This is a genomic window from Corynebacterium sp. 122RC1 (genome assembly GCF_024580955.1).
Lineage (GTDB): Bacteria > Actinomycetota > Actinomycetes > Mycobacteriales > Mycobacteriaceae > Corynebacterium > Corynebacterium kozikiae.
In genome coordinates this window covers 56,306-113,976 of record NZ_JANIKD010000003.1, presented here as the reverse complement: position 1 = coordinate 113,976, position 57,671 = coordinate 56,306, and the positions used below count along the sequence as shown (strand labels likewise).

General features: G+C 59.8%; 47 protein-coding genes, 1 tRNA gene, 1 pseudogene and 1 riboswitch (2 of these 50 running past the window's edge). Of the genes and pseudogenes, 32 read left to right on the top strand and 17 right to left on the bottom strand.

The window, feature by feature from the left end:
- The 7 genes from NQ050_RS02375 to NQ050_RS02345 all read left to right on the top strand — a co-directional run.
- Nucleotides 1-1,372: the 3' portion of a carboxylesterase/lipase family protein gene (locus NQ050_RS02375; protein ID WP_257098757.1), read on the top strand. The gene continues 326 nt to the left of window position 1, outside the view; only the last 1,372 of its 1,698 coding nucleotides appear in the window; the start codon falls outside the window, past its left edge; the stop codon is at nt 1,370-1,372.
- Between the two features lie 59 nt (nt 1,373-1,431).
- On the top strand, nt 1,432-2,205 hold the full coding sequence (locus tag NQ050_RS02370; protein WP_257037661.1) for a (2Fe-2S)-binding protein: 774 nt from the start codon (nt 1,432-1,434) through the stop codon (nt 2,203-2,205).
- 111 nt (nt 2,206-2,316) lie between these two features.
- Nucleotides 2,317-2,955, top strand: a complete 639-nt coding sequence (locus tag NQ050_RS02365; RefSeq protein ID WP_257037660.1) for a hypothetical protein — start codon at nt 2,317-2,319, stop codon at nt 2,953-2,955.
- Nucleotides 2,942-3,904, top strand: a complete 963-nt coding sequence (locus tag NQ050_RS02360) for a nucleoside hydrolase (protein ID WP_257037659.1) — start codon at nt 2,942-2,944, stop codon at nt 3,902-3,904. The genes NQ050_RS02365 and NQ050_RS02360 overlap by 14 nt, the downstream gene beginning before the upstream one ends.
- Nucleotides 3,905-4,022: 118 nt before the next feature.
- On the top strand, nt 4,023-4,835 hold the full coding sequence (locus NQ050_RS02355; protein WP_257037658.1) for an ECF transporter S component: 813 nt from the start codon (nt 4,023-4,025) through the stop codon (nt 4,833-4,835).
- 155 nt (nt 4,836-4,990) lie between these two features.
- Nucleotides 4,991-5,551: an ABC transporter permease gene (locus NQ050_RS02350; RefSeq protein WP_257037657.1), complete on the top strand. Its 561-nt coding sequence runs from the start codon at nt 4,991-4,993 to the stop codon at nt 5,549-5,551.
- On the top strand, nt 5,533-6,771 hold the full coding sequence (locus NQ050_RS02345; protein WP_257037656.1) for an ATP-binding cassette domain-containing protein: 1,239 nt from the start codon (nt 5,533-5,535) through the stop codon (nt 6,769-6,771). Before NQ050_RS02350 ends, NQ050_RS02345 begins: the two co-directional genes overlap by 19 nt.
- 34 nt (nt 6,772-6,805) lie before the next feature.
- On the opposite strand, the gene NQ050_RS02340 is transcribed toward NQ050_RS02345, so the two are convergent.
- The gene (locus NQ050_RS02340) at nt 6,806-7,312 is read right to left on the bottom strand and encodes a hypothetical protein (RefSeq protein WP_257037655.1); all 507 of its coding nucleotides are present in this window, start codon (nt 7,310-7,312) and stop codon (nt 6,806-6,808) included.
- Nucleotides 7,313-7,469: 157 nt separating this feature from the next.
- On the opposite strand from NQ050_RS02340, the gene NQ050_RS02335 reads away from it, so the two are divergent.
- The 4 genes and pseudogenes from NQ050_RS02335 (at nt 7,470) to NQ050_RS02320 (ending at nt 12,879) form a co-directional block, all read left to right on the top strand.
- Nucleotides 7,470-8,717, top strand: coding sequence for an MFS transporter (locus NQ050_RS02335; protein WP_257037654.1), 1,248 nt, complete (start codon nt 7,470-7,472; stop codon nt 8,715-8,717).
- Between the two features lie 204 nt (nt 8,718-8,921).
- Nucleotides 8,922-11,021, top strand: a complete 2,100-nt coding sequence (locus NQ050_RS02330) for a DEAD/DEAH box helicase (RefSeq protein WP_257037653.1) — start codon at nt 8,922-8,924, stop codon at nt 11,019-11,021.
- Between the two features lie 489 nt (nt 11,022-11,510).
- A pseudogene (locus tag NQ050_RS02325) lies at nt 11,511-12,284 on the top strand (ABC transporter ATP-binding protein); the annotation flags it as partial.
- Nucleotides 12,256-12,879: a histidine phosphatase family protein gene (locus NQ050_RS02320; protein WP_257037652.1), complete on the top strand. Its 624-nt coding sequence runs from the start codon at nt 12,256-12,258 to the stop codon at nt 12,877-12,879. The pseudogene NQ050_RS02325 and the gene NQ050_RS02320, both read left to right, overlap by 29 nt.
- On the opposite strand, the gene NQ050_RS02315 is transcribed toward NQ050_RS02320, so the two are convergent.
- The 9 genes from NQ050_RS02315 to putP form a co-directional block, all read right to left on the bottom strand.
- Nucleotides 12,880-13,542 carry a response regulator transcription factor gene (locus NQ050_RS02315; protein ID WP_257037651.1) on the bottom strand — a complete coding sequence of 221 codons (663 nt, stop codon included), beginning with the start codon at nt 13,540-13,542 and terminating at the stop codon, nt 12,880-12,882.
- The gene (locus tag NQ050_RS02310; protein ID WP_257037650.1) at nt 13,539-15,005 is read right to left on the bottom strand and encodes a cell wall metabolism sensor histidine kinase WalK; all 1,467 of its coding nucleotides are present in this window, start codon (nt 15,003-15,005) and stop codon (nt 13,539-13,541) included. The genes NQ050_RS02315 and NQ050_RS02310 overlap by 4 nt, the downstream gene beginning before the upstream one ends.
- Entirely contained in the window at nt 14,995-15,399 is a 405-nt protein-coding gene (locus tag NQ050_RS02305; RefSeq protein ID WP_257037649.1) for a hypothetical protein, read from the bottom strand. The genes NQ050_RS02310 and NQ050_RS02305 overlap by 11 nt, the downstream gene beginning before the upstream one ends.
- Nucleotides 15,400-15,504: 105 nt before the next feature.
- Nucleotides 15,505-16,731: a glycerate kinase gene (locus tag NQ050_RS02300; protein WP_257037648.1), complete on the bottom strand. Its 1,227-nt coding sequence runs from the start codon at nt 16,729-16,731 to the stop codon at nt 15,505-15,507.
- A gap of 35 nt (nt 16,732-16,766) precedes the next feature.
- On the bottom strand, nt 16,767-18,251 hold the full coding sequence (locus NQ050_RS02295) for an SLC13 family permease (RefSeq protein WP_257037647.1): 1,485 nt from the start codon (nt 18,249-18,251) through the stop codon (nt 16,767-16,769).
- Nucleotides 18,248-19,006, bottom strand: a complete 759-nt coding sequence (locus NQ050_RS02290; protein WP_257037645.1) for a hypothetical protein — start codon at nt 19,004-19,006, stop codon at nt 18,248-18,250. The genes NQ050_RS02295 and NQ050_RS02290 overlap by 4 nt, the downstream gene beginning before the upstream one ends.
- 319 nt (nt 19,007-19,325) lie before the next feature.
- Nucleotides 19,326-19,793 (bottom strand): DUF2269 domain-containing protein, encoded by a 468-nt coding sequence (locus NQ050_RS02285; protein WP_257037644.1) that lies wholly within the window; start codon nt 19,791-19,793, stop codon nt 19,326-19,328.
- A 55-nt stretch (nt 19,794-19,848) separates the two neighbouring features.
- Nucleotides 19,849-20,454 (bottom strand): HNH endonuclease family protein, encoded by a 606-nt coding sequence (locus tag NQ050_RS02280; RefSeq protein ID WP_257037643.1) that lies wholly within the window; start codon nt 20,452-20,454, stop codon nt 19,849-19,851.
- Between the two features lie 85 nt (nt 20,455-20,539).
- Nucleotides 20,540-22,117, bottom strand: coding sequence for a sodium/proline symporter PutP (gene putP, locus NQ050_RS02275; RefSeq protein ID WP_257037642.1), 1,578 nt, complete (start codon nt 22,115-22,117; stop codon nt 20,540-20,542).
- 415 nt (nt 22,118-22,532) lie between these two features.
- Here putP and NQ050_RS02270 point away from each other — a divergent pair, with 415 nt between their 5' ends.
- The 5 genes from NQ050_RS02270 (at nt 22,533) to NQ050_RS02250 (ending at nt 31,220) form a co-directional block, all read left to right on the top strand.
- The gene (locus tag NQ050_RS02270; RefSeq protein ID WP_257037641.1) at nt 22,533-25,709 is read left to right on the top strand and encodes a DEAD/DEAH box helicase; all 3,177 of its coding nucleotides are present in this window, start codon (nt 22,533-22,535) and stop codon (nt 25,707-25,709) included.
- 21 nt (nt 25,710-25,730) lie between these two features.
- On the top strand, nt 25,731-26,579 hold the full coding sequence (locus NQ050_RS02265; RefSeq protein ID WP_257037640.1) for an SWIM zinc finger family protein: 849 nt from the start codon (nt 25,731-25,733) through the stop codon (nt 26,577-26,579).
- A 91-nt stretch (nt 26,580-26,670) separates the two neighbouring features.
- The gene (locus NQ050_RS02260) at nt 26,671-27,966 is read left to right on the top strand and encodes a DNA repair exonuclease (RefSeq protein ID WP_257037639.1); all 1,296 of its coding nucleotides are present in this window, start codon (nt 26,671-26,673) and stop codon (nt 27,964-27,966) included.
- Between the two features lie 5 nt (nt 27,967-27,971).
- The gene (locus NQ050_RS02255; RefSeq protein WP_257037638.1) at nt 27,972-30,638 is read left to right on the top strand and encodes an AAA family ATPase; all 2,667 of its coding nucleotides are present in this window, start codon (nt 27,972-27,974) and stop codon (nt 30,636-30,638) included.
- A 15-nt stretch (nt 30,639-30,653) separates the two neighbouring features.
- Nucleotides 30,654-31,220: a dihydrofolate reductase family protein gene (locus NQ050_RS02250; RefSeq protein ID WP_257037637.1), complete on the top strand. Its 567-nt coding sequence runs from the start codon at nt 30,654-30,656 to the stop codon at nt 31,218-31,220.
- Nucleotides 31,221-31,289: 69 nt separating this feature from the next.
- Here the strand turns inward: NQ050_RS02250 and NQ050_RS02245 are convergent, their stop codons facing one another.
- Nucleotides 31,290-31,829: a YceI family protein gene (locus tag NQ050_RS02245; protein WP_257037636.1), complete on the bottom strand. Its 540-nt coding sequence runs from the start codon at nt 31,827-31,829 to the stop codon at nt 31,290-31,292.
- 382 nt (nt 31,830-32,211) lie between these two features.
- On the opposite strand from NQ050_RS02245, the gene NQ050_RS02240 reads away from it, so the two are divergent.
- Together NQ050_RS02240 and NQ050_RS02235 are read left to right on the top strand one after the other, a co-directional pair.
- Entirely contained in the window at nt 32,212-32,757 is a 546-nt protein-coding gene (locus tag NQ050_RS02240) for a MarR family winged helix-turn-helix transcriptional regulator (RefSeq protein WP_257037635.1), read from the top strand.
- A 167-nt stretch (nt 32,758-32,924) separates the two neighbouring features.
- Entirely contained in the window at nt 32,925-33,137 is a 213-nt protein-coding gene (locus tag NQ050_RS02235) for a PspC domain-containing protein (protein ID WP_257037749.1), read from the top strand.
- On the opposite strand, the gene NQ050_RS02230 is transcribed toward NQ050_RS02235, so the two are convergent.
- A complete protein-coding gene (locus NQ050_RS02230; RefSeq protein ID WP_257037634.1) occupies nt 33,134-33,883 on the bottom strand; it encodes a nicotinamide mononucleotide transporter family protein in 750 nt (249 codons plus the stop codon). The two genes, NQ050_RS02235 and NQ050_RS02230, sit on opposite strands and share 4 nt — an antisense overlap.
- A 192-nt stretch (nt 33,884-34,075) precedes the next feature.
- A riboswitch (FMN riboswitch) is annotated at nt 34,076-34,230 on the bottom strand.
- Nucleotides 34,231-34,752: 522 nt separating this feature from the next.
- Here NQ050_RS02230 and NQ050_RS02225 point away from each other — a divergent pair.
- From NQ050_RS02225 to NQ050_RS02205, 5 genes are all read left to right on the top strand, one after another.
- On the top strand, nt 34,753-35,736 hold the full coding sequence (locus NQ050_RS02225; protein ID WP_257037633.1) for a mannose/fructose/sorbose PTS transporter subunit IIA: 984 nt from the start codon (nt 34,753-34,755) through the stop codon (nt 35,734-35,736).
- A complete protein-coding gene (locus NQ050_RS02220) occupies nt 35,736-36,542 on the top strand; it encodes a PTS mannose/fructose/sorbose transporter subunit IIC (protein WP_257037632.1) in 807 nt (268 codons plus the stop codon). The genes NQ050_RS02225 and NQ050_RS02220 overlap by 1 nt, the downstream gene beginning before the upstream one ends.
- A 13-nt stretch (nt 36,543-36,555) precedes the next feature.
- Complete coding sequence (locus tag NQ050_RS02215) at nt 36,556-37,431, top strand: PTS system mannose/fructose/sorbose family transporter subunit IID (protein ID WP_257037631.1); 876 nt, start codon at nt 36,556-36,558, stop codon at nt 37,429-37,431.
- A 190-nt stretch (nt 37,432-37,621) separates the two neighbouring features.
- The gene (locus tag NQ050_RS02210) at nt 37,622-38,404 is read left to right on the top strand and encodes an HAD-IIB family hydrolase (protein ID WP_257037630.1); all 783 of its coding nucleotides are present in this window, start codon (nt 37,622-37,624) and stop codon (nt 38,402-38,404) included.
- Between the two features lie 34 nt (nt 38,405-38,438).
- Complete coding sequence (locus NQ050_RS02205; RefSeq protein ID WP_257037629.1) at nt 38,439-38,861, top strand: hypothetical protein; 423 nt, start codon at nt 38,439-38,441, stop codon at nt 38,859-38,861.
- A 131-nt stretch (nt 38,862-38,992) separates the two neighbouring features.
- Here the strand turns inward: NQ050_RS02205 and NQ050_RS02200 are convergent.
- The 4 genes from NQ050_RS02200 to NQ050_RS02185 all read right to left on the bottom strand — a co-directional run bounded on the left by NQ050_RS02200 (nt 38,993) and on the right by NQ050_RS02185 (nt 42,097).
- Nucleotides 38,993-39,065, bottom strand: a tRNA-Arg gene (locus tag NQ050_RS02200).
- A gap of 82 nt (nt 39,066-39,147) precedes the next feature.
- On the bottom strand, nt 39,148-39,774 hold the full coding sequence (locus NQ050_RS02195) for an LUD domain-containing protein (protein ID WP_257037628.1): 627 nt from the start codon (nt 39,772-39,774) through the stop codon (nt 39,148-39,150).
- Between the two features lie 14 nt (nt 39,775-39,788).
- Nucleotides 39,789-41,315, bottom strand: a complete 1,527-nt coding sequence (locus tag NQ050_RS02190; protein ID WP_257037627.1) for a LutB/LldF family L-lactate oxidation iron-sulfur protein — start codon at nt 41,313-41,315, stop codon at nt 39,789-39,791.
- On the bottom strand, nt 41,312-42,097 hold the full coding sequence (locus NQ050_RS02185; protein ID WP_257037626.1) for a (Fe-S)-binding protein: 786 nt from the start codon (nt 42,095-42,097) through the stop codon (nt 41,312-41,314). The genes NQ050_RS02190 and NQ050_RS02185 overlap by 4 nt, the downstream gene beginning before the upstream one ends.
- 933 nt (nt 42,098-43,030) lie before the next feature.
- On the opposite strand from NQ050_RS02185, the gene NQ050_RS02180 reads away from it, so the two are divergent.
- From NQ050_RS02180 to thrB, 5 genes are all read left to right on the top strand, one after another.
- Nucleotides 43,031-44,683, top strand: coding sequence for an L-lactate permease (locus NQ050_RS02180; RefSeq protein WP_257037625.1), 1,653 nt, complete (start codon nt 43,031-43,033; stop codon nt 44,681-44,683).
- Between the two features lie 158 nt (nt 44,684-44,841).
- The gene (gene argS / locus NQ050_RS02175; RefSeq protein WP_257037624.1) at nt 44,842-46,536 is read left to right on the top strand and encodes an arginine--tRNA ligase; all 1,695 of its coding nucleotides are present in this window, start codon (nt 44,842-44,844) and stop codon (nt 46,534-46,536) included.
- 118 nt (nt 46,537-46,654) lie between these two features.
- Nucleotides 46,655-47,986: a diaminopimelate decarboxylase gene (lysA, locus tag NQ050_RS02170; protein ID WP_257037623.1), complete on the top strand. Its 1,332-nt coding sequence runs from the start codon at nt 46,655-46,657 to the stop codon at nt 47,984-47,986.
- A gap of 235 nt (nt 47,987-48,221) precedes the next feature.
- Nucleotides 48,222-49,568, top strand: coding sequence for a homoserine dehydrogenase (locus tag NQ050_RS02165; protein ID WP_257037622.1), 1,347 nt, complete (start codon nt 48,222-48,224; stop codon nt 49,566-49,568).
- Nucleotides 49,569-49,572: 4 nt separating this feature from the next.
- Nucleotides 49,573-50,499 carry a homoserine kinase gene (gene thrB, locus NQ050_RS02160; RefSeq protein ID WP_257037621.1) on the top strand — a complete coding sequence of 309 codons (927 nt, stop codon included), beginning with the start codon at nt 49,573-49,575 and terminating at the stop codon, nt 50,497-50,499.
- Between the two features lie 77 nt (nt 50,500-50,576).
- Here the strand turns inward: thrB and NQ050_RS02155 are convergent, their stop codons facing one another.
- The gene (locus NQ050_RS02155; RefSeq protein ID WP_257037620.1) at nt 50,577-52,355 is read right to left on the bottom strand and encodes a long-chain fatty-acid--CoA ligase; all 1,779 of its coding nucleotides are present in this window, start codon (nt 52,353-52,355) and stop codon (nt 50,577-50,579) included.
- 734 nt (nt 52,356-53,089) lie between these two features.
- On the opposite strand from NQ050_RS02155, the gene rho reads away from it, so the two are divergent.
- The 4 genes in view from rho to NQ050_RS02135 are tightly spaced (at most 15 nt apart) and all read left to right on the top strand, a layout consistent with a single transcriptional unit that may run on beyond the window.
- Complete coding sequence (gene rho, locus NQ050_RS02150) at nt 53,090-55,054, top strand: transcription termination factor Rho (protein WP_257037619.1); 1,965 nt, start codon at nt 53,090-53,092, stop codon at nt 55,052-55,054.
- Entirely contained in the window at nt 55,054-56,133 is a 1,080-nt protein-coding gene (gene prfA / locus NQ050_RS02145) for a peptide chain release factor 1 (protein WP_257037618.1), read from the top strand. The genes rho and prfA overlap by 1 nt, the downstream gene beginning before the upstream one ends.
- Before the next feature lie 15 nt (nt 56,134-56,148).
- The gene (gene prmC / locus NQ050_RS02140) at nt 56,149-57,027 is read left to right on the top strand and encodes a peptide chain release factor N(5)-glutamine methyltransferase (RefSeq protein WP_257037617.1); all 879 of its coding nucleotides are present in this window, start codon (nt 56,149-56,151) and stop codon (nt 57,025-57,027) included.
- Nucleotides 57,024-57,671 carry the 5' portion of an L-threonylcarbamoyladenylate synthase gene (locus NQ050_RS02135; RefSeq protein WP_257037616.1) on the top strand. Its footprint extends 3 nt past the window's final position, so the window shows 648 of its 651 coding nt (coding positions 1-648); the start codon lies at nt 57,024-57,026; its stop codon lies off the right edge, out of view. The genes prmC and NQ050_RS02135 overlap by 4 nt, the downstream gene beginning before the upstream one ends.

Here is a 57,671-nt window from a genome sequence, read left to right as displayed (position 1 = left end):
CCGCACCAAAGGCGGCGAGGACTGCCTGCATTTGGATGTGGTGCGCCCGGATTCCGACGAAGTGCTGCCCGTAGTTGTGTATTTCCACGGAGGGTCGTTCATGTTTGGGTCCTCGCACGAGCTTCTCCTGCGTGGGCACTACCTGGCCACCGGCATGAACGTGGTGTATGTGAGCCTCAATTTTCGCCTTGGAGTGCTTGGCTACCTGGATTTCAGCAGCATGGCCGCGCCGGGTGATGATGTGGTGGCCAACCCGGCGGTACTCGATCAGCTTTTGGCGCTGCGGTGGATTCAAGCCAACATTGCAGCGTTTGGTGGCGACCCCGAGAATGTGACGATCATGGGGGAGTCCGCGGGTGCTGCGGCTGTACTCACCTTGATGTGCGTGCCTGCGGCGAAGGGGATGTTCCATCGGTGCATTGCGCAGTCGCCACCGATTGCCATGGTGCATTCCAAGGCGCAGGCGGCGTTTTGGACCGCGCAGTTGCGCCGGCGCCTCGGGCTGGGGGAAGACGCCACCGTTGCGCAGTTGCGGGAGATGGATCAAAAGACGCTCATTAATGCAAGTCAGTCGATGCTGTGGCGCAGCCGCGAGCTGTTCATGATGAACTCCTGCTACGGGCCTACCGTGGATGGAAAAGTGCTGTTCGAGCACCCGTTGGAGGTGTTTCGCAAAGGCCAGCAGCACCCGGTGCCGCTGCTCATTGGAACGAATTACGACGAAGCATCCTTTGCCAAAGGCTTTTACCTGCGCCAAACCGCCCGCGGCAGGGCAGCCGAGCGGATGCTCGCGGCGTTCGACCCGGAAGGCGCGCCCGGAGTGCTGGAGTCTTATGAAGGTGCGTTCCGGCGCAAGGAGTTTGCACTGCTCATCGCCGACGCCGTATTTTGGGCACCCGCCATGGTGACCGCCACCTACCACCAGCTTGTGGCGAACACCTGGATGTACCGCTTTGATTTTGCGCCAGCGGTATGGCGCTGGTTGGGGCTCGGCGCGATGCACTCGATGGAACTCACGCCCGTGTTCGGGGATCTCAACGGTTCCCGTGCTTCAGCCGTCCATCGCATCGGGGAATCCCAAACCCTAGAGAAAATGCGCGAACTCATGCAGGGGTATTGGGGCAGCTTTATTCACCACGGCACTCCTGGCGGGACGTGGCCACGCTACCGGGTGCCTTCCGAACACCTCCCCGGGCGCGCAACCATGGTGTTCGACCGCGAACCCCACATTGTGTACGACCCCAAATCTCACAAACGCCGCGCATGGTTGAACTACACCATGACCCAGTGGGGCCTTGGCCGCCCCGAACTGCTGGAACAGTTCGGGGAACTTGAAGAGCAAGGGCCAAAGGCGCTGCCACCTGCACCCTAACTTTGGTTGCGGCACTGGAATCGTTGGGAACCGGCTCAAAACTCCGTAGGCTTGAACACATGGCCAGTCCTACCAACCCAACCCTTGCGCGAGCACTCCAACAGCTCGTGGCGCAGCAACCACACTTTGGTCCCTGCGTGGCGCCTGGACCTGATTCCCGAAGAGTGTTGTTGCGGGAGCTGTGCGAGCCAACGTTCGTATTGCAGGTGATTCACCGAGGCCAGCAGACCTTTTCCTTGGAAAACCCCAAGCATGCTGCTCAGCTCTGGTTCTACTCACTGTGCAACTCAGTGGTTGGCCCAGCCATGAACCTCATGGTGGAGCACAGCGTGTACCCGAGCCTCGAGTTGGGAGAGCTCTTTAGCCAGGACGGCCAGGGGTATTGGCTGGGGTATCAGCCTTCCAGCCTGGTAGATGGGCCTCTGGAGGCGGGGGAGGAGTTGGGCGCTGCGATGGCGCAGGTGATTGCGGCCTTATCTGAGGCCACCGGGATGAAACAAGCTCCTCTGTGGGCAGTGCTTTCGGATGCAGTGATCCAAAGCGGGGTGGCTGCAGGCAATGATGCATTTGAGCCGGAACACGCCCTTGAGGTGATCGCCATGGTGCGTGAAGGCATCCAAAAGGCCACCAGCCGATCTCTTCCACCTGCGCAGATAGATGGACTGAGTGTAGATGGCGAGATCATGTCGGTTGAACAGGCGGAGTATTTGCTGGCGCACCGAGCCAGTTGCTGCATGATCTACTCCTCACCACAGGCACAACTGTGCACCTCTTGTCCGAAGCGGGAGAAGCAGGAGCGTATCCAAGGCCAAATCCAGGCGGTGCTTTTTTAGCGCGATGGGGCATGCGCAAACCCCTGTTGCCCGTTAGGCTTAGGAATTGCCGTGTGCAAACAATGCGCCCGGTACTTCAAACTCCATGCTTGGAAGGGATGGACGCAGGCGATGAGCTTCTTTGAAGATCTTGCAAACGCACTGGACACAGAGGGAATTGAATCCAGGGTTCTGGGCGAAACACTGTTTGTGCCAATCACACCCGAACTTGAAATTCAGTTCGTTGAAATTGATCCCGATCTGCCCGCCGCCAACGTCTACATTGCCGCCGCGAATGATGAGGATGAAGAATTCGATGCCGCCCTGGTCTCCGTGGTCTTTTCAGTCAAAGACGCGGTGAGCACCGTTGCCGAGCATGTGGCCACCAACCAGATCATCTCCCTGATGAAAACCCTCCTTGAGGGCGAAGACCCACGGTTGGAAGGCCTGGAGTTCTTCCAAGACGCCGCCCGACCCAATGTGATCCGCACCTCGCTGTTGCCCGATGCGGAGCTCGCCATCGGCATTGACATTGAGGAAGCCATACCCACCGCGACCCTGACCTTCCAAGTGTTCCAGTTTGATGACCTCCCGCTGGACCTTGTTGAGGAAGACCTGTTCAACAGCAGCGTAGAAACACTGGAACTCGGGACCTTCAGCGATTTTGACAAGCTCCTGGACATCATCGAGTTCGCCGCCTCGCAGGCAGACAGTTGGGCAGAGCAGATGGTGCCCCTCGACGACGAGTTTGAGTACTTTGACGAAGACTAAAACCCCCACGGTGCTTCTGGACTGTGACACGGGCATTGACGACGCGCTCGCGCTGATCCTTCTGGCTGCGTTGCACCGCGCCGGGCGGATCACGCTGGCCGGGGTAACCACCACTGCAGGGAACACGACTGCGGAGCAAGCGGCGCGGAACACCCGGTGGATCCTTGGCCTGGCGGGCGTAGGGGAAGAGGTGCCCGTGGTCGCTGGCGAAGCGGGTCCGGTGGTGGTGGACTTAGTGACCACCCCGGAAACCCACGGGCCCACTGGGTTGGGGTATGCGCAGGCGCCCGCTGCGGAGGTGGGCTTTGACTGGCAGGGCTTGTGGCGTGAGGTGTTGCAGGACGATGGTGATGCGTTGTTGGTGGTCACTGGTCCCGCGACGAATGCCGCCGTGTGGTCCCGCGCGAATGCACTGCCGAAGCACATCACGCTGATGGGTGGGGCCTACTTGTATCCGGGGAATACCACGCCCACCGCGGAGTGGAATTCTTGGGTGGATCCGCACGCGGCGAAAGAGCTGTTCGGGGCGGTGACTCGGCCGATCACCGTGTGCGCGTTGGGTGTGACGGAGCAGATGTTGCTTACACCAAAGCTGCTTGAAGAGTCTGTCGCCGCGTTGGGGGACTGCGCTCTTGCAAAGGTCCTCGAACCGATGCTGCGTTTCTATTTTGAGTTTCACCAGGCTCAGGGTGAGGGCTATTTAGCACAAGTTCATGATTTGCTGGCGGTGATGATTGCGCTGGGATTTGTGGATGTTGAGGCGCACACGTTGCGGGTGGATGTTGAAGCTGACTCCGCGCTGCTGCGGGGAACAACCGTCGCTGACTTCAAAGGGCACTGGATCCAACCTGCGAATGCGCGCCTGATTACCCAAGCCAACGTGGCTCAGGCTTGGGACGTGTGGCGTGAGGCCTTGGGATTGTTGCGCGCATTCGATTCTGCGAGCTGAGGCAAAAGTTGGCGGGGCGGCGGGGGCAGGTTTACACTGTCCCACGTTCGCGCGCCGAGGTGACATAGGCGCGACCGTTGTATTCATCCATTGCAGGATGATGTTCAAGGAGCTATGCATGTCACGTTCTGTTTTCCCTGATACCTCCGATTTGGCTGGTAACACTGGGACTGCTGGGGTTGCTGGATTCTCGGGGCTTTCCGCCAACCGGAAAGTATTGGTTGGTGCCGGCCTGTTTGTTGTACTGCTGACCTGGTTGTATTTGGTGGTGGTGGCCCCTTCGGATTGGGATTCAGTGGGAGGCTCCGCTCCAGCGCTGATCACGCTCATTGGCTATGGCCTCGGCGCTGTATTTTTGTTGGCAGCAACCTTGCCAGTTCTTTCGGTGCGCACCATTGCGCTCATCCCAATGGCGTTGTTGCTGAACATCTTGATCGGCCAGATTGTTGGCTCTGTTGGTATTCCGTTGTACTTGGATTCTGTGGGAACGGTGTTGATCGCTGCGCTGGCTGGGCCAATCGCAGGTGTTGCCACCGGCACCTTGAGTTCCGTGGTGTGGGGCCTGCTGAATCCCGCGGCTTTGCCTTTCGCTGCTGTTTCCGCTGTGGTGGGTCTCCTTGCCGGTGTGGCTTTCCAACGCGGCGCAAGGCGCAACCTCTTGGTGGCCGTGCTCTCCGGTGCGGTCATTGGTGTGATCTCGGGGATGTTGGCAGCACCGGTTGCGGCTTTTGTGTACGGAGGAACCGCAGGCGTTGGAACTGGTGCAATTGTGTCCTTGTTCCGTGAGATGGGCAATTCTCTGATTGCCTCGGTGACGATGCAATCGTTTATCTCTGACCCGTTGGACAAGGCGATTGTGATGGCGTTGGTGTGGCTGACGGTGCGTGCCTTGCCGAGCCGCATTTGGGGTCGGACCAACGCTGCCTCATAGTGGTACCTCCGCAAACGACTCTGCACCCGTACACCCCGCTGTGTGCGGGCGTTTGTGCATGGCTTCTGGTGCTGGGCATTAATACTTGGTGGTTTTCTGCCATTGTGTTGGTTCTCGCCATTGGGGCTGGTACATGGAAGGTGGGCAATGCCTCGGTGATTGTTGCCAGTGCTGTGTTGTGTGCTCCTGCTGCGATTTCGATGGTGTTGGTGCATGCCCCGTATGGGCAGCAGCGCATTGCGCTGTTTGTGACATTGGATGGTCTTGCCACTGCAGGTGTACTGGCATTGCGATTTTGCGCGTTGATCGTGGTAGTCCTGGCAGCAGTTGCTTGGGTGGAAACTCCGGCGCTGTTGAAGGCTCTGCAGGTTTCCGGTAAGGGGGGATTGGGTACAAGGCTCGCCGTGATTGTGGGGCAAACATTGCAATTGGCGCCCCAAGCGGCGCGCGCCCGAGGGACAGTACGCGATGCGATGGTATTGCAGGGAATTCCGGTGAGGGGGCCGCGCGCGGTGGTGCGCGTGGCACTGATGGTGATGATTCATGTGATTACACAGGGAGCGGACCGGGCGGCACCAATGAAAAGCGCGGGCCTGGAGCTTGTAGGCCAAAAAACGCTGCTGTATCCGCTGCAGGACTCCGCGGTGCAAAAAGCGGTGAGGGGAGCCATGGTGGTGTTCAGTTTCGGGGTGATTGCGTGGATTTCGTTGTGGTAGATGGGTTGATGCAGCGGTTGGCGTCAGGCGATTGCGTTGTGGTGGGTGCATCCGAGGGCAGCGAACGCGTGGCATTGGCACTGCAAGAGCAGGCTTTGCGCGCAGGCAAAAGCTCGGCGGTGGTGTTCCGTGACGGTATGCGTCACCTCTCGTACTTACGCTCACGGGTAGATGAGGAAGTGGCGTTGCCGCTCGAGCAACGGGGCTGGCAGCAGGTCAGGATGGCCGCGCGAGTGGAGGAGTTGCTTGCCCAGTTGGGCTTAAGTGAGCTTGCCGACGCAGACCCAACGCATCTTTCAGGCGGTCAGGTGCAGCGTGTTGCGGTGGCGAGTACCGCTTCATGGGGTCCGGATGTGCTGATTTTTGAGGATCCTTTCGCTGGCCTGGATGTGGACTCGGTAGGTCGCCTTTGTGCGTTGATGCATAGTTATCCGGGTGTTGTGGTGTTGTGTGTGAGCGCCAACAGTGCTGGGGTGGAGCAGTTGAGGGGTTCTGGTGAAGTTGAGGTAGTTGGCGAATTGCCGGAGCTGCCTGCGCTGGGCGTGGAACTGGACTTGGACGGCGCGAGCGTGGCGCCGCTCGAAGAATGGGTGGAGTTGGGGGAGCTCAATGCAAGGCGCGGATCGCAAAGGCGTGGGTGTTTGCGTGGGCGAAAGCCAGCGCACCGCCAGCTCCGGCAATCCCGAGAGTTTGAGGTTCATGTGCCTGCGGAAAAGCTGAGGCTGCAGAAAGGTGCGGTGACCTGGTTGCGTGGACCGAATGGCGCGGGGAAAACGACCGTGCTGCGAGCACTAGCTGGATTGGACGGGCATGAAGGTTGCCAAAAGAACATTGGTGGGAGTTTTGGTCTTGCGTTGCAGCGCGCCCAAGACCAAGTTGCCCAGACCAGCGTGGGGGAGATGCTGGCCCAGGTGACCTGCCAAAGAGAGCAGGTGGCTCGCGTGTGTGCAGCTTTGGGTGTGCCCTTTGATGCGCATCCGTTGGATGTGACGGCTGCTCAGCTCCGCGCTGTGCAAGTGTTTGCTCAGCTCGGAGGACCGCACTTGGTGGTCGGTTTGGATGAACCTGACGTGGGTTTAGATCCGGCTGCTGAGCTGGTAGTTCACCAGGTTCTTGCAGACGCTTTGAGGGAGGGGAAAGCTGTACTGCTCACATGCCACAATGAACGCTTTGTGCGGCGGGTTGCAACATATGCCGAGGTACGGGAATTGCACCTCTAATACCTCACCTCTCGCACCCGATAAACTAGGCCAGCTATGCCGCCTCAGCGAAGCTTTGGAACATCCGCGCCGGGGAGTGGAGGGGTTGGAAATGTCCGTCGACGAGCCACAGGAACGTGGCTGCTTGGCCGGATTCAATGACGTGGACGCAGTCTATCCGTTGTTCACCAACGAGGGCTCGAACCCAGGCTTCGGCGATGTTGGGTTGCACGTAATAGCCTTTGGGGCTTGTGACTCTGGCGGTGATGAGGTAGGCGGGAGGAGCCTCGCCGAAGCCCTGCAAACGTGCTTTGGCCTTGGCCCCAACACGCCGCCGGGTAATGCTGACCTGCAGGTCATCCTCTCCAGGCAATTGGGGGAGGTGAAAGGTCGGTGGGCGCCAAGTGGGTGTAGGGCGAGCAAGTGAGCGCGGGTGATGCAACGCCATGCCTACTTTGCTGAGCGTTTGGGGGAACGCGCGGGCGATGTGGCTGGCGAGCTCGCTGGCGGAATGCTCATGCAGAGGGCGGGGGGCCATTGGGTTCTGGTGTGCAATGCGCATGGCGTGCCTTTCTGGAAATTCATTCATTTGGGGACGTCGTTAAGGCTAGGAAATGAGTGCGACACCCCTCCCTAGTATATAGAACAAATGTTCGACATAAAAGGTGGCGGACTCGTTCTATGGTCAAAGCGTCGGGGCATGAATAATATGTGAGGATGTGAAACCAGTCGCAATTGATCCCAAGCCAAAGATTCCGCGCGAAATCTGGGTGCTTGTGATCGCGGCATTTGTGATCGCGGTGGGGTTTGGCATCATTGCGCCGGTGATTCCGCAGTTCGCAATGAGCTTCGGGGTGGGCATGGCAGCCGCTGGGGCGGTGGTGTCCGTCTTTGCAGGGACTAGGCTGCTGTTTGCCCCGATGTCTGGGACTTTGGTGGATGCTATTGGTTCCCGAGGGGTGTATATCACCGGGCTGTGGCTCGTGGCGATCACGACCATCATGTGCTTCTTTGCGCAGGAGTATTGGCAGCTCATGCTGTTTCGTGGCCTCAGCGGATTCGGGTCCACAATGTTTACCGTCTCAGCGATGGGGTTGGTGGTGAGGCTTTCGCCGCCGACAATTCGCGCGAAGTGCTCCTCGGCGTACGCGAGTGGCTTTCTGTTTGGCAATATCGTTGGGCCGATTTTAGGCAGTGTGCTTGCGGTGTTCGGCATGCGGATGCCGTTCCTTATTTATGGCATCTTCGTGACCATCGCCGGTGTGATGGTGTGGCTGCTGCTGCCGAGTAACGTTGGCAAGCCCGCTACCGGCAGCGCCGTGGTGCCGCCCATGAGATTCGCGGACGCTTGGGCATCCTGGGCATACCGGGCAAGTTTGGTTTCAGGGTTCGCGCACGGATGGAGCAACTTTGGCGTGCGAGTAGCGGTGGTGCCCCTGTTTGCCGCCACGGCCTTCAGTAATGGGCCGGCGGTGGCAGGCATTGCAATGACCGCATTCGCCGTAGGAAATGCGGTTGTGCTGCAATTTTCCGGCAGGCTCGCGGATACCTATGGGCGTAAACCGCTGATTCTGTGTGGATTGGTGATCAATGGGCTCTCCACCGCTGTATTTGGTTATGCGCATGACTTCACGTTGCTGCTCGTAGCATCCGCGGTTGCTGGCGCCGGGGCGGGGCTGCTGAACCCAGCCCAGCAGGCGGTGATGGCGGATATCGTTGGCACCCATAGTTCCGGTGGCAAGGTCTTGGCTTATTTCCAGATGTCCATGGATTTTGGTGCGGTGCTCGGCCCGATCATCATTGGTGCCGCTGCTCAGGCCTTTGGGTTCGGTCCTGCTTTTGTGCTGTGTGGTGCACTTTCCCTAGTTGCAACGCTGGCTTGGATTGCCGCACCAGAAACCCTCACCGGGGGAGCTGTTGGGCGAGCTGCCAGACGAAAGGCAGAGGGGGACCTGGGCGAAGACTAGGCGTGCGGACCCCGGCCCCCGGACCCCGGACTGCGGTGAGGGGCTGCGGTCTTGGGGGCGTCGGCAAGCTCCTGGCTAGCGCTGAACGCTCCCTGGAAACCTTTGAGAATGCTGAAATGTGACATTGGGTACCTTGGGCGGTGCGGGTGTGCTTGGGCACGTTTTGGGTTTTGTGTTGCGTTGTAGCGTAGGGTTGCTTAGGCAATGAGCATTACCGATAACGCCTCCAGCGGCGAGAATGAGCTGGAAATTAAGATTTTGTCGGAATCTCAGGAAACTTCGCAGGTAGACGAAGGCACCACCGAAGATGTGGCTGCCGTTGTAGACGACTCCAGGGTTGCGAACACTTCTGAGGCCGCCGGCTCCGCTGAAATTGAAGCGGACAACGACGATAAGAACGAAGAAAAGGTTGACTCAGAAGGTGCTGCAAGCCCTGTGGATGAGCGAGTCGATCGTGAAGAGGAAAATGGGTTTGAGGCGCTCGGCCTCCCATCCAAGGTGCTGAAGGCCGTTGCCCGCGTGGGTTTTGAAACGCCTTCCCCCATCCAGGCGCAAACCATCCCAGTGTTGCTCGAGGGCAACGATGTGATGGGTCTCGCGCAAACCGGTACCGGCAAGACCGCAGCATTTGCGCTGCCAATTCTTTCGCGTATCGACGTCACCAAGCGCCACCCTCAGGCCTTGGTACTTGCCCCGACCCGTGAGCTTGCGCTCCAGGTGGCGGATTCCTTCCAGTCCTTCGCCGACCACCTCGGCGACATTCACGTGCTGCCAATCTACGGTGGGCAGGCCTACGGCATTCAGCTTTCCGGCCTTCGCCGTGGCGCGCAAATCATCGTGGGTACCCCAGGCCGTGTGATCGACCACCTGGAAAAGGGCTCCCTTGACATCTCTGAGCTGCGCTTCCTCGTGCTCGATGAAGCGGACGAGATGCTCAACATGGGCTTCCAAGAGGACGTAGAGCGGATCCTTGAGGACACCCCTGCCGACAAGCAGGTTGCGCTGTTCTCCGCCACCATGCCTAACGGTATTCGCCGCTTGTCCAAGCAGTACATGAACGACCCGCACGAGATTCAGGTGAAGTCTGAAACTCGTACAAACACCAACATCACCCAGCGCTACCTCTCTGTGGCGCACCGCAACAAGCTCGACGCCCTCACCCGAATCCTCGAGGTCACCGAGTTCGAAGCGATGATCATGTTCGTGCGCACCAAGCACGAAACGGAAGAGTTGGCGGAAAAGCTGCGCGCTCGCGGGTTCTCTGCTGCTGCAATCAACGGTGACATTGCCCAGGCGCAGCGTGAGCGCACCGTTGACCAGCTCAAAGACGGCCGTTTGGACATTCTGGTAGCTACCGACGTAGCCGCCCGTGGTTTGGACGTGGAGCGTATCACGCACGTGTTCAACTACGACATTCCAAATGACACGGAAAGCTATGTGCATCGCATCGGCCGCACCGGCCGTGCCGGACGCTCCGGTGAAGCAATCCTCTTTGTGACCCCTCGGGAACGCCGCATGCTGCGCTCCATCGAGCGCGCAACCAACGCCCGCTTGGTGGAAATGGACCTGCCCACCGTGGACGAGGTTAACGAGTCACGCAAGGCCAAGTTCGCTGACTCCATCACCGAATCCCTCGAAGATTCGCAGGTAGACGTGTTCCGTGCCCTGGTGAAGCAATACTCCGAAGAGCATGACGTGCCACTGGAGGACATTGCTGCAGCACTGGCGACCCAAGCCCGGGCGGGAGACGAGTTCCTCATGAAGGAGCCTCCGCCGGAGCGTCGTCGCGAGCGTGGTGACCGCGGTGACCGCTTTGAGCGTGGTCGTGGCGATCGCGGTGACCGGTTTGATCGTGGTGATCGCGGTGATCGTGGTGGCCGCCGTGACCGTGGTGATCGTGGTGACCGTTTTGATCGGGGCAACAAAGACCTTGCCGTTTACCGCCTCGCGGTGGGCAAGCGCCAGCATGTACGCCCAGGAGCAATCGTGGGTGCGCTCGCCAACGAGGGTGGCCTGAACAACAAGGACTTTGGCCGCATTGTGATCAATGTGGACCACACCTTGGTGGAGTTGCCAAAGGATCTGCCACGCCACGTGCTGGACAACCTTGCAGATACTCGTATCTCCGGCCAGCTCATCCACATCGAAAAGGACCCATCGGGCCGTTTGCCTGAGCGCAATTTCGATCGTGCTGGCCGAGGTGACCGTGGTGATCGCGGTGGATACCGCGGTGATCGTGGTGGCCGTGGTGGGTACCGTGGTGATCGCGGTGATCGCGGTGGCCGCCGTGAGTGGCGCGACTAGAAGTACCCCGGCGATTCGGTTCTTTGGCTGAATCAATTGCCTTAATCCCCACCCGTTGAAGTGTTAAAGCTTTGGCGGGTGGGGATTTCTCATGGGCGGGGGAGAAATTGGGGTGATTTTGGAAGCGGGAATCTGTTGGTCGACATTTAAAAGTCGATAGGACAGAGCGTTGGTCGATAGGACGCCGGATTTTGGGGGAAATCGGGTCCTATCGACTTTTGCCTATCGACCAACGCGTCCTATCGACCAACGGACCCAACGAACCCAACGGACCCGCAACCCCCTCCGCACTCCTTGAACTCGGGGGTACCTGCTTGTTGAACGGCAGGTGACGTGCCTCCAGCGGGTTTGTCTTGCAATGTTGCGTAAAGGTGAATGATTTTCAACACCAAGTCTGATTGAAAAGTAAATTGCAAAACTTACCCTGCGTGCAAGAACTTTTGCATTTAGGTTGTTGGCTGTGAGTTTCCAACAGCGAGTAAGCAGCGCACCCATGAGGTGCTGGCGTTGCTCGGCATTGATCATCTCGCGGCGCGCTACCCAGGTGAAATCTCCGGTGGCCAGCAGCAGCGTGTGGCCATCGCCCGCATGATCGCCCCAGAACCCAAGGTGCTGTTATTCGATGAGCCTTTGAGCAACCTGGACGCTAAACTGCGTGTGGAAACCCGCGCCGAGCTCTCCCGCATCCACCGCGCAACTGGAGCTACCTGCGTATATGTGACGCATGACCAAGTAGAAGCAATGGCAATGGCAACCCACATCGCCCTGATGCGCGAAGGCAAAATCGCCCAGTTTGGCACTCCGGAAGATCTGCTGGAACGCCCCGAAAATGCTTTCACCGCAACCTTCATTGGCATCCCGGCCGCTAACGTCTTGGAGGCGCACGCCCACGATGGCACCCTTACCGTCGCGGGTGAGCACGAGGTACCGCTGGTCGGTGATGAACAAGGCCCAGTTCAGGCGATGTATCGCGCCACCAGCGTCCGCGTGTGCACCCAGCAGGCCGCGGCGAGCGGTGGGGAAGCGGCGAATGGCCAACGGGGGATCGTCGGAACGCTCGTGGACCAAGTGCCAATGGCTGATCGCTGGGTCATTGGTGTTGAATTGCACAATGGTACTCGCGTGACAGCAGCGCAGGAGCAGCGCGTGCATGCCCTCAATGGCCAGCAGGTGAGCGTCTTCCTCGATGCCTATCCAGACGCGCTGTTTGATCAGGAAGGAGAGGTGATTTGGCATGCATATTCTGCTGATTCGGCACGGTGAAACGCTCTGGAACATCGAACGCCGCCTCCAAGGGCAAACGGACATCCCGCTCTCTGACACCGGTCGGACGCAGGCTCAGGCACTCGCTGCGCTCGTAAAGCGTTACGACGTACGCCAGGTCACAACCTCCGGCCTCGCACGCGCGCAAGACACCGCCCGGGAACTGGGATTTCACACTTTCACCGCAGACCTTCAACTCAACGAGTGCTACCTGGGCCAGTGGGAGGGACAATACGCTGCAGATATTCGCAGCACGCAGGGTGCTGATTACAAAGCCTGGCGCGCCGGAGATTTTGACCCACCGGGTGCGGAAACATTGGTGGATTTCCGCGCTCGTGTGTTGCGTGGTGTGGATGCGGCAGTGGGGCGTGGCCTTGCCGCGCACTCGGCGGATTCGCCGGTGCCAGCTATTGCCATCGTGATGCATGGCGGTGTAATCCGCGCGGCTTTGCGCGCCTTGGTGGGCCTGGAGCCCTCGCAGGTGGTTGCGCCGCATCCCGCGAGCCTCACGGTGCTGAAGCTCGACGGCGAGAAGCTGCTACTGGAATGTTACAACTTGCGCCAACGCGTCTATTCCAGCGCCAGCAGGCGGTAGTTAATCTTTGAATCGGTAGCCCGAACCGCGCACGGTTTCCACGCGGTCGGCACCGATTTTCTTGCGCAGGGTGCGGATGTACACGTCCACCACGTTGGAGCCTGGGTCAAAGTCCATGCCCCACACCTGCCCTAAGAGCTGGGCGCGGGACAGGATGTGGCCGGGGTGGCGCATCAGCGTTTCCAGCAAGCCGAGCTCGCGGCGGGAAAGGTCCACCCATTTGCCGTCCACTTCTACGCGGTGGGTCTTCAAATCTAAGGTGATCCCGCCGCGGCTGAGAGTGTTTGCTCCGGTTGGGGTTGGGGTGTCGCGCAGGCGCAGACGAACTCGAGCCAGCAGTTCGGCGAACTGGAAGGGTTTGGGCATGTAGTCGTTTGCCCCGCCCTCGAGGGCTTTGATCCGGTCATCCAGTCCGGTGCGGGCGGTGAGCACAATAATTGGTAGTTCGTTGCCCAGGGATCGCAGTTGCCCCAGCACCTCCGTGCCGTCCAATCCCGGCAGGCCGAGGTCAAGCACCATGAGCTGGTATGCCCCGGAATGTGCCAGGCCCAAGGCAATGGGTCCGGATGGAGCGAGGTCCACGCTGTACCCTTCGGCTTCGAGGCCGCGGGCGATGAACTCCGCGATGCCTGCGTCGTCTTCCGCAATCAGGATTCTGCTCATTGTTGCTCCTCGTTCGGGGTGTGCGTGGGAATGGTGATGCCAAAAGTGGAGCCCTCGCCGGGCGTGCTTTCAGCCCAGGCATTGCCACCGTGAGCTTGAGCGATGGCTTGCGCAATGGCCAACCCCAACCCTGAGCCCTGCTTCTTGGCGGCGTCGGAATCGCCCTTGTGGAAGCGCTGGAACAGTGTGGGCAGCGCCTCGGCGGGGATGCCCTGGCCGCGGTCGCTCACGCTGAAGCTCACCCCGCCTTCCACCACGGAGCTGGCGAGTTGGATTGGGGTGTCCGGCGGGGAATACTTCACTGCGTTGCGCACGAACTCGAGCATGACTTCCGTGATGCGGTCGGGGTCGGCGAGCACGGTGGCCTCGGCAAATTCGCGGACCTGCACGCGGTTGGGGGCGAGCATCATTGCTTTGTCTTCGATCTCCAACACGAGGTCGGTGGCATCTACTTCGCTGAGGTTGAGGAAGGGCTGGCCGGCGTCTGCAACAGCAAGGGTGAGTAGGTCATTGACCATGCGGGTCATGCGGTCGAGCTCCTGGGTGCACAGCTCCACGCTTCGGGCGCGCTGCTCCGGGGTGGCGTGTTCGAGGAGCTCAAGATGGCCGCGAACCACGGTGATGGGGGTGCGCAGCTCGTGGCCGGCATCGTCGATGAACTCCCGCTGCACGGCGTATGCTTCCTCGATTCGGTCTAGCATTCCATTAAAGGTGCGGCTGAGCTGGGCAATTTCGTCATCACCACGGACGGGCACACGCCTGGTGAGGTCAGTTTCCGAGCCGGTGGTATCCGATGCGATGTCAGAGGCAACTTTTTGCAACTCGCGGACTGGGGTGAGCACCTGTGCAGCAACAACCCAGGCGATCACGGCAGCAAGCGCCAAGCCGACGCCCCCAAGACCCCACACAACCCGCGCCTGCTGGGAGAGCTGGTCATAGGCGGGTTGGGTGAACACCGCAATGACAAAATAATTGGGGTCATTCGTGCCAAAAGTGCTCACTTGCAGCTTCGCCCAATGCACACCGGGGGTGTCCGAGGTATCCGTAATACCGGAGCTCGCATTAGTTTCCATGATGGCCCGAACCAGTGTGGTCTCCTGGCTCAGCGTCTCCGGGCTCGTGGAGTTCGCGCTGCGGTGCTGCAACACCAGTTCGCCGTTGATGAGGGCAAACATGAGCTCGTCTTCACCCGGAATCTGCTGGCTGAAAAACGCCCGGAGCATGGACTCTGCGGTGCTAAACGGCTGGCCAGTTGTTGGGTCAATTCCCTCCGCACTGAACCGGCGAAACTCTTCAATCTCCTGCTCCACTGCCACGTTTGCTTGCGCATGGACCTCTCCGCGGCGCACGGAATCGAGCAGGTAAATCATGCTGCCCAAGACCAGGAACACCACGGCGAGGATCCACGCGGTGATGCGCCACCGGATGGAGTGGCGCATCTGGGTGATGGCGTTAGTCGTCATCAAAATCCCCGAAATCGTCTAGGTCATCAAAGTCATCGTCAAAGTCCTGGTACACCAGCGGCGGTTGCGGCACGATCACCTGCGGTGCTGGTGCTGGTGCTGGAGCTGGAGCGGGAGCCGGTGCGGGTGCCTGAGCTGGGGCTTGTGCAGGCACCGGGGTAGGGACAGCCACCGAACCCTGCCCATTATCCTGAGCATCGTCTTCAGTAGTGGAAGCACTAGTGCTGGTGGGCGCGGGCGAGGGTGGGGTGGTGCTGCCAACGGTGAGGGTTGCCGATGCAGGGTCGATCCGAGGTGCCTCGTGGGAACTGCTGAGTGCCGCTCCGGCGAGGGCCACCGCAATCAGCAGGACCAGGATGCCAACGAGGGGGATGAAGCGATTGAGTGCGGTCATGAGAATCTTCCTTGTGTAGTGGCCGCAAGTGGTTTGCAGCATAGCGTATTTGGGCTGAGGGTGGTTTGAAGCCCTCGGTTCTGGGGCTTCGGCGAGGATGGCGGTTTAGGAAGCTGCGATGACGCCGAGGCGGGCCAAAGTGCGCGTTTCCTGGCGGTAGGCCAGTACGCTGCCAAGTTGCAGCATGCGCATGGAGCGCTCGGCGGCGTCGGTGAGCAGCTTGCTGCCGTCACGGACCGCGTCTTCCAGTGCCATGGGGACGGTCATGATGGATTGAATCGCGGAGATTCCCACCTCGTGGACCCGCGGGGCACCCTTGCCCAGGGACCCGGCAATGCCCAGGACGGGGACGCCGGTGGACTGTGCACGGCGCGCGATTTCCGCCGGCACCTTGCCGTTGGGGGTTTGGAAGTCGATTGCACCCTCGGCGGTGATCACCAAGTCAGCGGCCGCGATCAAATCGCAGAGGCTTTCCGGTGCGGGGAGCTGTTCCAGCAGCACCTCGAAGCGGTTGTGCGCGGAGGCACCCACGGCGATGAGCCCCGCGCCAAGCCCGCCGGAGGCGCCGGAACCAGGGCCGCGGACGTCACCAGTGGGGCAGAAGGTGCTTTCCAGTAGTTCTGCCCAGTGTTCAAGGGCCGCGCCGAGCTGCTTGACTTGCTTCTTCGTTGCTCCCTTTTGGGGCCCGAACACCTCGGCAACGCCTTTGGGTCCGGTGAGCACGTTGTGCATGTTGCATGCCAGGGTGATGGTTGCCTCCGCGAGTCCTGGGTGGAGCTGGGATGTGTCCAATTGGTGGGCGTCGGAAAGCGCTTCGCCGCCCTGGGCAATTTCCTTGCCTTCTTTGTCTAAGATCTTGAGCCCAAGCGCGCGGAGTGCGCCGGCGCCGCCGTCGGAGGTTCCGGAGTCGCCGCAGCCGATGACGATGTTTCGGATACCGGAGTCCAGGGCGGCCGCGATGAGTTCGCCAACGCCGGTGGTGGTGGTCTTGCCAGGGTTGCGGTTATCGCGCGGGACCAGGGAGAGCCCGGCTGCGGATGCCATTTCTACTACGGCGGTGGGCTCTGCGCCGGTGAACTCCAGCCACTTTGCATTGACGCGCTTGCCTACCGGGCCGGTGACGCGCATTGGGTGCACCACGGTGTTGGGGCGCTCAGCGAGGAGGTCAATGGTGCCCTCGCCGCCGTCTGGGACGGGGAAGGAATCCACGCGCACGCCGGGGAGGACGCGGCGGATGCCGGCTGCGATCGCGTTGGCAACTTCAGTGGCGGAGAGAGACTCCTTGAAACCGGATGGGGCAACGAGGATGCGCTCTGGGAGGTACATGTTCATGATGGTCTTCTTTCTGTTTTGCGGGGGGGAGATTGTTAGAGGTGTATGGAAAGGCCCATTGCCGGCCAGATCCACAGTGCAAAGCCGATGAGTGTGAGCACATGCACCGGCATGATCAGCAGCGAAACTTTGAGCAGTTGTTTGGGGGTAAAGCTCGGGTGTTCGCCGTCTTCGCTGTAGAACACCGCTAGTGGTTTGGCGGAGCTTGGCAGCGTGTGGCAGAACCCCGCCGCCGCAGTGGAGATGAACGCCGCGGCTACTGGATTGACGCCCATGGCCGGGGCCACGGCGATGACCAAGGGGATGAGCACCGCCGAGCGGGCGGAACGAGACTGGATCACCAGGTGAGCCAGCGTGGACAGCAGAACCACCATGCCAACGAACAACACAACCTGGCGGCCCTGAGAGCTAGTGCCGGAACCGGATTCGGAATCGGGGATCTGTGAGAACAGGGCTTCGGCCAGTGCTTGCGCCGCACCTGAGGTTTGCAAGGCGGTGGCGATGGCCACGGTGGCTGCCATAAACAGCAGCAGGGACCACGGCACTTTCTTGATGGCCTTGTTCAGGTCCACCCCGCCGACCTGTGGGGAGGTGATCACCAGTGCGGCTACGATCGCCACCAGTGCGGGTGGGAGCCCGTGAAGCGACTCCGTGCACCACAGCACCACGGCGGTACACAGCACCGCGATGCAACGGATTTCCTTCACGGAAAACGGTGCGTGCGGAGCAAACTCCGCTTGGTTGAGCTCCAGCGGGGTGGAACGCTGCTCCCGGGTGCTCATGGCGAGCAGCATGATCTCCGCGGAGATATGGGAGGCCACCAGGGCGTATGGCAAGCCGTAGAGCATCCAGGAGGCAAAGCTAAACGGTGAAAAGCCGGCTTCGGCGAGCATTTGGTTGGTGATCAGGTGCGCGCCCGCCCCGATGAAGCTGGCCACCGCGCTGAGCAGCACCACGGAGGGCATGATCACGCTCAGCGCCACTGCGTACCACTGGTGCTTTTTGGGCAGCGCCGCGGCGATGGCCAGGAAGATTGGCAGCACCAGCGCCGCACGCCCGGAGGTGGCCGGCACCATGAAGGCGGTGACCACCAGCGCCAGGGTAATGAGGTGGAGCAAGACCCGTGGCGAGGTAATATCGGCGCACAACCAAGCGGTGATTCGCGGCGCCAGACCAGATGCACTGAGTGCGGCGGAAACGATGAAGGCGCCGATGAGGAGCCAGGTGGTGTCGTCGCCAAGGGGCGCGAACATGTCCTCCACGGAGATCACACCGACGATCACCAGCACGCATGTTGCGCCGAGGGCTACAAAAGTATCCGGAATAGGGGAGACGATCCACAGCCACACGGCCACCGCGAACACCGCTAGCGTGATACTTGCCTGTGCAGGAAGGCCCAGCGGGGCGAGCAGGATCGCCGCCACCAGCACAACCGCTACCAAGGTGAGCAGCGTGGTGCGGAGGTTGAAGGAGGGCAGTATCGACGGCGCCTGGGGGAAGGGGATGGTTGCGGTGGTCATGCGGAGTCACCGCCCGCAGGTGCAGCGTGGGAGGTGCGCGCATTGTGTAGCGCGACATTCACCACTGTGGCCAGGTCTTGGGTTTCGGCACCTGGGATGGAGGCGACGTCGATAGTGCTTCCCTGCGTGCTGGCTTTGATGATTTCTCCACGCAGTTTTCGCAGTGGAGTGAACACCGTAGCGCTCATCACCCATGCGAGCAGGGTGGAGATCAGCACTCCTACAGCCCCGATTGCGGAGACGATTGCGATGGTTCGTTGGATCGCTGCATGTGCCTGCGCGGTGGAGACAGCCACGATGAAGTCGGCCTGACCAGCGGGATTGTCCAGTGTCATCCGGGCCCAGTGCAGTTGCTCGCCTCCTTGGGTGCCCTCGCGCTGGTAGATGCCGGAGGTGCCCTGCATTGCGGCGACTTCTGCGGGCTGCAATTCGATGGGGGAGCCAGCGACGGTGAACACTCTGGCGCCGTCTACCCCCACCATGGCTTCATCGGAGCTTGGGATCTGCACCTGCAGGTACGCCTCTATCAGTTGCGCTGGTGCATGGGTGGCGGTGTTCTCCATAAAAGTTTGGAACTCTTCCACCTCCTGTTCCACCGCCGCGTTGGCTGCCTGGGATGCCTCAGCTTGCAGCAGAGTGCGGGTGGTCAATACCGTAGCCAGCAATGCGGCTGCGGAAGCGAAGGCGAACCACCAAATCAGGCGCTTGCGCAACTGCGGCACCTGCCTTGGGTCCGTTGCGGGAAGTGGGCTCATGGCTGTTGTCCTTCAGGTACTCGTTCATGTGATGTTCTGCGCAACTGGTGTTGTGCGTTCATGAACTAGTGTGAAAGACCCGCGTGAAGCCTCAATGAGTCCAAGATGAGAGTTCTTTCATCTTGTATTTGTGCAGGTAGAGGTGGGTTCTGTGGGTTCTGTGGGTTGCTTTCCCGAATGCTCCCTTCCCGCAGCCACGGTCCACTAACGCAAAAACCCGCGAGCTGGAAACTGAATGTTCAGTCCAACTCGCGGGGAGCAGTAAATACGGTGGGCAAGACGCCTCGGCGGAAGCGTTCGCCTGTGAGTTGCCGCCAGATTAGAGGAGCATCAAGATGGCCACGATTACCCAGAGCAGGGAGAAAATGCCACCAAACATAGAGAGCTGGGATTTCTCTTTATCCCAGTTATCCACGGTGTAGGCCTTAGCCTCTTGCTCATCTGCCTCCAGGATGCCGAGGGCACCGGCGAGCTTTTGCTGGCGGGGCAGGATCACGAACAGCAGGAGCGCCCAAGCGATGACGGACAGCGCGATAGAGGCGTGGAACTTGCCGTCAGACCAGTAGTCGCCGGTGAACATCACACCGAAGCCGATCAGTGGCACCAACAGGGAAAGGGTGCCGTAGGTGCGGGTAATCTTGAGCAGATTGCGCGCAGCGCCCTTGGCTTGCTCGCTGCCCTGGGAGGCCTCGTAGGCCCGGGCATGGAAGGTGGAAACGGCCACGGTAACAGGACCGAGGAACAGGATTGCTGCGATAACGTGCAGCAGGATCAACAAAGTACCCACAGGGGTTTGCCTTTCAGCTCTACATAAAGAATTTCAAATAGCCTTCAAGCCTACCTCATGGTGGCAAAATGCACTGGGAGTGCATAGCCTTGAGATCCTGTTCAGGCAGGGGGAGCCCGTAGGCCACCGCAACGGCAGCGAGCCGGCCCGCATACCAACACCTGCTGGAACGCTTTGGCGGCAGCCATTCGGAGGGCAGTTGATCTCCTTTGGCTTGGTTTTGCGTCCGGGAGACCGCGATGAGGTTGATGGGGTCATTTGCAAACCGGACCCGGAGTTCCTGCGGCCAGTGAGCTGCGCCGAGGTCCCAAGCCGCGGAAAGCGGAAAGACATGGTCTACTTCGATGCGCTCGTGCTCCTCGCCTATACCGATAACCACCCCTGAGTACGGGTCTTTTGCCCAACCTGCGGTGAGGGTACAGGCGCGCTGCTGGACGTCGGAAAGCGAGCGTTTCAGCATCCACACCCGAGTGTTGCAGGGGCCTTGGGGTGGCGTTGCCCAGGCCGCACCGAATTTGGTGCGCTCGTAGCCCGGAATCGTGGGGCGTGCTGCAACGGTGGAGACCTGCAGCATTGTCGGGTGCTTGCGCGCGATCGGGGGAAGCGACCACGCCGCAAGCAACACCGTGGCCACAACTAAACACAAAAAGAAGCGCCGCATACCATCCTTAGACGGTTACGGCGCCCGTTTTGGTTCCATCAGGATTGCAGCCGTGTAGCTGCAAAGTTGCGGCAGGTTTGTAACGCTAGAGCTGACCCTTGTCTTGGAGCTGCTTGGCCTCGGCGATTTCCATCTCAGGGTTGGCTTCAACCACGCGGGCAAGACGGGTAGCTTCCTCGAACTCGTCGAGCACTCGCTGCGCCGGCGGCTTGGTGGCCAGGGATACGAGCACCGTAACCAAGGCTGCGGAGATGAAGCCTGGGACCATTTCGTAGAGGGAGTCGGAAAGCGAGCTCATGCCCCACGCGAAGCTCACCAATGCGCCGGTGAGCATGCCCGCCACCGCGCCGGGGACGTTGAGGCGGCGCCAATACAGCATGAACAGCACCAGCGGGCCGAATGCCGAACCGAAACCGGCCCAGGCGAAGCCCACCAAGCCCAGGATGGAGTCGGAAGGATTGATGGCCAGCACGCCTGCCACAATGGCAACCGCCACCACCGCCGTGCGGGATAGGTTGATCATCACCTGCTCGGATGGCACCCGCTTGGTGAACACCTTGAAGATGTCCTCGATGAGGGAGGTGGAGGTGACCAGCAACTGGGAGGAAATGGTGGACATAATCGCTGCCAGCACTGCGGTGAGAATCAAGCCAGCGAGCAGTGGGTGGAACAGAATCCGGCCCATGTCCAGGAAGATCGTCTCAAATGCGGTGCGGTCCACAATGGAAATGTTGGGGTCTTGGCCAAAGAATGCCGTACCAATAATCGCCACGAAGGTTGCGCCGAGGATGGAAAGGAACATCCAGCCAATACCGATCCAGCGGCCCATCTTTGCGTCCGCCGGGGTGCGCAGCGCCATGAATCGCACGATGATGTGCGGCTGGCCAAAGTAGCCCAGGCCCCAGGCGAGGTTGCCAATGATCGCCGCCGCAGAAACACCGGAAATCATGTTGAAGTAGGTGGGGTTGCCCACGCCGTCGGTGTACGGGCCGTAGTCATTGTTTGCAGCCCAGGTCCAGATGGAGGAGGGATCATCAAGGTAGAGCAGCGCCATGATCGGCACGATGGTCAGGGAAAGGAACATGATTGTGCCCTGCACTGCGTCTGTGTAGCTCACCGCCAGGAATCCGCCAATGAAGGTGTACGCCACGGTGATCACAGCCACGATCAACATGCCGTCAATGTAGGAAGAGCCAAATGTGGACTCAAAGTAGCGGCCGCCGGACACCATGCCGGAGGACACGTAGAACGTGAAGAACACGATGATGATCAGCGAGCTGGCAATGCGCAGAACTCGCGAACGATCCTTCAGGCGATTCTCAAAGAAAGACGGCAGGGTAATGGAGTTTTCTGCCACCTCCGAGTAGGAGCGCAGCCTTGGCGCCACCCACTTCCAGTTCGCCCAGCAGCCAATCAGCAAGCCAATCGCGATCCACAGCTCGGACAGGCCGGTCACAAACAGCGCGCCGGGTAGACCCATCAACAGCCAGCCGGACATATCGGAGGCGCCGGCGGACATTGCCGCCACAAACGGGTTGAGGCCACGCCCAGCGAGCACGTAGTCGTCGTACTCATCCGTTTGGCGATAACTCCAGTAACCAATGGCGAGCATCACCGCCATGTAAATCACGATCGCCAAAATAAACCACGTATTTTGGGTCATTACATTCGATCCTTTCTCCAAGGGGACTTGCAGAGTGGACTTTCTCAAGTTCAGGGACAGATGAGGGTCACTTCAGGAAAGTGAAATAGACATATTGCCCTAGGACCCCACCATAGAGGGCAAAAATGAATAGAAGCAATGCTCAGCCGTACCGAGGGGTGCCTGGAATAAAACCCAAAGGCGAATAAAACCCAATTCCACTCGAATAACTACCGCCGCTCGCGAAATGCAAAACGGAACATAAAATCCAATTCAGCAAGGGTTCAAAATGCCGAGCGTGATGAATTCGGGTGCGTCGGGCCAAACAATTGTTGCTGCGCTCTTGAGTGGGCGTTGCGGCAGGCAGGAGAGTATCATTGTTCAGATTGCGTACTTGCCGCCGAGAAGGCGTAACGACGTGCACAAGGAGGTTACGGTGGCAGATCCTAGGGCCGCTCAACAAGGCACCCCTGCGTTCCTCCTGCATGGCCTCTGGCTCCAGGAATCTGGGCTTCACCTGTGGATTGAGCAGGTGGAGGGGCACAAGATCATGGTGCCGGAAAACGTTGACCTCTCCGTGTTTCCAGACGCCGTTCGCGGACTTCTCGAGGGCAAACGATTTGCCCACCTGATTCCGGTCACCCTCCTCACACCGAAAGGCCGCAGAGTACAACTGAAAATCCCCACCGCCGCCTACACCCCAGAGCAAGCGGTGCGGGTTCTGGCCACCCTGTCTACCATCGGCCCCACCACGGCAAGCCGCGAGCAGATTGCCACCCTCGCCCCAGATGTTGTGTGGCTTGCCAGAATGTACCAGGGCCTAGACCAATTTGTGCGCGCCGGGCGCCTTACATTCAAGGTAGGCTACGCGGACCGGCAATGGTGGCCCACCTGGCAACTAGCCGCGGGACTCGCTGAGCGGGGCTGGATCGCCCAAATGAGTGCCGCAGCACCTGGGGTGATTATCGCAAACGGTGGGTCAGCCGTTGCTCAATCCATCGCCCAAGAACTCCCACACTGGATCGCCAACGCCCACCTGCGCTTGACCGCCGATGCCGCCCGGCCGATGCCGTGGCACGACTTCGTCGGCTCACTTCTGCGCAGCACACCAATGCGCCGCGGCAGCGCCAGTTTGGTGTCCGCCCTCAACAAGTGGCGCAACAGCGTACAAAGCGTGAATTTCACGCTGGTTTTCTCCGTGGAGGAAGCCTCCGGCGAAGTACTTGAAGCCAACGAGGACGCAGACATCACCACCGCCATCTGGCCCGTGCGCGTGCAAGTACGCGCCGGGTCTGATGCTCCCATGGCGATGGCGGATGCCTTGCAGGACAAACTGGTTGCCCAGCGCCTGGAAGAAATGCATGGGCAGGCAGTGGCAAGCGTGCCAATGCTGAACCCAAACCGGGAGATGGGCAGTGAATACGCCATGGACTTGGCGTTTGCCCGTGCGGCTGAGCACGCAAGTACATGGGACGCTTACCTCACCACCGATGAGCTAATGCAGTTCATTAGCCAAGACGTGGAGGTGCTGCGCAAACAGGGCTTTACCGTAATGCTGCCCAAGGCCTGGGATGTGAAGGAAACCAAGGCCAAGCTGCACGTAGAGGACCCTGCGGAATCTGCGGTGGAACCAAAGCTCGGCCTGGACCAGATTGTTGATTTCCGCTGGGAAATCTCGGTGGGGGACACCACCTTGACCCCCGATGAAATGACTGACCTGGTGCGCTCAAAGTCCGGATTGATCCTGCTGCGCGGCAAGTGGGTGATGGCGGATGCGCAGTCCTTGCGCAGGGCAACCAAGTACATGACTGAGCTTGCCAAGCATTCAAAAAAGCGGCGCAAGGCCGAGATTGAAAAACTTGAGGCGGAGCTCGAGCTCGCCCGCGCAGCCACCCCTGAGAATCAGGCGGAAATCGCCGCGCTTGAAGCCGAGCTTGCCAGACTGAAGGAGGCCTACGAGCAGGACTTCACCGACCCCGGCGCGATCACCCTCGGCGAGCTGCGCCAATTGGCCATGGAGTCTTCAGACCCCGAGGTGGTGGAGTACACCGGATCAAAATGGCACCAGGCGCTCATAGGGGGCCTGCAAGCCACGGACTTGCCGGCGCCCGTGCGGGTGGAGATACCACCGCAGGTGCATGCTGAGCTGCGCGAATACCAGCGCCGCGGTGTGGATTGGCTGTACTGGATGGCGCAAAACCATGTGGGTGCCGTGCTGGCAGATGACATGGGCCTTGGCAAGACCCTTCAGCTCCTCGCGCTGGAGGCAGTGGAGCGTTTTTCCCCCGCTCGCGATGAGGGCGTTCGGGCCTTGGGGGCGTCGGAAAGCGGGCCTTTGCCCACCCTGATTGTGGCGCCGACCTCCGTGGTGGAGAACTGGCGGCGCGAGGCGCAGAAGTTTGTGCCGGAGCTGAAGGTGATGGTGCACCATGGATCTTCTCGCGCGAAGGGTGAGGAGCTGGTGCGCGCCGTGCATGAGGTGGACCTGGTGATCAGCAGCTATGGCACCGTGCTGCGTGATTCAGCAGTGCTCGCGGGCGTGCACTTTCGCCGGGTGGTGCTCGATGAAGCACAGAGAATTAAGAATGCTTCAAATAAGGAAAGTAAAGCGGTGCGCAGTTTGCCCAGCGATCACCGGGTGGCACTCACGGGCACTCCGGTGGAAAACCGCTTGACGGAGATGCGATCCATCCTCGACTTTTGCAACCCCGGCGTGTTGGGTTCCGCGAGCTTTTTCCGTAACCACTTTGCCCGCGCGATCGAGCGCTATCAGGATGAGGTGCGCATTGAGCAACTCAAGACCCTCACCGCGCCGCTGATCTTGCGCAGGCTGAAAACAGATCCAGCGATCATTAGCGACCTGCCGGAGAAAACGGAAAACATCATTACGGTGCCGATGACCAAGGAACAGGCGGCGCTCTATAAGGCGTATGTCGAGCAGCTCAAGAAGCAACTCGAAGAGGCGCCTACCCAGGGGCGGCGTGCGCTGGTGTTGGCCTCGCTGACCAGGATCAAGCAAATCTGCAACCACCCTGCGCACTTTCTTGGGGACGACTCACCAATCCTCATCAAAGGCCGCCACCGCTCCGGCAAAATGCAAGAGCTCATGAATTTGTTGGATCAGGCTGTGGAATCCGGGCGAAAAGTGCTGATCTTTACCCAATACGCTGCCTTTGGCAACATGCTGCAGCCATTCCTCAGCGAATACTTTGGCGAGCACATCCCGTTTCTCTACGGCGCAATCAGCAAGAAGGATCGCGACAAGATGGTGCAAAATTTTCAGCGTGACGACGGCCCCAAGGCGATGCTGCTCAGCCTCAGAGCGGGCGGCACGGGGCTCAACCTCACTCAGGCATCCGTGGTGGTGCACATGGACCGCTGGTGGAACCCCGCCGTGGAAAACCAGGCCACCGACCGCGCGTACCGCATTGGCCAGCGCCAAGACGTCACCGTGTACAAAATGATCACCGCCGGGACCATCGAGGAATCAATCCAGGACATCATCGATGGCAAAACCAAGCTGGCAAGCACAATTGTGGGAGATGGCGAAGGCTGGCTCACTGAGCTCAGCGTGGAAGAGCTTTCGATGTTGCTGAGCTATAGGGGGCAGTAATGGTGTTTTTTGGAGGTCAACATGACTGAGCGGAAGCGCCCGCGCGGGGTGCACAAAGACAACGTGATCTACTACAACTTCGGCGCGAAACGGGACGTCGAAGACCTTGGAGCGGATGACGTTGTGGTGCTCGGTGGGGCGATGGATCGCACCTCAGCGCGCACGCTCACGCCCCAGTTGCCCGAGATCCTGCGAACCTATCCGCTGGAGATTACCGACGGTGGCCGGGTCCGCCGCGGGCGTGAGTACTACCGTGACGCGATGGTGGTGGCCTTCGACGTGCGCGAGGGCGTGCTCGTCGCGGAAGTTGCGGGTAGCCAAAATGAGCCTTTCACCGTGACCATTTCCTTCCCGTACCGTAGCCCCGAGCGCCTTGGCCAGATTGGGCAAATGTTGGCTGATTCCCCGGTGAAGCTGCGTAAAATGCAAGAGGGGGAATTCACCGAGGACGTGCTTGAACTGCTGGTGAAGCAGGAACACGAGGCGTTTGGTCTGCGCTGCGACTGCCCGGATTCTCAGTACTGCTGCAAGCACCTGGTGGCGGTGTTCCTTAAGGCTGCTGACTACTTCTTTGCGCACCCCATGGCTATTTTTGAGCTCCGGGGCCTGAACTTTATTGAGCTGCAGCAACAGGCGCTGCGGATTGGCCAGCAGCGTGGCGTGGAAAACGCCCAAGGCAGTGAGGACTTGTTCTGGCGCGGTAAGCCGCTGCCGGACCTTCCCAATCCCGCGGTTGCCCCGGCTCTGGATGACTCTGACCTCAACTTGCTTCACAAGGCTCTTGCAGAGGTGAGCTTTGCAACGGTGGACACGCTGCGCGCCGTATCCGAGCTGGAGGATCTCTACTACGAGCTGACGCATTTGGAGTGATGTGGGCTTCCAACGACGTTTCGAACATTTGTTTGGTTTGTTGGGTTGAGGTGGCGAGCATGTGTCCGGGGCTCATGATAGGAAAGCAACTATGAACATTCGGTTCCTGCATACATCAGACTTCCAGCTCGGGATGACCCGCTGGTTTTTGAGCGGCGAGGATGAAGGCGCGCAGGAGCGCTTTGCCTCAGACCGCCTCGCCGCTGTTCGCCGCCTGGGTGAGATAGCGAAAGAGCGAGACTGTGCGTTCATTGTGGTTGCCGGTGACGTGTTTGAACACAACTCGCTCGCCCCAAAAACTACCGGGCGTGCTCTCGAGGTTCTCAGGCAATTGCCGGTGCCGGTGTACTTGATGAGCGGAAACCATGACCCACTTACTGCAGACTCCGTGTTTTATCGCGCCCAGGAGATCGAGGGAGTGCATGTGCTGGCTGACAGCACCCCGGTCCAGGTGGAGACGGCACCTCATGTTGAGCTCGTCGGGGCACCGCTGCTTTCCAAGGTACCGAGCGAGGACCTCGTGGCGGCCTCGCTCCGGCACCTTGAGCCGGCGGAAAACACCATTAGGATCGCCGTAGGCCACGGTGCGGTGGAAGGATTCGGGGATACCACGAACACCGCCCTCATTGACCTCAATGCTGTGGAAGAGCGCATCGCGGAAGGTGTTATTGACTACCTTGCATTGGGAGATACCCACTCCACGCAAGCCCTGGGGACCAGCGGCAAGGTGTGGTACTCCGGTTCGCCGGAAACCACGGACTTCCACAAACTCGGGGAAGGAGGCCGCGGTGAGTTTGCGTCCGGGAACGCACTGGTAGTGGAGATTGAAAAGCGCGTTGGCGGCGTTCACGGAAGCAGCACTGTCTCCGTTGAGGTGGTGCCAGTGGGGAAGTGGACTTTTGAGTCCATCGTGGCGGAGGTTAATCACTTCAACGATGTTGAAGACTTCCTACAACAGCTCCGAGACTACAAATTCAAAGAGACCACGGTAGTGAAGTACGCACTCATCGGTTCATTGGACCTGCGCTCAATGAGGCATCTCCAAGAAGGGATTGAGGAACTCCGTCCGGTGTTCGCGGCTCTATACGAACGCCAGCGTCTCATGGATTTGATGATCGAACCCGGCGAGGAAGAACTCGAAGAATTCGGTCTCAGTGGATTCGCCGCAACCACCCTCGAGCAACTTCGAGAACTGGCGCGGACCGGAAACGGCAATGAAATGATTGGGCGGGTTGACGCGAAGGGGGCAGAAACTGCAAAAGATGCAATCAACCTGCTCTTTAGGCTCAGCAGTGGGCTTGATTACGGCATAAGTTCGGAAACACGGGGCGTAGGCGGTGTTGTAGGCGGAGGCGCGAGCGTTAGCGCCCAGAAGGCGGGGAGGTAAGAGCCATGATTTTGCGCAGTATTAGCATTGCCCACTTCCGAGTAATCGAACACTTGGAGATCAACAACATCCCAAGCACCGGCTTGGTGATGATCTCCGGCCCAAATGAGCAAGGCAAATCCACCATCATGGAGGCGATCCACCACGTTCTCCACACTCCATTTGCCAGCAGCAAGAAAGAGATTCGTGCCACCCAGCCATACGGGAAAGATGTAGGTCCTGAGGTGACGCTCACCCTCGAAATCGGACCATACTGCCTCAGCATCCATAAGCGCTGGCTCAAGTCCAAGATTCATGAACTCACCATTGAAGCTCCAGTATCTGAACGCGGCGTGCTCACAGGCACCAATGCCGACCAGCGGCTGGCAGAAATCATTGGCACTCACATGGACAGCGACCTCAGTGAGGCGCTGTTTATGCGCCAAGGCGAGGCCGCACCCGCAATTGAAGCCGCTGGTATTCCCGCATTAACCACCGTACTTTCCGCCGAGGGTGAGCAAGGAAATAGCCTGGAAACCGAAGCCTTGACCGAGCTTGAGAAACGAGTTCAGAAGGAATACAGCAATTACTTCTCCGCCACGGGCAAACCCTCAGGGGACCTTCTCAAAGCCCGAAACGCCGTGGCTGATGGTGAAGAAGCGGTCAATCAAGCTCGGCAATACCACGAGAATGTGCAGCACAATGTTGCACAGGTTGAACAAGCAATCGCTGACCAAGAACTTGCGCAAGCGAAGATCCCCGAAATCGAGCAGGCCCAACGCGAGATTCAGCAGGAGATCGAGCTGGCAGAAAAACTCCACCACAGCGTTTCCCTGGCGCAATCCCGCTGGGAATCTGCTTCTCACCAGCAAGAACGTGCAGCTCGTGTTTTGGAGGACCGAAACGCAGCACAAGCGCAGGTGGAAAAAGCCTTGGCCAAAGCGCAGCAAATGCTGGCTGGCATTGATGGTCTAGCGGAAAAGGCTCAAGCTGAAGAGCAAGCCGTGGAAGCGGCGAGGGAAAAACAAAGCCGCCTTCTGGCCCGTGAAGAGCAGTTGCAGCAGAAGCTGGATGGATTAAGGACCCAGCAGCGAAAGGTGCTTCAACGCGACGAACTTGCTCGCTTGCTTCAGGAAGAAGAGGAAATTGGGGCCCTCACCGCATCGATTCGGAAACTGAAGGCCGTACCAGAAATCGCGGGCGCAACCTTGGCGGAGGTAGAAGAAGCGCAAACTGAGCTCAAGGCATTGGAGGCAGTTGCCAAAAGCGCCGCTGCCAGCCTTCACCTGGAGCTGGGTGACGGCAGCGAAACACTGGAGATAAGTCTTGACGGTGCCGCAACCCAGGTCGATGCAGATGGAGTGAAAATACCGGTCGTCGAGGACATCACTGTTGAACACGCAGGGCTGCGAGCAATCTTCAAAGCAGGAGAAAGTACTCGGGATCGAGCGGAGGCCGTCACACGTGCCCGGGCACGCCTTGAGCGCCTGCTGGAGCAGAGCCAAGTGGACACGCTGGAACAACTCAAAGAAAAGCACGCAGCTTGGGTAGAGGCTTCTCACCAGCTCAAGAACACCCAAAGTAGCCTGAACCAATTGCTTGCCGGACGCAGCCAGGAGGAAGTGAAGTTCGGCATAGCCGCGCTCCGGGACGCGTTGGAAGGGGAAGGTCTGGAAAAAGAAGATAACCAACCCGATCTGGGTGCGGATCGAGGCGTGGAGGAGCTGGTAGCGGAGATTTCCAGTGTAGAGGCCCAGCTCGGGGAAACCCGTGTGGAGTATCGTGGGGCATCCGCTGCGCTCGAACTTGCACTCAAAGGCGGGGCCCGCCTGGAGTTGCTTCCTGCACAGGCCCTTGCGAATGATGCCGAAGAACAGGCGCAACAACTGGCAAAGGACCTTGCTCAAAAGGAAGCAGAGCAGCCAACCGAAAAGCTCCAACAAGAACTCGAAGCTGCCAACAGTGCTCTCAACACAGCAACGGAAGAACTCCACGAAGCAAAAGCAAAGGCCCAAGGTCTTGACCTGGCGGCGTTGCGTGCTGAGGGCGATGCCATCGCACAGGAACTGGAGAACACCAAGATCCGTGAAGCTGAGGCCGGGGCGCGCCTCGATCAGCTTCAGAAAGACATCCGCAACAACGCGGGTGCCGCAGAGGCACTCATGCTGGCCGAAGAAAACCTCCACGCACTTCGCCGGCGTGCAGAAGCCGTGGAACGCCGAGCTGCAGCCGCGCACCTGCTCCACAGCACGTTGCGCAACAATCGAGACGAAGCCCGCAGGAAATACGCGGCACCCTACGTGCAGGAACTCAAGCGCCTGGCACGGGCCGTGTATGGCCACGAGGTGGAGTTCCAAGTGGATGATGCCCTCACCCTCCAAGAGCGCGAGGTAGGCCATATCCGCCTACCCCTCGATTCACTCTCCGGTGGTGCTAAAGAACAGCTGGCTGTGCTCAACCGTTTTGCAATTGCCAAACTCACAGCCCAGAGTCAAGTTCCGGTGTTCATCGATGACGCCCTTGGAGCCACTGACCAACGCCGTATCAGAAAAATGGCTGGCTTGTTTGAGGAAATAGCTGAACACACCCAAGTATTCGTGCTTACATGCGTGCCTGAGCGATATGACTCCATCCGGAGAAACCTGGACTTGGGGATTGAATCCCTGAAGCAAATAGGAAGCCGCCAGGAATAGGCCTAGGATTGTGCGATGCGTGAAATTATTGTGACGGCATTCATCTCCCTAGACGGAGTGATGGAAGCACCCGGCGGTGAACCCGGCTACCGCAACACCGGATGGACCACCCAAGTGGAGTTCCTCCCCGAGATGTATGAGATCAAAGGCCGCGAACAACAAGAAGCTGGTGCAATGCTCCTCGGGCGTCACAGTTACCAAGCCTTCGCACCAATCTGGCCCACCATGGAAGAATTTGCGGAATACAACGCCATGCCCCGCTACGTTGTATCCACCACCTTGGAAAAGCAAGACGCAGGCTGGCCCGCAACCATCCTGCGGAGCATCGATGAAGTGCGGGAGCTCAAAGAACACACTGAGGGCGGACCAATCCTGGTGCACGGTTCCGCAACACTGGGGAAAAGCCTTGCTGAAGCGGGCCTCGTGGACCGATACCACTTGCTCGTATTCCCTGTGCTTTTGGGGGCGGGCAAACGCCTGTTTACTGAGGCGGACCTCGCCGCCCAGTGGCTTGAGCTCGTAGAGCATGAGGCCTACCCCAACGGTGTGGTGAAATACGTCTACAACGTAGCCCGCCCATAAAAAAGAGAAGGTGGTGAATTGCTCACCACCTTCTCAGGGGAAGATTAGACCTGCTGAAGGGGGATCAGCTTAGCCCTGCTTCACAGCGGAGCCGTCAATCTCAATCTTGATCTCCTCAGACAGCAGCAGGCCGCCGGTCTTCAGAGGAGCATTAAAGTCAATACCGAAATCCTTGCGGTTGATCTTGGTGGAAGCCGCGAAGCCAAGGCGGGTCTGGCCGTAAGGATCCTCAGCAACGCCCAAGAACTCAACATTGAGGCGAACTGGCTTGGTCACACCCTTGATGGTGATGTTGCCCTCGACCTCGAACTCCTCCTGGCCCTGGAAGTCAAAGCCCTCGGCCTCGAAGTGGATCTCTGGGAACTGCTCAACAGAGAAGAAGTCATCGCCGCGAACGTGAGCATCACGGTCAGCGTTACCAGTGTTCAGGGAGTTGGCCTTGATGGTTGCAACAGCCTTGTTGTTGGCTGGGGCAGCACCATCGATGGTCACGGATGCGTCGAACTCGTCGAACTTGCCGCGTACCTTGGTCACAGCAGCGTGGCGAGTAACAAAGCCGATCTCGGAGTGTGCAGCGTCGAGAACGTAGGTACCGGTGAAGTCAGTCATGATTGCTCCTTAGAAGTCTGTTGATATTTCACGGACAACACCCCACGCCCAAGGCCCAAGGCCCGAGGCCCGAGACCCAAGGCCCAAGGTCCGCCGCGCAATGCGGCGGAAGCGGGAAGCAGTGGCTTGTTGCCGTGTCTACAAAACACAATACACCCTCATGGTGATGTGTCAACTATTTTGCTATATTTATTTTCATCACGGTATTTACCTGCAGCTTTCCGAGGCCTCACCGGTGTGTCGCGGAGAATGCTGGCCGCTAAAAACGCTCAGGATTCTGCCTGGCGCACATCTGATCGGTAGCACAGATGCTTTTGGAAAAATGGGTAACTACCTTGCAATAATGGACACTTCAACAGATTTGAAAGGTTGCGTGATCTCAATGACCGCATCTGTAGAGAACTCTCCTGCAGCCTCCTCCACCGAACCAAGGTGGCTCAACCCCGAAGAGCAGGATTTATGGCGCCTGTTGCTGCGCTCAATCCACCGCATCGACCGCAGCCTGGATGAGACGCTGCAGCAAGGGGAGGGCATTACTGCCTCGGAGTTCGCGGTGTTGGTGGCACTTTCCGAGCATCCGGAAAAGACGATGCGTCTCAAAGAGCTTTGCGCTCAATTGGAATGGGATCGTTCCCGCACCTCCCACCAGATCACCCGAATGGAACGCCGCGGGCTGGTGACTAAGGCTAAAGCTGAGCACGACGGCCGCGGGGTGCATGTGCAGCTTACCGACGAAGGGCAGAAGCGCATCGAGGCGGCAGCGCCTGGGCATGTGGAAGTGGTGCGAAAGGTCGTCTTTGACCACATGAGCGCTGAGGAATCTGAGGTGTTGCAGCAGTTTTTTCGCAAAGTGCTCGAAGTGAAGCTAGATGCAGTAACTGACTTTCAGAGCGCAGCCTGCGCCGAGCAAGCCTTCCCTGAGCGGTAGCGACGCTGGCTGCGTCGGTTAGCCCCGAATATCAGGGAATTTTTCAGGGACAACCCCGATGCGCGCCTCGCCCCTCGGCGCGCAAAATAGGTGGCATCAGCAACAATTCCACTGAGAAAGGGCTTCCCGTGAATACTTTTGCCGGCACCACCTATGACCGCGACGGCCTGCCAGTTGGCCAAAACACACCGTTCCTGCAGCGCAGGTTGCACCGCAGCACCACCGATTCAATGGTTGCCGGTGTACTTGGCGGATTTGCGGAAACCTACGGCTGGAACGTCACCTTGCTGCGTATCGCATTTTTGGCAAGCTTCCTGCTTCCTGGGCCGCAGGCGATTTTCTACTTTATTGCGTGGCTTGTGATGCCCCGCGGGATCTAGGATCCGGATGCCACCCTGGCCAACTGGCCAGGGTTTTCCTGTGCGGGCTCCTTCTGGCGCTGAACCCGAAGCCATACCATGAAGCCCCAGATCACAAACGCGGCGTACACGATGTACAGCGCTGCGGATGGGTAGTAGCCCGCGATGAGCAGCAATGGAACACCAACGATGTCCACACCAATCCACACCAACCAGAACTCGGTCCAGCCCCTGGCCATGCCGTAGGTGGCCAGGATGGAGCCGGTGAAAATCCAGGCATCGGCAACTGGGCCCCAGGAGCCGAGGGCGGAGAAGATCCATGAGAAGACGATGGTGCCGGTGATTGCGAAGGCGATCATGCCCGCACGCTGCTTGTTCGTTGCCCAGTGTGGTTGCACGGCCTCGGCGGTTTCGTGTGGCTCAGAGACGATGGAGCGGGATGGATCCAGCTCTTCGTGCTCTTTCAAACCTTGGCGCTTTGCGCGGGACCAGGTCCACCAGCCGTAAACGCTGACGATGATGAACATCACCTGGCGGCCGGCCTGCCCGTAGAGGTCGAGGTTTTGTGGAGTGTGGAAAAGTCCACCCATGAAAACGGTGAAGAGGAGCACGTTTCCGATGATGCCCACTGGCCACGCCCAGACAACGCGCTTCATACCGCCGATTGCGGAGGCAAGACCGAAGGCATTTCCAACGATCTCACGCCACAGAATGGGAACGCCGCCGATGTAGAGGGTGGCACCCAGAAAATCATTGAGAAGATTCACTTGAACAATCCTTTGTTGAGGGGTTTGCGGCACAATTTGTGCAGCAAACACGTGTTCACAAACAGTAAATCCCCAAGGCTGTTGGTTGAGTGGAACTCTAATGAGTACACGGACAATTGCGCAATCACGGTGCTTCCTGTGGGAACACAGGAAAGCGATTGTGCATCGCGTGATCTCGTTGAGTTCGCTATCAGCCGTCCTCTTTCATCCGGACTGTGACCGTCGGCTGTGGAATCTCACCACAATCTGCTTGACCCTCCCAACAGTTGGGAGGCGCTCGCGGGCTTGCCCAAGCAATGCTTGGTATCACCGCCGGTGGGGAATTTCGCCCCGCCCTGAGAACTGAACCCAAGCATAGTCCGATTGTCGCGCGAGGTGTCAAATTTCTTTCACGGCTGTATCGGGTCAATACCGTAGATGAAAGTTTGTGAACGAGGTTATTAAATTAATGCCCCCTTTTGGGGGTAAATTGTGATGTTTGTTGGGCCGTTGCCGTGAAGGTGACATAGATCACAAGCGGGGGTAGCTTGGTTTTTATCTATGTTCTTATAGTTATTACGTAAGCCTGCTCGCCTGCCAAAACGCTGGAAAATACCGAGTATTTTGGAAATTGTGCCTGACTGTGTTTGAAAATTCGCCGAACTGGAACGGAAGTCCGCGCGGTAGAACCTGACCTAAACGGGGGAACGAAAAAATGTGGGATTTGGGCCAGTGTGGGAACGGGCATGGTGAAGAAGCTTGTTCTGCCCCGTTTGAGGGGGGCGCACTGAGTCCAACTGAAGGCGGCGGACTGCACGATACGGGTCGGAGGCAGGCTGCCTGTTCGGTTGCTTATCCAAAAATTCCTGCTGACCAAAACGGAGAAGCACATGGTTTCTATCGTGATTGCTACACATGGTGAATCAGCACCAGCACTCCTTGCGTCCGCTGAAATGATCGTTGGCAAGGTGGAAAACGCTCACGCGATTACTTTCCTGCCAGGCCAAGGCCCAGATGATCTCCTCGATGCCTACGCCGCCGTTGTCCCTGACGGCGAAGAGGTTGTGTTCTTGGTGGACCTTTTCGGTGGTAGCCCCTACAACGCCGCTGCGCGCTTTGTTGCAGAACGCGAAAATGCGGACGTGGTATCTGGTGTGAACATTCCCATGCTTATGGAGGTATTCCAGGGCGCTAAGCGCTCTGGGGCCACCGTAGAGTCCCTCGTGAAAAAAGCCCTCAAAGCCGGGTCCACGGGCGTCCGCGCCTTTAAAGGTGGCAAGGCTCCGAAGCCAGCCGGTGAACAGCCTGCTGGTGACGTCGTTCCCGCTGCAGCTCCCGCAGGCGAGATTGATCCCAATTTCCCGCGTGACCCCAACGAGACCATGAACGTGGTCTTCCTGCGCATCGACTCCCGCCTCATCCATGGCCAGGTTGCTGGTTCCTGGGTGAATCACTGGGGGCCGCAAACCCTCATTGCCGCTTGCGACGCGGCGGCAAATGACAAGCTGCGCAAGCAATTGCTCCTGCAAGTGGGGCCTGCTTCAGCGCGCACCAACGTGCTTCCCGTGGACAAGGCTATCCGCGTGTACTTCAACCCCGAGTACAAGGGCATGAAGACCATGATCGTGGTGGAGAGCCCAATGGATGCGCTCAAGCTCATTGAAGCCGGCGTGAAGGTGAATGAAGTCAATGTTGGCGGTGTGACCTTCAAACAGGGTATGACCCTCATTACCGAGGCCGTTTCAGTAGACGACGAGCACGTTGCCGCCTACAAGGCCCTGGATGCCCTCGGCGTGAAGATGACCCTCCAGCAAGTTCCCAACAGCCAGCGCACTGACATGATGGGCAAGCTCAAAGAAAAAGGATTGGTGTAATGTCTACCACCCAATTTATCCTCGTCATCCTCGTGGCATTGGTTGCGGGTATGGCATCGGTGCTCGACGAGCGCCAGTTCCACCGCCCACTCGTGGCCTGTACTCTGATGGGCCTTGTGCTGGGCGACCTCGAAACCGGCATTATCCTCGGCGGTACGCTCGAACTCATCGCGCTCGGCTGGATGAACGTGGGCGCCGCAATGGCCCCAGACGCCGCCCTCGCCTCCACGATTGCCGCTGTGGTGGTGATCGTCGGTGAGCAACCCATCCAGACAGGTGTTGCTATCGCTGTTCCGCTGGCTGCGGCTGGTCAGGTGCTCACTATCTTTGTTCGTACTATCGCGGTGTTCTTCCAGCACCAAGCGGACAGGTTTGCCAAAGACGCCAACTTCAGAGGCGTGGAAATCATGCACTTCAGCGCGCTGCTTCTGCAGGGCCTGCGCGTGGCGGTTCCCACCGCGGCCGTTGCTGCGGCAGCCGGCACTGACCTAGTGGAAACTTGGCTCAACTCCATCCCAGAGGTGGTCTCCGTTGGTCTACAGATCGCCGGTGGCTTCATTGTGGTTGTTGGTTACGCCATGGTGATCAACATGATGAAGGCAAAGGCTCTCATGCCGTTCTTCTTCCTGGGCTTCGTAATCGCCGCCTTCATCCCAGACATGAACCTGGTGGGCCTGGGCATTATTGGTGCCTGCCTGGCAGTGATTTACGTCCAGCTCAACCCACGTTTCCACGACGCCATCAAGGCGCCAGGTGCTGCACAGCCAGTGCGTGTGGGTGCTAACTACGACAACGAACTCGAGTGAGGCAGGAACCATCATGACTACTCCTGAACCAATCAACCCAGGTGCAGACGTCCTGCCAAAGCGTGACGTCCCCGAATTGACCAAGCGCGACTACTGGTCCATCTACTGGCGCTCCACCTTCATGCTCGGCTCCTTCAACTTCGAGCGCATGCAGGCAATCGGTGTGGCAGTGACCATGATCCCCGCGATCAAGCGCTTCTACAACAAGGAGGAAGACCAGGCTGCTGCGTTGGGCCGCCACCTGGAGTTCTTCAACACTCAACCATGGGTAGCCTCCTCAATCTTCGGCGTGACCACCGCTATGGAGCGCCAGCGCGCAGCCGGTGAGGATATTTCAGAAGCCGACGTCACCAACGTGAAAGTGGGCCTCATGGGTCCCCTGGCCGGTGTGGGTGACCCGATCTTCTGGGGCACCGCGCGCCCTGTGCTTGCTGCGCTTGGTGCCTCGCTTGCCATCAACGGTAACCTGCTAGGCCCACTGCTGTTCTTCGTTGGCCTGAGCGTGCTGCGCATCGCTACCCGTTGGTACGGCTTCAAGGCCGGCTACCAGAAGGGTATTGAGGTGGTTTCTGAGGTTGGCGGCCATACGCTGCAGCGCCTCACGCAGATCGCGTCCATCATGGGTCTGTTTGTGATGGGCTCCCTGGTGAGCAAGTGGACCAGTATCAATATCCCATTCGTGCTCACCGAGTACACCAACCAAGAGGGTGAGACGGTGGTCACCACCATGCAGGACACCCTGGATGCCCTCCTGCCTGGCCTCGTTGCACTGGGCCTGACGTTCCTCTGCATGTGGCTTCTGCGCAAGAAGGTCAATGCAATCTGGATCATCTTCGGCATGTTCGCCGTGGGTATTCTTGGCTACTGGGCAGGTATCCTCGCCCCTTAAGCGATCCAATCACTTCCGCCGCACCTTCAAGCGGCACAGCATAGGCCGCGGTGCACCAGCAATAATCTGGGACCGCGGCCTGCGTCTTGAGAAGGTAACTATTGGCAAGTGGCCCGCAGTCCAGTCCGTGTAATCGCATTTGCCTGTTCACTGCTGTAAAGCCTGCGCACCAACACCTTAGGGAACAATTATGAAAAAACTCGCAAGCATTGACCTCGACGGCACACTGTTCTTCAATCGCAAAGTGGCACCTGGAACCAAAGAAGCCTTGGAGGAATGGCGGAGCCGCGGGAACATCGCGGTGTGCAACACCGGCAAATCCATTGAGGCTACCAAGTTGGCCATTGAACAAGAGGCGTTGCCCTTTGATTACTACGTCCTCTACACCGGTGCCGTGGTAACTGACAAGGACTTTTCGCCGATCATCGCGGACACCATCCCAACATCGGTGGTACGTGAGGTGTTGGGTGAGTTCGGTGCGCGCAAGGGTGTGGCGATATTTGCCACCACCTTGGATAGCCCCGACGTGCAACTGGCAAATAACATTTCCAGCGAGGGGGCAACGGATCTGATTTTGGATTTTGTGCCATTGGATGTGGCGGACCTGGACAAGCACCAGTTCGTGGGCGTCCCATTGTGGGTGGACCTGCCCGAGCCCGAGTTTGTGCAGGTGGAGCAGTGGCTACGGGAGAATGTTGGTTGCGCGGTAGAGGTACATCGCAACCAGAACTTCCTAGACCTGGTGCCACACGGCGCCAACAAGGGAACTGGCTTGACTCACCTGCGCGAACTCGTGGAACAAGAACTCGGAGAAACCGTGGAAGTGCACACCCTCGGCGATTCCTGGAATGACCTGGATATGCACAAGGTGGCTGACGTCTCCGTGAGCTTCCCACATGCACCCGCCGAGGTGCAGCAGGCTGTGGATGTGGTCACCGAATCCGCCGTAGAATACCTGCGTACGCAGGGCTAGGAATAGGGCTAGGAATAGGGCTAGGAACAGAAAAATGTCTACATCTTCTTCACACAACGGCAATGCTCGCCCGAGTTTCAAAGAAACGTTTATCGCGGTGGGGCAGCAGACGCTCTCCAAGGACCGCCAGGATTACGTACATTCAGTTGGTGTACTGGTGACAGCCCTCATGGTCCTAGCTGGGTTGCTGTACCTCTGGACGCCCGCCGCTGCCGTGGTTGCACTCGTGTGCGCCCTGATTTTGCTTTGGGGGCGCTGGGTGATCCGCCGCCAGGTGCTGCAGGACATGAGCCAAATGCACCAGGCCCGGGAGACGGTAGAAACCCAAAGCCCGGAAAATGCCGAGGAATATCGCCAGTTCATCCGGCTCCGAGGCGCACAAATGCTCCGAGACAACAAAGCGCTCACTCCACACGCAAAGCAGGAGATCAAGGCACTGCTTCAGTGGGCAGGCTAAGGGAGAATCCGCTACCGACGTCACCAGGTTCAAGTTCACAAGGTAGGACGCCCCGGAGTGAAAGCAGCGGGTCAGGGCATTGAGTGGGGCACTGTAGAAATACAAAACACCGCCGTAAGGCGGTGTTTTTGTGTCCCCGACACGATTCGAACGTGCGACCTTTGGTACCGGAAACCAATGCTCTATCCACTGAGCTACGGAGACTTGGATTGCGGATTGCAACCTGGCTCATATTAGCACCCAGCAGGTGTGGCTGACCAAACCTGCTGGGAGTAGAGTTTCTCGGTTAATCCACGATCACACAGATTAGGGTGCGGGGGCCGTGAACGCCCTCCACGCGGTTGAGCTCGATGTCTGAGGTGGCCGATGGTCCGGAGATCATGGTGTTTGGCAGCTCGTGGCTGAGCTTTGCCACCATCTCAGGGACGCCGTACACCACGTTTTCCATGCGCACGATGCAGACGTGGCAGTCGGGTACGAGCGTGAGGGCGCGGCGGCCGCAGAGGTCGCCGGACTCCAGGCAGATCGTGCCCGTTTGGGCACTTGCCACGTGGGAATCCGTGACCACGGCATCAACATCATTGAGGGTGCGTGGGTCCACGGAGGTGGAGTCCGCCTCGGCGGTGCCGGAAAAACCCTCGAAGAGCGCGGGGTCGAGACCTGGCGCAAAGCGGATGTCTTTGGCGCCGCGCTCGTTGAGCACCTCCAGGATTGTCTTTCCCAGGTCCTCTGCTGAGCTGCGGACTACCTGCGCCTTGTAGTCCACAAGGCGGTCAATCAGCAATTCACGCAACTCGTCTGCGGGCAGGTCGGTGTGTTGGATGTAGTCCCTTGAGGTCTCCACACGCTCGGGGGCGTGTGCCAAAGCGTTGGCGTTGCGGATGCGCTCAAGAATCTCTGTTTTTGCGTCCATGTTTGGCACTTCCTTTACTTCGCCTGCTCGCCGTTGGTGCCTGCTTGCTTGCGCGCGTCGTCAAGCAATGCCTGGGCCTCTTCGGAGTTGAACCACTGGCGGAAGGACTTCTTTGGTGGCACGGCGGTGTCGCGGACGTTGGTCCAGCCGGCCAAGAAGCTTGGCATGTGGGTGATCTTGTGGTTGGTGCCACCCAAGATGCGGCCCATGAAGACCATCTTGGTGAGGGTGTTCCACAGCGTGGCGTTGCCCCAAGCGAGCTGCATCGCGCCCATGAGGCCGGCTTCGATCTTGGGCTTGTCCGTCTCGATCTTCTGGTGGCGCAGCTCGAGGAGGATGTCGGTGAACGGGATCTTCACCGGGCACACCTCATTGCAGCGTCCGCAAAGCGAGGAGGCGTACGGAAGGTAGGCGGAAGGATCGTGCTTGTCCTTGATGCCTGTGAGCTGTGGGGTGAGGATTGCACCGATTGGGCCGGGGTAGGTGGAGCCGTATGCGTGGCCGCCTGCGCGCTCGTACACCGGGCAGACGTTGAGGCAAGCGGAGCAGCGGATGCACTTGAGTGCCTCGCGGCCAAGTTCGTTTGCCAGCACCGCAGTGCGGCCGTTGTCTACCAGCACGATGTGGAAGTTCTGGGGGCCATCGCCTTCCGTCACACCGGTCCACGTGGAAACGTACGGTGCCTGGCGCTCGCCAGTGGAGGAGCGTGGCAGAAGCTGCAGGAACACCTCAAGGTCCTGGTAGGTGGGCAGGATCTTCTCGATGCCCATCACGGAGATCAGGGTGTCGGGGAGGGTGAGGCACATGCGGCCGTTGCCCTCGGATTCCATAATGGCCACGGTGCCGGTTTCGGCGATGCCGAAGTTCGCGCCGGAGATAGCCACCTTGGCCTTCATGAACTGTTCGCGCAGGAACATGCGGGAGGCTTCGGCGAGGTCGGCTGGCTCCGTGGTCAGGGACTCGTCGGTGTTGGGCATCTCGCGGATGAAGATGTCGCGGATCTCCGCGCGGTTGCGGTGAATTGCAGGAACCAGGATGTGGGAAGGGCGGTCGTGGCCAAGCTGCACAATGAGCTCAGCCAAGTCCGTCTCCTGGGCAGAAATACCTTCCTTGCGCAGGTGCTCGTTCAGGCCGATCTCCATGGTTGCCATGGACTTGATCTTCACCACGTGCTCTTCGCCGGTCTCCTTGACCAGGCCGGCAATGATGGAGCAGGCCTCTTCCGCATCGCGGGCCCAGTGGACATGGCCACCGCGGGCGGTCACTGCCTGCTCAAACTGCACCAGCAGCTCGTCTAGGCGGGCGCCCACATCCTGCTTGATCTGAGAACCGGACTCACGCAGTGCTTCCCAATCCTCGATTTCTGCAGTGACGCGCAGGCGCTTGTCACGGATCGTGGTGGTTGCCTTGGTGAGGTTGCGGCGCTGGGTGGCGTTGTTCAGGCCATCATTCGCGGCTTTGACAAAGTTCTCGCCGAGGCGCAGCTCGGAGCTATCCGAGGCGCGAGGCGGCATGGTTGGGGTACCAAGGTGGACGCTCACAGCATGAACTCCTTCGAGTAAGCAGCCGAGGTTGGGGTCCATGGGTGCTCCTTGGTGGAGGCCAGGATCTCGGCGATGTGGATAGCGCGGATGCCTACGTGCTGGCGCGAAAGCGAGCCAGCGATGTTCATCAGGCAGGAAGAATCGCCGCCGGTGACAAATTCAGCACCGGTGGATTCAATGTTGCGGCATTTATCAGACACCATTGCAGCGGAGGTTGCGGCGTTCTTCAGGGAGAAGGTGCCGCCGAAGCCACAGCACTCTTCCTTGTTTGGAAGGTCAATGAGCTGCAGGCCTTCCACATTCTCAAGCAGGCGGTACGGGCGGTCGCCGAGCTTGATGAAGCGCAGACCGTGGCAGGAAGGGTGATAGGTGACCTTGTGTGGGAAGAAGGCGCCCACGTTTTCTACGCCGGCAACGTCGATCAGGAACTCGGGCAGGTCCAGTGACTTCTTCGCCGCTGTGCGGGCACCGTCGCGCAAAGCAGGGGAGCCGTAGCGCTCCGCGATGTGCTCGTGTTGCTCGCGAACAGCACCGATGCAGGAGCCTGATGGGGCAACAACATAGTCAATCGAGGAATCTGAAAACGCCTCAACATAATTTTCAATCAGTGGCACGGCTTCTTTTTGGTAGCCGGTGTTCACGTGCATTTGGCCACAGCAAGTTTGGGCTTCTGGGAAGACCACTTCATAGCCAAGGCGAGAAAGCACGAGGGCAGTTGCCTTGGAGGCATCGGGGAACATTGCATCACCGATGCAGGTGGAAAAGAGCGCAACTTTCATTATGGGTGGGGCTCCTTCTTAGTCCGTTGGGAAAATGGGTAAACGGCAAATAAATCCGTCACGCAAATTTCCCTCGTAGGGTGCGCGGCAGGTGCTTTGCCTTTCTGCTGCCATACTACCGGTTCGAACCAGTGTGTTGCGCCGCAAAAACCGGCCACTACCTGCGGCAATTACAAAACATTAATGTTGTGGAAATGCTCATGGGGGACGGCGGAGAAAGGGTATTCAACGGTTCGGGTAAGCGCCCTCATCGAAGCGTTGCGGCGCTATGCAGCGCAGATGCAGCCCGTAGCGGGAAATGGGGTGAATCCATCCAGAAAATTGCACACTATGGGGCATTGCCGACGTCCCCGTGAATTGCCTTCCGCCGTTGTATAAAATCTCACACCTGTATTTGGGAACGGGAAAGCAAAATCCAAAGGCGTGACCAAAATAACCTTTTTCGTGTGTGAAAACTGCGTGCAACGGGTTGCGGCGATTCCCGATTAGGTGTCCTGCCAGCAGATTTGCTTTCCATGCTGGATGGAATGTGGAACCCAAATAGTGGGCCCGCCCGAGGTATCAACGTGGTTCTATCCCAGCGAAAAGCCCAAAATGTGGGATTGGGCACAATTGTGCAATGTTGTGAGTTAAAAGACAGCGCGTAGGCTACCAAGTGCATTGGAGGAGCGGAACATCCACCCCAATCGACCTCCCAGAGATTCTGAAATCCTCAGATTGGAAAGAGGTCAGCCCCAAAGGTCACCCCAAAGGCCAGAACACGGAGTGCATTTCCGCTCGGGAAAGTGCGCTTGATCGTTCCACCGAAACACGCCCTGGAGCGCTGTGAATTGGGGTCTTGGCTGCGTCGAAACGCACCGTCAAGCCCCGCGCACGCGCAGCACACCGGCTGGTTTTGAGGGGGACGCTGTGGGCGCCTGTGAAAGGAGACGCATGTTTACCGCGGTAACCAACGCAGTAGGGGGAAGTCTGGGCTTAAGTGCCGCCACAGCAATCGTGCCGCTGCTGGCGTTCTTTGTGTTCCTGATGGTGCTCAAGTGGCCGGCGCATTGGTCGGCGCTGGCAAGCACCGTTGTTGCACTGCTCTCCGCGATCTTCCTGTTTGGGATGCCCGCGGAGCTGAGCCTGATGGCATTTGTGCAGGGCGCCGCCTTTGGTCTCTTCCCGATTGTGTACATCATTTGGATGGCGGTGTGGATTTACGATCTCACAGTAGCTACCGGCCGTTTTGATGATTTGCGCGCGGTGTTTTCCAAGATCGGCCGCGGTGACATGCGCGTGCAAGCCATGTTGATCGGCTTCGCATTCGGCGGCCTCCTGGAGGCCCTTGCGGGATTTGGCGCCCCGATCGCGATTGTGGCCGCCATGTTGGTGGCGATTGGCCTCAAGCCCATCAAGGCTGTGCTCGTGACCTTTGTTGCGAACTGTTCTCCAGTGGCATTCGGTGCGATGGGCATCCCTGTTGCTACCGGCGGCTTGCTGGCGGAGATCCCAGGTGAACAGGTTGCCGCGATGGCCGGGCGCCAGGTGTCTCTGGTGGCGCTGATCGTGCCGTTCATCTTGGCCTTCATCATGGACGGTGTCCGTGGTATGCGCCAGACGTGGCCAATGGCGCTGCTGCTGGGCGTGAGCTTTGGTGGTGGGCAGTTCATCGCCTCCAATTACTTCTCCTTTGTGCTCACGGACGTGGTTGCCTGCCTTATTTCCCTCGCGGTGGGTGTGGCGTTCCTGCGCGTATGGAAGCCGGTCACCCCGCAGGAGATGGCCTCGGAGATCGACCCTGCAACCATTGTTCTCAGCGGCAAGCAGACCGGCCTCGCGCTGTTCCCGTACCTGCTCATCGTGGTGGTCTTCTCCATCACGAGCCTGTGGCGCCTTGGTGTGGACATCCCCGCCGCGCTCAAAGCCACCGACATCCGCGTGGAATGGCCGGTCACCCACGGTGCCGTGGTGAACGCCGAAGGCGAACCCGTGACCAACACCATCTTTAACTTCAACTGGTTGTCCACGCCTGGCACGATCCTCATGATCTGCGGCCTGATCACCCTGTGCGTCTACGTGTTCACCGGCAAGAACAGCAAGTACGCGATCAGCTTTGCCGAGGGCATCGGCCACCTGGGCAAGGGCGCGTACAAGATGCGTTTCTCCGCGCTCACCATCGCCGCGGTGATGGGTCTGGCCTATGTGATGAATCTTTCCGGACAGACCGCTTCCATCGGCGCGTTCCTGGCAGCAACCGGGGCGATCTTCCCGTTACTTTCCCCAGTCCTTGGCTGGTTGGGCACATGGGTCACAGGGTCCGCGACATCCGCAAACGCCCTGTTTGCCCAGATGCAGGCCACCACCGCAGGTCAGGTGGGCGTGAGCCCAACGCTGCTGGTTGGTGCGAACACCGCCGGTGCCACCCTTGGCAAGATGATGAGCCCGCAAACCCTGGCCATTGCCGCCAACGCCACCGGGATGCAAAACGGCGAGCGCGTGATCATGTCCGAGGTATGGAAATACTCCCTGGGCCTGCTGTTGTACCTCTGCATCCTGGTGTACCTGCAGTCCACGCCGGTCCTCGGCTGGATGGTAGTGGGCTAAAACCAGCAGCGGTGCCGACGCCGCCAGCGCCCCAAGGGGGCACGGCGCTCGCGCGGCGGTGCGGCATGCAGGTGCAGGGGTCCAACTGGCACGACTGTGTTGGCTTGAGGTTGGCTTGAGTCAACTGGGTTTGAGCCTGTGGGCTAAACTAGCTCCTTATGACCCCAGCAGATCTTTCTCAACTCATTTCCACGTCTGCCGCGCAGGTGTTTGCTGCCCGCGGCTTGGATGTCGCCGCGCTGCCGGAGACGGTTGTGGTGGAGCGTCCGCGCAACCCTGAGCACGGCGATTACGCCACGAACATTGCCCTCCAGGTTGCAAAAAAGGTGGGGATGAATCCGCGAGAGTTGGCTCAGCTTTTGGCTGATGAGCTGGCGCAGCGCGAGGAGATTGAATCCGCTGAAATTGCGGGTCCTGGTTTTTTGAACATTCGCCTGGCTGCCGCGGCGCAGGGTGAAATCGTGGCCAAGGTGCTGGAAGCAGGGAGCAACTATGGTCACTCCACTGATTTGAGTGGGGAAGTGATAAACCTCGAGTTCGTCTCTGCCAACCCAACCGGCCCCATCCACCTTGGTGGTACCCGCTGGGCCGCGGTGGGCGACTCACTTGGCCGCGTGTTGGAAGCACAAGGCGCGAAGGTGACCCGTGAGTACTACTTCAATGACCACGGCCGGCAGATTGACCGCTACACCAACTCCTTGATCGCCGCAGCGCAGGGTGAGCCTACTCCCGAAGACGGCTATGGCGGTGCCTACATCCAGGACATCGCGCAGCAGGTACTTGCCGCAAATCCAGGTGTGCTGGACCTGCCCGAGGATGAGAAGGCTGAGGCGTTCCGCGCCACCGGAGTGCAGATCATTTTCGATCACATCAAGACCACCCTGCATGAGTTCGGCGTGGACTTTGACGTGTATTTCCACGAAAACTCCCTGTTCGAGTCCGGGGCAGTGGAATCGGCCGTGAACAAGCTGAAAGAAAATGGAAACCTTTACGAATCTGAGGGTGCCTGGTGGTTGCGTTCCTCCAACTACGGGGATGACAAAGACCGCGTGGTAATCAAGTCTGACGGCGATGCCGCGTACATTGCCGGTGACATTGCGTATGTGGCGAACAAGTTCGACCGGGGCCACACCCTGGCCATTTACATGCTGGGCGCAGACCACCACGGCTACATTTCACGCCTGCGGGCGGCAGCAGCAGCGATGGGCTATGACCCCTCCCGCGTGGAGGTGCTCATTGGCCAAATGGTGAACCTGGTCCGCGACGGCAAGGCAGTGAGGATGTCCAAGCGTGCCGGCACCGTGATCACCCTGGATGACCTGGTGGAGGCTATCGGCGTGGACGGCGCTCGCTATGCGTTGGTGCGTTCCTCCGTGGACTCTTCCCTGGACATTGATTTGGCGCTGTGGGAATCCCAGAGCTCGGATAACCCGGTGTACTACGTGCAATACGGCCACGCTCGGCTGTGCTCCATTGCGCGTAAGGCGGCTGAGCTTGGCTTGGGCGTAGAAAACTCCGATGCCGGTGCCGGCGCCGGTGCTGCCGCCGGGGCGGAACTTGACCTCAGTCTGCTCGTGCACGAGCGTGAGGGCGATCTGATCCGCACCCTCGGCGAGTTCCCGGCCGTGGTGAAGGGCGCTGCTGATCTGCGCGAACCTCACCGCGTTGCCCGCTACGCTGAGGAGCTGGCTGGTACCTTCCACCGCTTTTACGATTCCTGCCAGATCCTGCCAAAGCAGGGCGAGCAGGCTGAGCCAATCCACACCGCCCGTTTGGCGCTTGCAGCCGCAACCCGCCAGGTGCTGGCAAATGCCCTGGGCTTGGTCGGTGTGAGCGCTCCTGAGCGTATGTAATGAAACGCCCCCAAGCAGCCGCGCCTTCTAAAGCCTTGGACCTTGGGGGCGTGGTTCAGCCAAATTCCAACCGCAACTCCATTCCGCGCCCACTGATCAAGGGAGAGCCCGCACCACTATGACTGACTTCAACACCATCCCCGCGCACGTGTGGCCCATTGGCGCGCAGCGAGTGGAAGGGCAGGTGCAGATTGGCGGCGTGGGGCTCGCTGATCTGGCCGCCGAGTACGGAACCCCGCTGTTTGTGGTGGACGAGGATGATTTCCGAAGCCGCTGCAGGGCGATGGCGCGAGCCTTTGGCGGCGCGGAGAACGTGCACTACGCCTCCAAAGCGTTCTTGAGTATGCGGATTGCCAAGTGGGTGGAAGAAGAGGGGCTGAACTTGGACGTTGCTTCGCTCGGCGAGCTACAGGTGGCCCTACGAGCGGGGTTCCCTGCTCAGCGCATCACCGCGCACGGAAACAACAAGGAAGAGGACTTCCTGCGCACCATCGTTGCCGAGGGCGTGGGCCATGTGGTGCTGGATTCCCACACTGAACTGCACCGTTTGGCGCAGGTGGCGCAGGAACTGGGCAAGGAGCAGGAGGTGCTGGTCCGCGTGAAGCCTGGCATCGAGGCCCACACCCATGAATTCATTGCCACCAGCCACGAGGATCAAAAGTTTGGCTTCTCCTTGACGTCTGGCTCTGCCTACGCGGCGGCCAAGGCGGCCATCGAATTGCCAGGATTGAAGCTGGTTGGCCTGCACTGCCACGTGGGTTCGCAGGTCTTTGATGCGGAAGGCTTCAAGTTGGCGGCGCAACGCGTGCTGGGGCTGCAACGAGAAATCCATTACTCACTAGGCGTGGACCTGGAGCTGCTGGACCTCGGTGGTGGCTACGGAATTGCTTACACCGAGGACGAGCAACCTTTGGACGTGGATGCAGTAGCTCAGGACTTGCTGAAGGCAGTGTGCACGGAAGCGGAGGAGCTCGGTGTGGCGCCGCCGCGGGTGTTGGTGGAGCCTGGGCGGGCCATCGCTGGGCCTTCTACCGTGACGGTGTATACCGTGGGCACCGTGAAAGACGTGCACATCAGCGACACCGAAACACGCCGCTACCTGGCCGTGGATGGGGGGATGAGTGACAACATCCGCCCAGCGCTGTACGGGGCGCAGTACGACGTTCGCGCTGTGGGACGGACTGTAGAGGGAGAATCTGTGCCAACGCGGATCGTCGGTTCGCACTGCGAAAGCGGCGACATCCTGATCAACGATGCCGACCTTCCTCAGGACCTCGTGGAAGGGGACCTGGTGGCTCTGGCTGCGACGGGCGCCTATTGCTACGCCATGAGCAGCAATTACAACATGATGACTAAACCTGCGGTGGTGAGCGTGCGCGGCGGGAAGGCGGAACTCATGCTGCGCAGGCAGACCGTTGAGGACTTGATTGCGCTTGAGGCTTGCAATTGAGAAATTGAGGCCGCATCCCCCGCATAATTCGCGGTTTTCGCTGCATGCAGTACACTCTTAATTTCATAACCCGCAGCGCAAATTTTGTGTTAGCCGCGGGTGCATGCACCATATTTGTTGTTTCACCGTTGTTGAAATCCAGTTGAAAACCCCCGTTCAACAATGCGTCCCCTCACTGCGAATGGTTTTCCCTTGCGCAGCGCGGGGAGGCAGTTAACTCGAATGAAGGATCACCATGACTGCTACTTCTGCTCCCAATAGTGCCGCCACAGGCGCCGTTTCCACCTCCCAGGTTGGTATTGCGATTCTTGGCTACGGCACCGTGGGTTCGCAGGTGTTGCGCCTCATGCATGAAAACGCTGATGCATTCTTCCACCGCATCGGCGCCGAGGTAGCAGTGCGCGGCGTGGCGGTTTCCAATGTGGAAAAGCACAAGGGGTCCCTGGCTGATGAGCTGGGCCTGCTCACCGATGACGCCCGCGCACTGATCGCGCGTTCCGACGTTGACCTGGTGGTGGAAGTCATCGGTGGCATTGATTACCCCCGTGAGCTGGTTCTGGGCGCACTGCGAGGTGGCAAGTCCGTGGTCACCGCAAACAAGGCTCTGGTTGCGGCACACTCCGAGGAGCTGGCACAGGCAGCGGAAGAGTCCGGTGTGGACCTCTACTTCGAGGCTGCTGTTGCGGCCGCTATTCCTGTGGTTGGCCCGCTGCGCCGTTCTCTGGCTGGTGACCAGGTGCAGTCCGTAGCAGGCATCGTGAACGGCACCACCAACTTCATCCTGGACGCCATGGATTCCACCGGCGCTTCCTACGATGACATGCTCGCAGAGGCAACGCGCCTGGGCTACGCGGAGGCAGACCCAACCGCTGACGTTGAGGGCCACGATGCGGCGTCGAAAGCCGCCATCTTGGCATCCTTGGCCTTCCACACCCGCGTGACCGCGGATGATGTGTTCTGCGAGGGCATCACCAAAATCACCGCTGATGACATCGAGGCTGCGAAGTCCGCAGGGTACACCATCAAGCTGCTGGCCATTTGTGAGCGCCTCAAGGATGCCGATGGCAATGAGTTCGTCTCCGCCCGCGTCCACCCAACCTTGGTCCCCCGCGAGCACCCTTTGGCGAGCGTGTCCAAGTCCTTCAACGCAGTGTTCGTGGAGGCAGAGGCCGCTGGCCGCCTGATGTTCTACGGCAACGGTGCAGGTGGTAACCCAACCGCATCGGCTGTACTTGGTGACATCGTGGGTGCAGCACGCAACAAGGTCACCGGTGGCCGTGCGCCAGGGGAGTCCACTTACGCGAACCTGCCAATCGCGAGCTTCGGCGACGTTCCAACCCGCTACCACATTGACCTGGAGATCGAAGACCGTGTGGGCGTGCTCGCCGAGCTGGCAAAAACCTTTGCTGAGCACGGCGTTTCCCTGCGCACCCTGCGTCAAGAGGAGAAGAACGGCGGCGCGCGCCTGATCGTGGTCACCCACACCGCCACAGAGCGCGAGTTGGCGCAGACTGTGGAGGTTATCGCCAAGGCTGACTATGTGAAGCACGTCAATTCCGTTATCCGTTTGGTAAGCGAGTAGACCGATGGCCGTTGAGCTTTCTGTAGGCAAAAAAGTTTCCGTGACCGTCCCGGGTTCCAGCGCGAACCTTGGCCCCGGTTTTGACACGCTCGGCCTTGCCGTGGGCATTTATGACACGGTTGAGGTGGAAGTCATCGCCTCTGGCCTTGAGGTGGAGGTCTTCGGTGAGGGCCAGGGCGAGCTGCCTCTGGATGGTTCGCACTTGGTTGTGAAGGCAATCCGCTCAGGTTTGGCGGCTGCCGACGTCCACGCGCCAGGGCTGCGCGTGGTCTGCCACAACAACATTCCTCAGTCCCGCGGCCTCGGGTCTTCCGCCGCGGCGGCGGTAGCTGGCGTGGCTGCGGCGAATGGGCTCGCCGGGTTCCCACTGAGTGACGCCCAGGTGGTGCAGCTTTCTTCCGCTTTTGAAGGCCACCCGGACAACGCTGGCGCCTCTGTGCTTGGCGGCGCGGTGGTTTCCTGGACTGAGGTGCCAGTGGATGGCCGCACCGAACCGCAGTTCAAGGCGGTGAACATCCCGGTTCACTCGGACATCAAGGCGTTAGCGCTTGTACCTTCTTTCCACGTTTCCACAGAGGCGGTGCGTCGCGTGCTGCCTACTGACATCACGCACCTGGATGCCCGCTTCAATGTGTCCCGCTGCGCGGTGATGACCGTAGCGTTGCAGCAAGACCCTTCGCTGTTGTGGGAGGGCACCCGCGATCGCCTCCACCAGCCGTACCGCGCAGACGTGATGCCCGTGACCGCCGAGTGGGTGAACCGCCTGCGCAACCGCGGGTACGCCGCCTACCTTTCCGGCGCAGGCCCAACCATCATGGTGCTTGGCACGGAAGACGTGGCCCAGAGTCTGCTGGACGAAGCACGCGAGCAAGGCATTCGGGTGCTCCCGCTTGAGGTAGCCGGCCCCGTTGAGGTGAAGGTGCTCAAGTAAGCCCGCCTCAAGGGAAGCGAGCTACACGGAACCCCACCAGCCATCGTTGCTGGTGGGGTTCCGTTCTTGTGGTGGGCTTAGTCTTCTGTTGCCTCCACAGCCTCCACAGCCTCCGCAGCCCCCGCTCTGGGGGCGCCTTCCTGCGACCCCGGGCCCTGCAGCGCGATGATGGTGAAATCGCCGTCGGCAAGGTGGGTGCGTAGATCAATTTTGTCGAACTTGCCCACTGAGGTCTTGTCAATGGAATCCACAAAAGTCCAGTACTCGGGCAGCATCCAGGCGGGGAAAGCGCTGCGGAGTTTGTCCCTCAGCGCCTCGGCCGTGGCGGTGGATCGCTCAACGCCAGGGGAGAGCACGGTCACTGCCAGGGGGCGTTCTACCCATTTCTTGTCTGGGTAGCCAATCACCGCGGCCTCCACCACTTCACTTGCCGCCATGATGGCGTTTTCCAGCAGTGTGGAGTAGATCCATTCGCCGCCGGAACGGATAACGTCGCGCGCGCGGTCATGGATGGTGAGGAAGCCGTCGCTGGTCACGGATCCTACATCGCCGGTGCGCAGCCAGCCGTCGGGGGTGAACTGATCCGGGGCGTCATCCACCTGTTTGGCGCGGAACTCAGCGGCGCTGCCGCCCGGTTCCTCGGAGTGAGAGTGGTAGTACTGACCGGTCACCCAGTTGCCGCGCACCTGGATCTCACCCTGGTTCCTGTCTGTGGAACTCACAATTTCGCCGTCGTTAACCACGCGGTATTCCAGTGAGGCAGGGAAGCGGCCCTGGGATTCGCGGTAGCGTTGGCGCGCCTCACCGGACACACCCGAGGGTGGCCGGGCCACGGTACCAATGGAAAGCGTTTCCGTCATACCCCACACATGCACCACGTCTACACCGTAGCGCTGCTCCCACAGGCTAATGAGCACCGGCGGCACGGCAGAGCCGCCCACATAGATTTCTTGCAGACTCATGCGCTCAGGGGGAGTCCGCATATAATGCACCATCAACTGAATCCAGAGCGTGGGCACACCATTAGCGACGCGCGGCAGCGCCGTAGCAATAATCTCAGCCAGGCGCGGTGCGGAGACATTCGCCCCGGGGAACACCAATGGGGTGCCAGACATGAACGCTGCGAGCGGCACACACCAGCTCAGGATGTGGTAAATCGGCACACAGCACAGAAAAGACTGTCCGTGCGCCACGGCCAAGGAGTCCGTGGTGCGCAGGTTCATGCATTGCAAGTACAGAGCCCGGTGTGAATACACCACGCCCTTCGGTGCGCCGGTGGTGCCCGTGGAATAACAAATCACCGCCGCAGTGTGCTCCTCCTGCACCGGCCAGCGAAATACGGTGGAGCGGGCGTCCAGCAGCTCCTCGTAGCGGTGACATTCGATGTGCCCTGGGATGTACTGCGCGGCGTCGGCAAGTGGCTGCGTGCCAATGAACACTACCGCCCGGACCGTGGGGCAGCCCTGCGCCAGGATGCCGCCGAGCTGTTTGGCCAGGCGCGGGTCGGCGATGATGACCTCATCCTCGGCGTGGTTGATGATGTGCAGGATCTGGTCATCCATGAGCTGCTTGTTCAGCGGGTTGAACACTGCTCCCATGCAGGCCACCGCGAACAGGGTTTCCAGGTGTTCGGCGCAGTTAAACATGAGTGAGGCAACACGTTGGTCCCCGGTGATGCCAAGTTCATCGCGCAACGCGTGTGCGAGGGCTGCGGCACGGGCGCCGATTTCCTGGAAGGTGGTCTCGTGAGGAACCTCACCGTCAAACGTTTTCACCTTTGTTTCCGCGTGCACGGTAGAGCCGTATTGGAGGATGCGGGAAATGTTTAATGGGAGATCCTGCATGGTTGAACGCATGCACACCACCTTAGTGCCAATCCAGTGAGTGCGGCATGGGCTTGCGGGCAAGGGGACAAGCGGGTTGGAGGAATTGATGTGGTGCAAAATGGGGCGCGTGTTGCAGCTCCCCGGACAACTTGCGCTACACTTGGCCCTAGACTTGAGCACAGACTAAAGGCCCACCCGTGGGTGCCAAGTTGCAAACAACGCAGCAAGCCTGAACAAGAAACTGCGTCAAGCACACTCTTTAAGAAGTGCTTTCCCTGCCCAACAAGGAGGGAAACGGGACCTCAACGCAACACAGCAACGCGCAATCACTGCGCAACGCCCTGTGGTGCTTCGGTGCCGGCAACGTCTTTGAAAAAAACATGCCAGAAATAGCTTTGAGCAGCATTGCCCGGCTCGCTGGGCCCCTCAGCAAAAACCTGAGGGTGACGTTCAAAGTGGCATCACGGTTAGTGTCAGTTCTTCGGTTGGGGTCTTCATTTGGGGGTTCCCGCAGAAGCATTGGCGCAGCACATCCACAGAAATCTTACTCGTGTACCAACTCTTCGCCTGCCCACCGCAAGGTGTGCATCGCGAGCCCTCGTTGGGAAGCGCTGGGAACCAACACCTTGCACAAGCAAGGGCGAACCAACGCTATGCCGCAGCATGTTCGACGGCGCCACAGGCCGCCACATGCATCACGACGGGTCCACAGGGCAATCGGCCCACACCAAACCGCGTGCACAGTAAACGATGAAAGGACACCTGTGTCTGATTCAGACAACGGCGCACAGCGCAACCTCGCTGCCCTGCGCCTGCCGGAACTGCGCAAGATCGCCGCTGAACTTGGCCTCAAAGGCACCTCCGGCCTGCGCAAAGGCGAACTGATCGCCGCAATCACCGGCGCACAAGGGGGAAGCGGCCAAGCATCCGCACAGACTTCCAAACCACGCCGCGCAACCAAGGCAAGCGCAGCAGCGCAGGCTTCCGAAGAGCAGCGCGCTCCAGAACACACCGCTGCGGTGGACAACGGCGAGCAAGCACAAGCTGAGCAGGAACCACGAGGCCGCCGCCGTCGTGCAACCCGCAGCGCAGCACCCCAGGAGCAGCCACAAGCTACCGACGCCACCAGCGCGGACACCGCTCAGGCAGCTCGTGCTGAAAGCGGCGCTGAGCCAGGCAGCGATAATTCCAGCGACAACTCCGGCGATAACTCCGGCGACAACGGCAGCGAGGAGGTGCGCTACGAATCTCGCTCCGCAGCGCGCCGGGCACGCCGGAACCGCGCCCGCCGTGAGCAGCGCGGACAGCGAGATACCGCAGCACCGCAGGACAACGCCAAGGATCACGCTGACTCTGACGCCTCCAAGGATGCTGGCAACGGCGAGCGTGCCCAGGGGGAGCAGCAAGACGAGGGTAACACCGCTCAGAACAACCGCCGTAGCGACCGAAACGACCGCAGTGACCGCAGTGACCGGAACGATCGGAACGATCGCAACGGACGCAGGAACCGACGCAACCGCCGCGGCCGCGACCGCGATGGAGAGAACAACGAGGTCCGCGAGGATGACGTGCTGCAGCAGGTGGCCGGCATTTTGGACATCGTGGATAACAACGTGGCATTCGTGCGCACCTCCGGCTACCACCCAGGGCCCGCGGATGTGTACGTGAACAACCAAATGATCCGCCGCCTGGGCCTGCGCGCGGGTGACGCGATCGTAGGTCAGGTGCGCCTGGGCCACGAGCAAACCGCTGGCCGCGGCCGCAATCGCCAGAAGTACAACCCGCTGGTGCGCGTGGACTCAGTGAACGGCATGACCGTGGAGGAGGCGAAGGGTCGCCCAGACTTCTCCAAGCTCACCCCGCTGTACCCGAACCAGCGCCTGCGCCTGGAAACTGATCCGAAGATCCTCACTACCCGCGTGATTGACCTCATCATGCCGATTGGTAAGGGCCAGCGTGCGCTGATCGTCTCCCCGCCGAAGGCCGGTAAGACCACCATCCTGCAGAACATCGCGAACGCGATTGCCACCAACAACCCTGAGTGCTACCTCATGGTGGTGCTGGTGGATGAGCGCCCCGAAGAAGTGACGGACATGCAGCGCAGCGTGAAGGGTGAGGTCATCGCCTCTACCTTTGACCGCCCACCGAGCGAGCACACCGCCGTGGCCGAGCTCGCCATCGAGCGCGCCAAGCGCCTGGTGGAACAGGGGCAAGACGTGGTGGTCCTGTTGGACTCCATCACTCGCCTGGGCCGCGCGTACAACAACTCCAGCCCGGCGTCCGGCCGTATTCTCTCCGGTGGCGTGGACTCCAACGCCCTGTACCCGCCAAAGCGCTTCCTTGGAGCTGCCCGCAACATTGAAAATGGCGGCTCGCTCACGATCATTGCAACCGCGATGGTGGAGACTGGTTCCGCAGGTGACACCGTGATCTTCGAGGAGTTCAAGGGCACCGGCAACGCCGAGCTGAAGCTGGACCGCAAGATCTCCGAGCGCCGCGTGTTCCCAGCCGTTGATGTGAATCCTTCCGGTACGCGTAAAGACGAGCTGTTGCTTGCCCCTGAGGAGGCGCGCATTATGCACAAGCTGCGCCGCATCCTCTCCGCGCTGGATAACCAGCAGGCAATTGATTTGCTGATCAAGCAGCTCAAGAAGACCAAGAACAACGGTGAGTTCCTGATGCAGGTTGCCTCTTCCGCCCCAATGGCTGCTGACGCCGAGGAGGAATAATGGCGAACCAGGTTTCATTGGTTGATGACATCGTTGCGGAGTACCAGGGCATCGAAATGCAGATGTCCGATCCGGAGACGATGAATGACCAGGCGTTGTTCCGCAAGCTCTCAAAGCGCTATTCGGAGCTGCAGCCGATCATCAACGTGAACACCAAGCTGGTGCAAGCGCGTGAGGATCTGGCCGACGCCCGCGAAATGGCCCATGAGGACCACGAGTTCCAAGGGGAAGTAACCCGCCTGGAGGCAGAGGTGGTGCAGTACGAGGAGCAGCTCGCTGACCTGCTCGCGCCACGTGATCCACATGATGGCGACGACATCGTAATGGAAATCAAGTCCGGTGCAGGCGGCGAGGAAGCAGCCCTGTTTGCAGGCGAGCTCGCCCGCATGTACCAGCGCTATGCTGAAAAGAACGGTTTTACCACGGAAATCCTGGACCTCGCCGAGTCTGACTTGGGCGGTGTAAAGGACATGACCATGTCTATCCGCTCCAAGCAGCCCTCCCGAGACGGTGCGTGGAGCCAGTTCAAGTTCGAGGGCGGCGTGCACCGCGTGCAGCGCGTCCCCGTGACGGAATCGCAGGGACGAATCCAAACCTCCGCCGCCGGCGTGCTGGTCTACCCAGAGCCGGACGAGGTAGGCGAGGTGGAGATCGATGACAAGGACCTCCGCGTGGACGTGTACCGTTCCTCCGGCAAGGGTGGCCAGGGTGTGAACACCACGGACTCCGCAGTGCGTATTACGCACCTGCCCACGGGAATTGTGGTGACCTGCCAGAAGGAGCGTTCGCAGATCCAGAACAAGGCTCGCGCCATGCAAGTGCTTGCAGCTCGCCTGCAGGCCCTCGCCGAGGAGCAGGCCAACGCTGAGGCCGCAGAAGGGCGCGCCGCGCAGATCCGCACGATGGATCGCTCGGAGCGCATCCGCACCTACAACTGGCCGGAAAACCGGATCACCGACCACCGCATTGGCTACAAGGCGAACAACCTTGACTCGGTGCTGGGCGGCGACTTGGGTGATCTCTTCAGCGCCCTGCAGGCAGCCGAGCGCGCCGAGCGCCTTGAGGCAGAAGCCTCCTAACCGGGGATTTTGCCAGTGTTGCACGAGCAACTGCGCCAAGCAGAGGCCATCCTGGAAGTATCCGGGGTGGCCTCGCCGCGCGTCGACGCCATCGCGCTTGCCGCGCACCTTCTGGGCATCCCGGACAACCAGGTGGGCCTGCGCCGCCGCGAGCAGATGGATGCGGAGTTCACACGGCGCTACAAAGAGCTCGTAGAACGACGAGCCCAGCGCGTCCCCCTCCAACATCTGCTGGGCCGCGCATGGTTTGGTCCGCACGAGATGCAGGTGGGGGAGGGTGTGTTCATCCCTCGCCCCGAGACCGAGCTGCTGGCGCACTGGGCTGCCCAGCAGGCCTTCGACGGTGCGCTGGTGCTTGATGTCTGCACCGGCACTGGAGCCATCGCTGCGTACGTCGCCGGTGAACGTCGGAAAGCGAGCGTCTATGCCGTGGAGCTTTCCGAGGCAGCCGCGAGCTACGCTGAGCGAAACCTCGCGGGGAGGGCGACCCTGATTCGTGGGGACGCCCTGGACCTGGAAACCTATGGGGACCTGCTCGGGCGAGTGAACGTACTGGTGTGCAATCCGCCGTATGTGCCGGAGTCGCAGGACCTGCAGCCCGAGGTGTACCACGACCCCCACATGGCCGTGTTCTCCGGGCAAAGCGGCATGGACTTTCTTCAACAATGGGTGCCAATCGCCGCCGCGCTGCTGGTACCGGGTGGCGTAGTTGGTGTGGAACACGACGACTCCAGAGCCCAAGCAACCCGAGAGCTGTTTGCGGAATCTGGGCAATTTGACGATATTTCACATGTTCGCGACCTCGCCGGGCGCGAGCGATTTGTGATGGCGAGTAAGGTAAGTGCAGATAAAGCACAAACCAAGCCTTCAATCGATGATGGAGTGAAGCGTTGAGCAGGATTTATGACTGCGCGGATGCACAATCGCGCGAGGCCGGCATTTCGGCCGCTGTGGACGCAGTGGAGTCCGGGCGCCTTGTAGTGATGCCCACGGATACCCTGTACGGCCTGGGGTGCAATGCGTTTGATAACCGCGCGGTAGCCAAACTCTTGGAAACCAAGCGCCGTGGCCCAGACATGCCGGTGCCGGTGCTTGTGGGCAGTTGGGATACCGCCCGGGGGCTCGTGCACACCTTTGACACGCAGTTGCGCACGCTCATTGAAGCATTTTGGCCAGGTGGGCTTTCGCTCGTTGTGCCGCAGGCCCCAAGCCTGCCCTGGAACCTCGGCGATACTCGCGGCACTGTGATGCTGCGCATGCCGCTGCATCCCGTGGCGATCGAGCTGCTGCGCCGGACCGGCCCAATGGCTGTGTCCAGCGCCAACATCTCCGGGCAGACCCCACCGGCAACCGTGCATGCCGCCAAAGAACAGCTCGGCGAATCCGTAGCGATCTACCTCGACGGCGGGGAGTGTGCCCTTGGACTTGCCTCCACCATCGTGGACCTGTCCGGGCAGACCCCACGCATTCTCCGTGAAGGCGCGATCAGCGCTGAGCGGATTGCAGAGGTACTTGAGCTGGACGTAGAGGCCCTGCGA

Bases quoted from the DNA above. Each gene is read 5' to 3' on its own strand.
- NQ050_RS02370 (WP_257037661.1), top strand. From the start codon at position 1,432: ATGGCCAGTCCTACCAACCCAACCCTTGCGCGAGCACTCCAACAGCTC.
- NQ050_RS02365 (WP_257037660.1), top strand. From the start codon at position 2,317: ATGAGCTTCTTTGAAGATCTTGCAAACGCACTGGACACAGAGGGAATT.
- NQ050_RS02355 (WP_257037658.1), top strand. From the start codon at position 4,023: ATGTCACGTTCTGTTTTCCCTGATACCTCCGATTTGGCTGGTAACACT.
- NQ050_RS02340 (WP_257037655.1), bottom strand. From the start codon at position 7,312: ATGCGCATTGCACACCAGAACCCAATGGCCCCCCGCCCTCTGCATGAG.
- NQ050_RS02330 (WP_257037653.1), top strand. From the start codon at position 8,922: ATGAGCATTACCGATAACGCCTCCAGCGGCGAGAATGAGCTGGAAATT.
- NQ050_RS02320 (WP_257037652.1), top strand. From the start codon at position 12,256: ATGCATATTCTGCTGATTCGGCACGGTGAAACGCTCTGGAACATCGAA.
- NQ050_RS02315 (WP_257037651.1), bottom strand. From the start codon at position 13,542: ATGAGCAGAATCCTGATTGCGGAAGACGACGCAGGCATCGCGGAGTTC.
- NQ050_RS02310 (WP_257037650.1), bottom strand. From the start codon at position 15,005: ATGACGACTAACGCCATCACCCAGATGCGCCACTCCATCCGGTGGCGC.
- NQ050_RS02305 (WP_257037649.1), bottom strand. From the start codon at position 15,399: ATGACCGCACTCAATCGCTTCATCCCCCTCGTTGGCATCCTGGTCCTG.
- NQ050_RS02300 (WP_257037648.1), bottom strand. From the start codon at position 16,731: ATGAACATGTACCTCCCAGAGCGCATCCTCGTTGCCCCATCCGGTTTC.
- NQ050_RS02295 (WP_257037647.1), bottom strand. From the start codon at position 18,251: ATGACCACCGCAACCATCCCCTTCCCCCAGGCGCCGTCGATACTGCCC.
- NQ050_RS02290 (WP_257037645.1), bottom strand. From the start codon at position 19,006: ATGAGCCCACTTCCCGCAACGGACCCAAGGCAGGTGCCGCAGTTGCGC.
- NQ050_RS02280 (WP_257037643.1), bottom strand. From the start codon at position 20,454: ATGCGGCGCTTCTTTTTGTGTTTAGTTGTGGCCACGGTGTTGCTTGCG.
- putP (WP_257037642.1), bottom strand. From the start codon at position 22,117: ATGACCCAAAATACGTGGTTTATTTTGGCGATCGTGATTTACATGGCG.
- NQ050_RS02265 (WP_257037640.1), top strand. From the start codon at position 25,731: ATGACTGAGCGGAAGCGCCCGCGCGGGGTGCACAAAGACAACGTGATC.
- NQ050_RS02260 (WP_257037639.1), top strand. From the start codon at position 26,671: ATGAACATTCGGTTCCTGCATACATCAGACTTCCAGCTCGGGATGACC.
- NQ050_RS02255 (WP_257037638.1), top strand. From the start codon at position 27,972: ATGATTTTGCGCAGTATTAGCATTGCCCACTTCCGAGTAATCGAACAC.
- NQ050_RS02250 (WP_257037637.1), top strand. From the start codon at position 30,654: ATGCGTGAAATTATTGTGACGGCATTCATCTCCCTAGACGGAGTGATG.
- NQ050_RS02245 (WP_257037636.1), bottom strand. From the start codon at position 31,829: ATGACTGACTTCACCGGTACCTACGTTCTCGACGCTGCACACTCCGAG.
- NQ050_RS02240 (WP_257037635.1), top strand. From the start codon at position 32,212: ATGACCGCATCTGTAGAGAACTCTCCTGCAGCCTCCTCCACCGAACCA.
- NQ050_RS02225 (WP_257037633.1), top strand. From the start codon at position 34,753: ATGGTTTCTATCGTGATTGCTACACATGGTGAATCAGCACCAGCACTC.
- NQ050_RS02220 (WP_257037632.1), top strand. From the start codon at position 35,736: ATGTCTACCACCCAATTTATCCTCGTCATCCTCGTGGCATTGGTTGCG.
- NQ050_RS02215 (WP_257037631.1), top strand. From the start codon at position 36,556: ATGACTACTCCTGAACCAATCAACCCAGGTGCAGACGTCCTGCCAAAG.
- NQ050_RS02210 (WP_257037630.1), top strand. From the start codon at position 37,622: ATGAAAAAACTCGCAAGCATTGACCTCGACGGCACACTGTTCTTCAAT.
- NQ050_RS02205 (WP_257037629.1), top strand. From the start codon at position 38,439: ATGTCTACATCTTCTTCACACAACGGCAATGCTCGCCCGAGTTTCAAA.
- NQ050_RS02195 (WP_257037628.1), bottom strand. From the start codon at position 39,774: ATGGACGCAAAAACAGAGATTCTTGAGCGCATCCGCAACGCCAACGCT.
- NQ050_RS02185 (WP_257037626.1), bottom strand. From the start codon at position 42,097: ATGAAAGTTGCGCTCTTTTCCACCTGCATCGGTGATGCAATGTTCCCC.
- NQ050_RS02180 (WP_257037625.1), top strand. From the start codon at position 43,031: ATGTTTACCGCGGTAACCAACGCAGTAGGGGGAAGTCTGGGCTTAAGT.
- argS (WP_257037624.1), top strand. From the start codon at position 44,842: ATGACCCCAGCAGATCTTTCTCAACTCATTTCCACGTCTGCCGCGCAG.
- lysA (WP_257037623.1), top strand. From the start codon at position 46,655: ATGACTGACTTCAACACCATCCCCGCGCACGTGTGGCCCATTGGCGCG.
- NQ050_RS02165 (WP_257037622.1), top strand. From the start codon at position 48,222: ATGACTGCTACTTCTGCTCCCAATAGTGCCGCCACAGGCGCCGTTTCC.
- thrB (WP_257037621.1), top strand. From the start codon at position 49,573: ATGGCCGTTGAGCTTTCTGTAGGCAAAAAAGTTTCCGTGACCGTCCCG.
- NQ050_RS02155 (WP_257037620.1), bottom strand. From the start codon at position 52,355: ATGCGTTCAACCATGCAGGATCTCCCATTAAACATTTCCCGCATCCTC.
- prfA (WP_257037618.1), top strand. From the start codon at position 55,054: ATGGCGAACCAGGTTTCATTGGTTGATGACATCGTTGCGGAGTACCAG.